The organism is Spirochaetota bacterium, from assembly GCA_017999915.1.
GTDB lineage: Bacteria > Spirochaetota > UBA4802 > UBA4802 > UBA5550 > RBG-16-49-21.
On sequence record JAGNKX010000023.1, the window covers coordinates 1 to 57,671 of the forward strand.

Sequence of the window (57,671 nt, forward strand, 5' to 3'; positions counted from 1 at the left end):
TATCATTCTAATTTTTTGATCCATAGGTTTCTCCATTCTCCAGGGCATGGTTTTCCTCCATGTCCCTAATATAATGTGTAACCTATGTGCCCGGTTTATTCTGTTACCTATCTGTCCGGTTTATACAGGTGAGATTATATACATAGTGTCATTGATGTTAGGGGATTAGCAAACGATCGAATCTCCGCGCCTCCGCGAGAGATGCTCCAAGCGAACGCCTATCCTATGACCGCGTCAATATTGACGTAATCCCTGACAAGCTGTTCAAGGAGTCTCAATTTCTCGGCGCTGTCCTGCGTGAGCAGAGCATCGAAATTGTCCATCTGCCGCGTCACGTCATAGGTGTCATAGGGAACCAGCAGCAGCGGCACCTTCTTTTCCGCTGCCTTGCTGATGATATTGGGAGGCGGCACGATATTGTTGGTCAGGATAACGCCCACAGTATCACTGTCAAGGGCCGCGATTATCATGTCGCACCGGTCGCCGCTGGTGATGAGGAGCTTCTGCTCCTTGTTGAAGAGGGGATTGCGGAGCGACTCGTCCGTCGACATGGCGCCGACGAAGATGTGCTTCACCACGTTGGCGAGCCCCTCTTCGCCGGCGATGACCCGCGCGATGAACCGGTCGGCGAGAAAGTTCATCGTAAAGCTGGTAAGCTGCTCCTTGAAAGGGACGATGCCGAGGACCGTGATCCCCATCTTGTCGATCGCGGGCAGGAAACTGCTCTTGAAATCATCCACATCCTGTATCTTGTTGACGATGACGCCGCCGAAATCGACCTTTGAGGTATCGATATATTCCTTTATAAAGCGCAGATCGTCCGAAACGCGGTCCCCGTCGCCGCTCGCGATCATAACGAGCCGCGCAGAAAGTGAGCGCGCCACCGAAAGGGAATCCAGGTTCACCGACGAGCCCCAGGCCAGGTCGCGGCCCCCTTCGATCAGAAGGGCGTCTCGGCCGGCTCCCGCCGATTCGGCCATGGCTGCCAGTGCTTTCCTTGTCCCCTGCTCGTCGTACTTGTACCTGAGCTTCGAATGGGCGAATCCCAGGGAAATGCTGTCCGGCTCGGCGTCTATGCCCAGGAGCTTCAGCACCACCATGGCGTCGTGGTCCACGTTCTTCTTCCGCTTGTACACCAGGCGGTCCCCCAGGGGCTTGATGTATCCGAGCTTTTTGCCGGAGGCGGCGGAGATCCCGGCCACCATGCTGGTCTTGCCCGCGCCCTCGCGCATCGAAGCGATAACTATCTTTTTCATCGTCATTCCTCCTCAGCCTGTAATCAGGATGCGGCTGTCAACCGCCTTGTGGCCCCGCGCCTGCTCGTAAACGACCACGGGATTTATCTCGATATCGGTCACCCTCGGGCATTTCCGGATGATGGTGCCGGCTTTTATCATGGCGTCGATGAGTCCCTCGATGTCCTTCCGCGCCTCTCCGCGCACGCCCAGGAGGAGCGGGAACGACCGCAGCTCCTTGAGCATCTTCATCGCCTCGGCGCGGTTGAAGGGATATCCCCTGAAGGCCACGTCCTTCATGACCTCAACATAGATGCCGCCGAAGCCGCACATGACGATGGGGCCGAAGGAGGCGTCCCGCCGAGCGCCCACAATGATCTCCGTTCCCTTGGAGACCATCTCGCACACCTCGATGCCGTCTATGACCGCGTTGGGGTCATAGGCGTGGCAGTTCTGGATGATCGCCTCATAGGCGTCCATGACCTCTTCCTTGTTGTCGATATCGAGGGCCACGCCCCCGGCGTCGCTCTTGTGCAGAATGTCCCGGGAAACCACCTTGAGCACCAGCGGGTAGCCGATCTCCTCGGCGAACCGCACCGCCTGCTCGATCGAATGGGCCACCTGCGTCCGGGGTATGCTCACGCCGGCGGCCCGCATGACCGCCGATCCCTCGCTGGCCAGGAGAAAATTGCGCTTCTCCGCCAGGGCCCCGTCGATGATCCGGTTGATGGCGTCGACGTCTATCGCGGCCTCCTCGATCGTCGCGGATTTCTCCGCCCGGGAGCGCTCGAACCGGTACATCATCCCCAGGCAGGAGACGGCCGTGTACACGTCGCCGTATACCGGCACGTTCTCGTTCCGCAGGCGTATGATGGCGTCGTTGACCGCCGTGCCGCCGACGATGGCGTAGCACACCGGCTTTTCCGCGTCGACATGTTTTTTGTACGTTTCCCGAATCATCGGCACCAGGTCCGCCGATTCGAAGGTGGCGGTCTCGCAGTAGAGGGCTATGGTCGCGTCCATGCCCGCCGTTTTCGTCGGCACGGTAAGGGCCAGGTCATAGTCCTTCGCGCCGGCGCCCCCGGTCAGGTCCACCGGGTTCTTGGTGGAGCCGAAGGACGGCACCACCTTCTCGAAGGATTTCGCGAGCTCGCCCTGGTCGTCGTAGAGGTCAATGCCGTAGCGCTCGCAGGCGTCCGTGGCCATGACGCCGACGCCGCCCCCGTTGGTGATGATGACGCTCCTGTTGCCTTTCGGCCTCGGCGTGAAGGCGAGGAACTTGCACCAGTCAAAGGCCTCGTCGATGCTGTCCGTGCGGATGACGCCGCACTGCTTCATGATTGCGTCGAAGATCTCGTCGGACCCGGCCAGGGAGCCGGTGTGGGAGGCCGCCGCCATGGCGCCCCGCTTCGACCGTCCCGATTTTATAACAACCACGGGCTTTCGGTCCGTGGTCCTCATCAGCGCGCCGATGAGCCGCTCGCCGTTCTTCACCCCTTCGATGTACATCAGGATGACCCCTGTCTCCTCGTGGCCGATGAGGTAGTCAACAAGATCCGCCTCGTCGATATCGCACTTGTTGCCGATCGACACGATGGTCGAAAGGCCGATATTTTCCACAGCGGTCTTGCCGATCAGCGCTATCCCCAGGGCGCCGCTCTGGGTGAGAATCGCCACGCGCCCCGGCTGCACGCCCGTCGCGGAAAAAGTCGAGTTCAAAGACGACGCGGACGAATAGAGGCCGAATATGTTGGGCCCGAGCACCCTCATGTCATGGTCCCGCGCAATGGCCACGATCTTCCGCTCCTCCTCGACATTGCCCGTCTCGGCGAAGCCCGACGTAATTATCTGCGCAATCCTGACGCCCTTCCTGGCGCAGGCCGCCACCGAGTCCACGACGAACTTCACCGGTATGACAATGGAGACCATGTCGACCTCGCCGGGGATATCCTCCACGCTTTTGAACACCGGGCGCCCCAGGATCTCGCCCCCCTGGGGATTGACGGGATAGACCGCGCCCCCGAATCCGCCCGACACGATATTATTCATGATCTTGTAGCCGATCTTGTCGGTATCGCGCGACGCGCCGATTACGGCGATGCTGCGCGGTTCAAACAGGTACCGGATGTTGCCGCTATTTGTTTTCATTTCCAGCCCCGAATGTTATGGTGTATTCATACACGCCGTCCTCTATCCTTTTTTCGACCTGGTAATGCATCTTGTCGAATAGATGGAGCATCGGCTTGTTTTCGCCGAGGACATCGGCCGTGAACCCCTGCAGGCCCTCGTTCTTCGCCAGCACGGTAATGTAATCAAGGAGCTCGGTCCCGATACCCTTTTTCTGATAATCGTCCCGGACGGCGAAGGCGACGTCCGCGTAGTTCTTGTCATGCCATTTCACGTACTGCCCTATGCCGACGATCACTTCCATGTCGTTCTTGGTGACGCAGGCCAGGATCACCATCTCCTTCGTGTAATCGATCACCACGAATTTCTGCCGCATCTTGTGGGGGATGTCCTTGTGCACCGTCATGAAGCGGCGCTGCAGGCTCTTGTCCGAGAGCGAATAGAAGAAATCCTTCACCAGGTCCTCGTCGCTGATCTTCACCGGCCTCATGAAGACCTTAACGCCCGACCTGGCGCGCCTCGTCGTCTCCAGGTGCTCCGGGTACTCGCCCTTCTCCCCGGGAATGAAGGCCTGGTCGCGGTAGATCAGGTTCAGGCGCTTCGCCTCCTCGATGAGCCAGGGCCTGAATCGGGGATGGGCGATGCCGATGAGGTCCATGGCCCGCTCCCGGATGTTTTTACCGTGGATGTAGCTCACGCCGTATTCCGTCACGATGTAATGGATGTCGCCGCGGTTCATGGTGACGCCGGCGCCGGTTTCAAGGAACGGCACGATGCGGGACACCTCGCCGTTCCGCGCCGTGGACTGCATCACCAGGATGCTCTTGCCTCCCTTCGAGAGAACCGCGCCCCTCATGAAATCGGCGCTCCCCCCGATCCCGCTGTAGAAGGTGCTCCCGATCGATTCCGCCGTGGCCTGCCCGGTCAGGTCGACCTGGAGAGCGCTGTTGATGGCAGTCATGTTGTCGATGGCGGCTATGACCGTGGGGTCATTGGTGTAATCGATGGAGCGGAAATCGATCAGCGGGTTGTCGTTAATGAACTCGTAGGTCGGGCGCGAGCCCATGCAGAACGCCGCGACGGTCTTGCCGCGGTTGACGACCTTCCGGGTATTGTCGATGATCCCGTCCCTGATGAACTCGACCATAGAGTCGGTGAGGAGCTCCGTGTGAACCCCCAGGTGCCGCTTGTCCTTAAGGTTGTACAGGATCGCGTTGGGGAGGCTTCCGTACCCGAGCTGTATCGTGTCCCCGTCGCTCACGATGCGGGACACGTACTTGCCGATCTCCTGGGCGGTGTTCCCCGGCACCTTGGGCGAATACTCGAGAAGTTCCTCGTCATGGTGAACGACGAAATCGATGTCCTTTATGTTAATAAACGAATCGCCGTGCACCCGCGGCATTTTCTCGTTTATCTGCGCGATGATGATCCCCGCCTTTTCGATGGCCGCCTTGGAAATGTCCACGCTGACGCCCAGGCTCACGAAGCCGTTCACGTCGGGCAGGGAGGTCTGGATAAGGGCCACGTCGATATGGATGCGGCCGCTCCTCATCAGGCCCGGCACATTGGAAAGAAAAATGGGCGTGTAGTCGGCCAGGCCGGTGTTCACGGAATTCCTGGTGTTATCGCCGATGAAAAAGGAGTTGTGCCTGAAATTATAGTCGAACTGCTGGTCTGCGTAGGGGGCGACGCCGAGGGTCCACACGTGCATCACCTGGGCTTCGGCAAAGGCCCTGGGGTTTGAGCCGACATAGCGGGTAAGGGCCTGAACCAGGTACTGCGGCTCGCCGCAGCCGGTGCTGATGAATATCCTTTCGCCCCTGTGGATATGGCTGAATATGTCCTCTTCTAATGCGAACTTCTTCGGATACTTCCTCTTCCAGTTTTCAACGGGATCCGCCATGGTGACGCCTCCCTTTTATAGTTTAAAGTATAGAAAATGTAATCCGTCGACCATCCCTTTTTTTATTAAATATGACTAACGATAACGGTCACAGGAGAAACCATATTCCGTCAGATTGCAATAACAATTTCATTTAATACAATAGTGATTATGTGATTATCCAGCATCCCGGCCGACCTGGAGATGTCTCGCCGCGATAAAGTGATTCGGATTAAAAAATATAAAAAAATGTTTCTCGCGGAGAAGGCCTCTCGCAGAATCGCTAAATCGCAGAGAAAGCTTTGATTATCATGCCGCAATCAAACCCTATCCCCTCTGCGTCCCTGCGCCTCTGCGAGAATCTTGTGCTTGTAATATTCCGTTAAGCCTATTCGCCGACGTTCTGCCGGACGATTCGCAGCACTTCATCCGGGTCAAAGGGCTTCTGCAGCGTCCCGCTTGCCCCGATCTCATGGATATCCAGGTTGGTGGCCGTGAGCCTGCCGATATCGCTCAGGAGATAGATGGGGACTTTCTTGTTTTTTTCCCGGATTTCGCGGACGAGGCGTATTCCGGCATCAATCTTTTCCATCATGATATCGGAAAAGATCAGATCAGGATTGTTTTCCGTAAAAAGCTTTACCCCCTCGGCGGCACTTCCCGCGGCAAGGACCCGGTAACCGGCTGACTCCAGGGTAATCTTCAGCGACGACAATAAATCAGGATCATCATCGATTATCAGGATACGCTTATCGTTCTGCATCAAAATCCTCCTTGAGATGCGCCCTTGGCGCCGCGTTTTTTTTGTCCAGGGTGAAGCAGAAGTCGGCATACTCGCCCGCCTTTGATTCGACCCATATCCGGCCGTGATGTTTTTCAACGATCTTCCTGCATATGTAAAGGCCGAGGCCCGAGCCCTTGACGCCCTCGGTTCCTTTTTGCTTGAGGCGGCCGAACTTCTCGAACAGGCGCTGATCCATATCCTCCCGGGATATCCCGACGCCCTCGTTCCGTATCGACACCCGTACGGCGTCCTTCTCCCCGGTGACGCTGACCCTCACCGGGGTCTTCTCGTTCCCGTACTTAATCGCGTTATTGACGAGATTGGTCACCACGATCTTCAAGAGATTCGGGTCGCCGTTCACCCGCGGCCTGACCGCGTACTCGGTGAGGATCGGCATTTTTTTCAGATTGTCCGCGTATTCCGGTATCTCGATGACCGGCTGGATGACGTCGGCGACCAGGTCGATGTTCTGCGAGAAGGATTCAAGTTTGTCTATATCCATTTTCGAAAGGTCGATGTAGCTTCGGATGATGTCCTCAAGGTACTGACAGTTGCGCAGGATCTTCTCAACGGTCTTCTGCTGTTCCGAATCGAGGTTCCCCAGGTATCCCCGGTATAAAGTCTCCGCGGTGGAGTGAACCGCCGATACGGGGCTCTTCATCTCGTGGGAAACGATGGCCATCAGGTCGAGCATGTCGGCGTCCGAGCTCTTCTCGCGGGACTTCACCGCGTTGTCAACCACGGACCTGAGTTCCTCGTTGGTGAAGGGCTTCGGAATGTAGTCAAAGGCGCCCATCTTGAGGGCCTCCCGGACGTTTTCCACGGTCGCGTAACCGGTAAAAATGATGACGGTCACCCCCGGTTTGTTCTTCCTCAGCGTGGCCAGCACATCCATGCCGGTCAGACCGGGCATTTTCAGGTCCGTAATGACGATATCATAGTCCTTTTCCTTAGTGAGACGGAGGCCCTCGTCCCCGGAACGGGCCGAGTCTATCTCGTAGGAGTCGTTTTTGAGGATCCTGAGGCAGCTTCTCACAACGATATCCTCGTCGTCGATGATGAGTATTTTAGTTGTGGGATCCATGCCTCTCCTCAAATGGTGATCACTCGTTGACTTTCGCCGCGGCGTCCCCCGCGTCGACGGGGAACTCGATGGTGAACACGGTGCCCTTCCCCTCCGCGCTCTCCACGCCGATAGTCCCGTTGTGACGCTGGATGATGCTGTAGGTGACCGACAGGCCCAGCCCGGTCCCTTTGCCGGTTTCCTTGGTCGTAAAAAAGGGATCGTAAATTTTCGAAAGATCTTCCTTTTTTATGCCCATGCCCGTATCGGAAACCGTGGCGATTATCTTATTGCCCGCCGGGTCAAACCTCGTCTTCACGGTCAGTTCGCCGCCGTCATACATCGCGTCGGCCGCGTTTACCGCCAGGTTGTTGAAAACGGATTTGATCTGATTGACATCTATATTAATCTCCGGGAGATTTTCTGCCAAATCTTTTTTAATCTTTATATGCTTAAAATTGCCGTGCTTTTCCAGTATCGCGAACGAGTCTATAATAACCCTGTTTATGCTTCCCGGTCTCTTATCGATCCTGGTCTCACGGGCGAAATCAAGAATTTCCCTGACGATATCACGGCACCGCATGGTCTCATCGATGATGACCTTGAGATCTTCCCTGTGCGCCGGATCCTTGATCTCTTCATAGAGGGATTGGCTGAAGGACAGCACACCCGTCAACGGGTTGTTGATTTCATGGGCAATCCCCGAAGCGAGTCGTCCCAGGGAGGCCAGTTTTTCCGATTGGGCCACCTGCATTTCGGTCCGTTCTTTCAGCTTCCGGTCCCGGTCCGCGATGGCATCGATCATCCTGTTGAATGTCGTGCAGAGGTACCCCATTTCATCGGTGGAGATGACCTCGATTTTCCTGGTATAATCGCCATCGGCCATCTGCTGTGAGGCTGACACCAGGTGGCGGATCGGCGTGATGATCCCCCGGACCAGGTAGATCGACAGGAGCGCGGCGACGCCCACGGACACCAGGATGACAACGAGAGAAAAGATGGTTGCGTTGCGGGAAATCCTGTTGTATTTCTCCTCGAGGATGCCCACATAGAGTATGCCGATGACTTTTCGGTCGATGTCATAGATCGGGCTGTAGCCGGAAATGTACCAGTTATTGACCACGAAGGCCTTGTCAAGCCACACATTGCCTTTTTCAAATACCTGCCGGTAGACCTCTTCCGACACCCGCGTCCCCACCGCCCTCCCGCCGTCGTCCATCTTTACATTGGTGGATATCCTTATATCGTCCATGAAAATGGTCAGGGTGCCGATATCGAAACCGCCTATACGCTCGTCCCTGAAGAGGAGCTTTTTGATCCCATCCACCAGCTCATAGTTCCTGTTCAGCAGCTTCGCGCCGTAGATCACGCCCACAAGCCGCCCTTCGCTCATCACCGGGGCTGCGGCTTTCAGGCACATGCCGTTGTACTCATAGGCCTTGTCGAGAGAACGCGCACGGGGCGTGGGATAAAGCCTTATGAACGCCCGGTCCGCGAGCATTTTGCTTTCACGGATGAGATATTCCCTTGCCATGATATCGGTGCCGGAGCACGGTTTTTTATTCTCGAGGACATACCGGACAAAGCGGTCCCCGCTCATATCATCGCCGTAGCCGTCGAAACTGTTGGCGCGCGCAATGACCCTGCCGGTCCCGTCGGTAATCGTCATGATATCTATGGCGAGCTCGTTTTTCACTTCCCTGAGCTTTTCTATCATCAGGGGACGGTTATTTTGGATGATGGCGCTTTGAAGATACCCCAGGGATGACAGGTGGTTGATGAAAAGGCTGATCAGCTGAATTCGTTCATTGTATATATGCCGGGCCGTGTTAAGGTGGCTCTGCATCTCTTCATAGGCCTGTCCAACCACGTTGTCGATGATGAGATAGCGGCTGAGCAAAATGGAGCTTATACCGCTGATGGCTACAACTGACATGAGGCTGATAACAAGCTTGGTGCTGATGTTCGCCTTGAAAGGCACTTTCATCAGTTGCAAACCTCAGTATGAGTGGATTGAATGCGCACGGACGTCTTAATCAGCAATAAATCAAAGCTTCACGGCCCTGTCAAGAAATCATTGATTCAGCGGGGAAAACTTACGTTACGACAAGGGAAAACAAGGGGCACATCGTCCGGCTCATGAGGATACCGTGCGGCTGGGAAAAAAATGTGTGAGCCTCCGGGACCCGCGTCCCCATAGGGAGACTACTTATTCTGCATGATCACCCACTGTATGGCGTATTTGGCAAGGTCGGAGGAATTCTTAAGCTTGAGCTTTTCTTTTATGTTTTTTTTATGGCTTTCAACCGTGTATATGCTAAGATTCAGCTTTTTCGCCATCTCCTTGGTGCTGAAGCCGTTCCCGATAAGCTGGAATATCTCGAATTCCCGGTTGCTCAGGTTCTCAACGGATATGCCGATGGTGTCGGCCGACCCCCGTACCAGCTTATCTATGATCTTCTTGGATATGTTTTCGCTTAAAAACAGCTCATCGTTGAGTATGGTGCGGATGGCGTTAATGATGTTCTTCGACGCCACCTCTTTCATGATATAGCCCCGGGCGCCGGCCCGTATGGCGCGCTCGGCATAGAGGGACTCGTCGTGCATGGTGAGGACCAGCGACTTGATCTCGGGAAAACGCTCGTTTATCGACTTTACCAGCTCGATGCCGCTCACGTTGCCGGCCAGGGTGATGTCCACGATGGCAATATCCGGTTTGTCGCGGTTGATCATATCGATGGCCTCGTTGGCGCTCGACGCCTCGCCGATGACCTTCAGGTCCTCTTCGATCTCGATGACCTGCTTGATGCCCTGGCGCAGCAGGGGATGGTCGTCTACGATCAGAATTTTCTTGTGTTCCAACGATTTCTCTGACATGTTCGGTTTTGCGTCATATTCTGGAATCAACTGCCCTTGCACGTTATGCACCGCCATTTCCGGGCGCCTGCCACGGGAGGGTCAAAGCCCATGAAAACGCCCGTTACCTATCTTCATGGTTATAATACTATCGGACAAGGTGCAAGTCAATACCAAGTTTTTGCTATTTTCACACCATGTATAATGTTAGTGGGATCATTTCATCTTAAACTCCCTGCCGATCTCCTCGTACAGGTCCAGTTTCTTTACCTTGCCTATGGGCGAAACCGGCAGGTTGTTGCGGAAGATTATGTCTTCGGGGATCTTGAACTTGGCCAGCTTGTCCGCGAGAAAGGCCTTGATCTCCTCCGGCGTGATGGCCGTGCCGGGCTTCGGGATGATATAGGCCCGCCCCACCTCGCCCATGACCGGGTCAGGCCGCCCCACCACTGCCGAGATCATGACGTTGGGGTGCTTCGCGATGGCCTCCTCCACCTCCGGCGGATACACGTTCTCGCCGCCGCGGATATACATCTCCTTTTTCCTGCCGCTCAGGACCAGGAATCCCTCCCCGTCGATCATGCCCATGTCGCCGGTGCGGAAGAATCCCTTCTCGTCAAAGGCCTTCCTGTTCTCGTCCGGCCTGTTCCAGTAGCCCTTCATCACCGTGGGGCCCGCCACGGCGATTTCGCCGATGCTGCCTGCCGGGAGCGGGTTGTTCTTATCGTCCATGACGGCGATTGTTATCCCTTCCATGGGACGGCCAACGCTGTTCCGTATCTTTTCCTCCCCGTGATCGGGCCGCGTGAAGGTGATGGCGCCGCTCACCTCGGTGAGGCCGTAGGCGTTGCGTGGCAGGACCCCCATCCTCTCCCTGATCCGGGAGATCAGGTCCGCCGGGCATGACTGCCCGGACACCAGGGCGATCTTGACGGAGCTGAAATCGCACTTCCCGACAATGGGGTTGATGAGCTCCAGGGCGTACTGGGCCGGCACCTGGCCGATAACGGCTATCTTTTCCCGTTCAATCGTTTTCAGCGTCTCCTCCGGCACGAAGGCGTCCATCAGCACGAGCTTGTTGCCCAGGTACAGGCAGCACATCATGGCCATGACCGCGCCCCCCACGTGGTTCATGGGCACGTTGAGGAGCACCGAATCGCCATTCTCCGCTCCGGACGAGGAGATCATCCCCTCGGAATAGGCGATTAGGTTGCCGTGGGTGAGCATGGCCGCCTTGGGCACCCCCGTGGTGCCGGACGTGTACAGGAGGAGGACCGTGTCATCCGGCGACACGGACGCCGACGCCTTGCGCAGGGAATGGTCCGGCTCCCGCAGCAGGTGCACGTAGGGGGTCATGGCGGCGCCGGGAGCGCCCCCGTCGAGGATCACGACATGCTTAAGGCACGGGGTCTCCGGCCGTATCTGTTCAAGGTTTTTCAGGAAGTCCATGCCGGAAAAGCCGGCCATGGTGAAAAGAAGCGATATACCCGCGTCGTTGATGACGAACTTGATCTCCGGCGGGGTGAAGCGCCAGCTCACGGGCACCGCGATGGCGCCGATCTTGGCCGCGGCAAGGTATATGAAGAGAAATTCGGGCCTGCTGGAGAGATATATCCCGATGCGGTCCCCCTTTGAGATTCCCATCTTCAGCAGTCCCGCGGCGATACGGTCCGATTCGCGGTTGAAGGTGCCGTAGTTCAGCCGCACCTCCTTGAACACGATGGCTTCCGCGGAGGGATTCTCCTTCGCATGTTTCAACAGCAGATCGCCCAGGACCATGGCCTTCCCCCTTGAACTCACGCCGCGTCCCCGGCCGGCGCGGGGTATCGGACAGACGCACCGGCCGCGGCGTCATGATCATGAGACGAATAATCCATCCGCGGCCCCTTATCAATCACTTTTTTATCGCAGCACGGGAAAGGAGCGGCCGTCACGGCTTCATCTGCACCCTGACCTCGAAACCGCCGTGCTCGCGGTTGCCGGCATGAAAATCGGCGCCGATGATACCGGCGCGGTAGCGCATGATGCGCAGGCCCAGGCCCGTGTTCTTCTTCTCATGGGCGCCCACGCCGTCGTCCTGTATCACGATCCTGAGCATCTGGCTGTTGGCGACAAGATGAATGTGAATGCTCCCGGCCTTTCCGTGCTTGATGGAATTGGTCACCGCCTCCCGGGCAATGTAAAAGAGGTGCGTGGCCGCCTGGTTGTCATTGACGAAAAAATTGCCGTCCTGGTATACCTTGCACGATACGTGGAAGATTTTTTCCGTCGAGGCCGCCATCTCGTCCAGGGCGGAGCGGAGGCCGTTCTTCTCCATCTCGACGGGGCTCAGCATCCGCGACAGGCTCCTCGTCTGCACGATGGCGTCACGGATCATGGTCTCGATGTTCTCGATATCCGGGATTCCCACCTTGAAGCGCTCCGCCGTCTTTTCCTTCAGCGCCTCGATGAGGAAGGTGACCGCCGTGAGGTTCTGCCCCAGGCCGTCATGGAGGTCCTGGCCGATGCGTTGGCGCTCGATCTCGGCGATGCGCATGATGCCGTTCTGGAGGTTCCGCATCTCGGTGATGTTGGTGAAGTTCTCGATCATGCCGATGACATTCCCTTCCTTGGAAAAGTAGGGCGACGCATGGACGATGAAGACGGCCTCTTCATCGTTCACGACCGTCCTGATCTCGTACTCCACGTAGCGTTTACCGGACAGGATCCGCTTCATCAGCACGCGGTCGGCCTTGAGGATCTCCCGGTCCCAGTCGGCCTGGCCGCTCCGGGCAAAGTGCCGCGCGTCAAGGTCGAACATGTCCATGAAGCGCCGGTTCAGGTGTAGGATGACGTGGTTCCGGTCGATGACGCGCATCCCCACCGGCGTGGAGTTGAATATCTGCTCAAGCTCGGTATAGGCCCTGATTTTTTCGTCCTCCGCCTTTTTGCGCTCGGTGACGTCCTGGATGGTCTCGATGGCGCCAGTGATGTTCCCCTCGGCCTCCCGAAGGACGGCCGCCGTCATCGAGAGCCACTTGCCGCGCTTCCCCAGGGACGGGAAAAACCGCTCCGCCACCCTGGCGTCTTCCAGGACATGGGATTCTTTGAATTCTCCGTCGAACTGCCCCGCCCCTTCCTGTCCCAGGCGGTCGGATATGATGATGTCGGCCAGGGTGGGGAACTTCTCGGGGTAGAAGGGCTCCCACTGGCGCCGCGTCCCGACCATTTCCTCCGACGAAAAGCCGGTGAGTATCTCGCAGGCCCTGTTCCAGTGGGTGACGCGGTGCTCCTCGTCGATTACGAAGGCGGGGATGGGGCTCCCCTCGATGATCTGGGAGAGCATGCGCCGGCTCCTCCGCAGCGCCAGCTCGGCGCTTTTCCGCTCGGTGATGTCATTGAGGAACCCCTCAGCGCCCACGATCCCGCCGTGGTGATAGAGGGGCTGGCTGTAATAGGTCTGGTAGATCATGGTGCCGTCCTTGCGGACCATGCCGAACTCGCCCCGGACTGTCTCCCCCCGGAGGACGCGTCCGGTCTCATTCTCCATCTGCCTCCTCCCCTCCCCGGGATGGACGACACCGAAATGCCTCCCGATGATATCGTCGCGCGAAATGCCGAGCATGCGCTCCCATTCCGGGTTGACGTATTCGAAGAAACCGCCCGTGTCGACGCGGTAATAGCCGAAGGGCGCGTTCTCGATGATGGAGCGGAACCGCTCTTCGCTTTCCTTGAACTCCTCCAGGGTGTTCTCGTGCTCGTCACGGAGCTCAATGCCGCCCAGGGCATACTCGATGTCGTCGGCGATTTCCTCGAACAGGACCTGCTCATCGTGGTCCCCGATCAGGTCTTCGGGGATGGAAACGGAGAGGATCCCCCTGATGCGCCCGCCGGGATTGATGCCGATGGTCATCTTTCCCTGTTCGGCGTAAAGCGACGAAAGGGGACACCCTGCGCAATCAACCGACGGGTCCCCGGTCTTTATAACGCCCGGCTCCCTATCGAAGCGGCGGGCGCACAGGGGCATCGTCCCTTTCTGGAGCATCTCTTCAACGGGGCGGAAGGATTCGCCGAGTCCGGCCTCGGCCGTCCACACCATGCGCGAGTTCTCATCGGTCAGGGCTATCCACGCGTAATTATAGCTGCGGTTCTTAATCAGTTTTTCGCATATCCCGCCGATTAGTTTTCGGAGGTCCTTCTCCTTTGTTATGAGGTGGTTGATGTCGCGGATCGACCGGACCACTAGGTTGAAGTGCCGCATGCGCTCCTGGGTCCGACTGATGCGCTCGCTCTGCAGGGCGACCACGACGGAGAGGACAATGAACATGAAGGCCCTTACATAATCGTCGACGGTCGGATAGTAGCGCGCCATGAGGAGGTGGGCGGCGACAAGGGACAGCGCCAGGAAAACCGCGACCGCAATCCCCCTCCTGCCCCACCAGAGGGAAGCCATAATGATGGGGATATAAAAAAAATGCGTAATAACGGTATTGACATGGAGAATGCCGTAAAAAACGGTGACGAGAGACAGGCAGAACACAACCAGGATAGAGATGATGATAAGCTTGTAACGGCCTTGTATCCTGTCCATCAGATGAATACCCCTGAACCGAGCAAATATTTCATTATCACAACTGTCGCCCCGGGAATCAATACGTCAAGATATATCTGTAAAATATGGCATCCCCCCTTATGGGGGCCCTGGATTATTAATAATTGACAGAGGGAAATGCCGTTTCAAAATGTCGTTTCAATAGATACCAGGCATATTTGTAAAAGCCAACCAGGGATCAGATCATGGAAGAAAAGCACGTCATCAATGAAACAACGGGCGGCATTCCCGCTGAAGAGGCAATCGGCGGTTACTCAAAAAAAGCGCTAGAATACATAACCGCTCCGAGAAATTACGGGACACTCGAAAAACCGGACGGTCACGCCAAAACGACGGACCACTGCGGGCATACGATCGAGTTTTTTCTCAAAATACGAAACAAAAGAATAGAAGGGATCACCTATGCCACGGACGGCTGCATGACATCGCACGCGGTCGGCTCGGCCGCCACGGTACTGGCCAGGGGAAAAACCGTGAAAGAGTGCGCCGCGATCAGCCATGAGGCCATCCTGGAACATTTAGGCGACATGCCTGAAGACGCCGGCCATTGCGCCCAGCAGGCGGTCAGAACCCTCAACAAGGCCCTGGTCGATTTCTTGAGGGGAAAGAAAAGATAAAAACGGCTTTCGCGGCCATGGACACCGGTCGTGTATCAACAAGTCGATGATTTATCCTTACCCCGCGGAGATCCACTGCCAGATCCTTCTTCCCCGCAGGATGTTCACACCGCCACAGGCCCCCGACATCCCAGCGAAAAAAAATGGTGGACAAACATTTTAAAATCCCTCATAGTATGACGCTCATTGTCAATCAACGCGTACGCGTATATTTTTAAGTACGCTATTGGCGGTATTTAATTTCAATAATCAATATCACCAAGGAGAGACCCATGGTAATACAGAACCTATTAACCAAAAAAGCAGCCGATATTTACACCATCAATGAGAAGAAGACACTGGTCGAATGCCTTGCCATTCTCAACGAGAAGCGCATAGGAATTCTTGTGGTACTGGACGATAGCGGCAAATTCACCGGCCTTGTGTCCGAAAGGGACGTGCTCAGGACCGTTGGGAACAAAGGCCAGGAGTACGCGAAGATACTGGCCAAAGATGTCATGACCCCGCTTAATAAAGTCTATTCTGTTCAGAAAGACGAGCATTTTGAAAAAGTAATGACCTACATGACCGAAAAGCGGGTGAGACATATACCCGTCATGGATGGCGAAAAGATCATAGGCATCGTTTCAATAGGCGACCTTCTCAAGAACCTTCTTGAGAGCGCCCAATTTGAAAATGAGCAACTGAAAAATTACATTTCCGGCGGTTATTAACCGCCGCGATACAAGAAAGATCCGAAGAATACCTTCCCCGCCCATGGCTGCGGAAACGCCGGCATTGCAGCCGCAGCGGCGAGCGGCGCGGTTTTTGAAAAAACGTCCTGTCCGGACGTTTTTTTGTGTTATGACCCTGCAACTGCTGTCAATCCTCGTGAGAAAGCCGCTGAACACGGCGTCCCTTTCCGGTTCTCTCCCATACGACCCTGGAGCGATTGCGCCGGGCGCACATAAAAAAACAGGGCCGGGAATTTTCCCTCGGCCCTGTCCTTTCCGCATGCAGTCAATACTGACTACTAGGCGGTCTTTTTCGTAGGCGGCTTGTACACGATGGCTATGAGGAGGCCGACCACCAGGAGACCGGCGGCTATAAAGAGGGCCTGATCCTTCAGGCTCGCGAATACAAGGGGTCCGACTATTCCCGCCACGCTCCACGCGGTTAGCATGAACCCGTATACCTTGCCGATGTAGCCGGGGCCGAATGCGTCCGCCGCAAAGGCCGGCATGGTGGCGAATCCGCCGCCGTAGCAGGCGAGGAGGTAACAGCCTACGACCATGAACAGGTAATAGTTGGGGATAAGGCCCATCCCCACCAGAATGTAGAGGATGGCCTGGGTCGCGAACATGATCATGAAGACCATTCTGCGCCCGATATTATCCGAAACCTTGGCCCAGAAGAGCCTGCCAAGGCCGTTGAATATCGCCGTAACGGCCACAACCATTCCGCCCGCTGCCGCCAGGACCTTCACGAGATCTTCGCCGGTGACCGACGGGTCAACCAGGGGCTTGTAAAGCTCCTGTGACAGGGGAGACAGCTGGGAAATAAGACCGAGACCTGCCGACACGTTGAGGCAAAGCATCGCCCAGAGCATCCACCACTGGGGCTTCTTGACCGCTTCGCCGAACTGGTATGAATCAGCCGCGGACACCGCGCTTTTGGCGGGGGTGAAGCCCTTGGGCAGCCATCCCTGCGGAGGGTTCTTGTAAAACTGCGCCGCGCCGGTCACGAGGATAAGAAAAATTATACCCCAGATATACCAGGTCATGGCCACGCCGGAGCTGACGGCCTTTTCCGCCCCTCCGACCGTCTCGACGACCTTGAAGCTCTTGATCATGGCGGGAGCGATCTGCCCCATGAAAAAGGCGCCGGCGCCGAAGCCCATGACGGCCAGTCCGGTTACCAGGCCCCGCTTGTCAGGGAACCAGCGAATGAGGGTGGCGATGGGGGTCACGTACCCGAAGCCGTTGCCCAGGGCGGCAATAACGCCAAAACCGAGATAGAGCAGATAAATATTGCCCATCTGGTCGCCCAGGCCGGCGATGAGAGTACCCACACCGAACAGAATGCCGCCTATCGTGGCCACAAAACGGGGGCCCTTTTTATCGACAAGGGTGCCGCCGAAGGCCGCCGAAAGGCCGATGATAAGCATAAGCATCATGAATGTGAGCTGGGTCGAGGTTTCCGACCAGCCATGCATTCCCATAAGCGGTTTTTTGAATACTGACCAAGCGTAGACCGTACCGAGGCAGAGCTGCATGACGATCGCCGCGATGGCTATGAGCCATCTTTTAGATTCCAGATTCTCGTTACTCATTTTTCCTCCAAATTTAATTTTATGTCGTTAAAACTATTAAGGTCAATGCCCGCGGACCTGCTGTAACCATGCAGGAGACCCACCCGTCCGCCGGCATCACAATCCCCTTTCCTACGCCATCGCCCGAACCTTGACCGCGCAGACCTTGAACTCCGGTATGTTGGCCACCGGATCTATCGCGTTGTTGGTGAGCCGGTTCACCGCCGCCTCCTGGTAATGGAACGGGATAAAAACAACTCCCTCGTCGCACCTGTCGGAAACCTCGGCCATGACTTCGATGGACCCCCTGCGGCTCGTCACCTGGACCCTGTCACCGTGACCGATACCCAGTTTGTCCGCATCGGCCGGATTGATCTCGATGAACGCCTCGGGCGTCCTCGACACGAGGCCCTTGGACCGCCGGCTCATGGTGGCCGTGTGGTACTGGTACAGGATCCTTCCGGTCGTCAGGATATAGGGATACTCCTTGTCCGTCTGTTCCGCGGGCGGAATGTGCTCGCAGACCGAGAAGAGCCCCTTGCCCCTGGTAAACGCGACAGCATGGAGGATCGGCGTGCCCGGATGCTCCTTGGTGGGGCAGGGCCACTGGATGCCGACATTCTCGATGCGCTCATAGGTGATGCCCGCATAGGATGGCGTGACCTTGTTGATTTCATCGAATACCGCCTGCGCATTGGCGTATTTCCAGGGGGCTCCCATTTTACCGGCCAGAGCCGAGATGATTTCCCAATCAGGCTTTGCCTCACCCGGCGCGTTAACCGCCTTCCGAATGAGCTGGACCCTTCGCTCGGTATTGGAATAGGTGCCCTCCTTCTCGCCCCAGGCCGCGCTCGGCAGCACCACGTGCGCGTATGCGCTGGACTCGTTAAGGAATATGTCCTGGACGATTAAGAGCTCCAGGTTCTTCAACGCGTGTTCGAGGTGAGACATATTGGGATCCGACATCATTGGATTTTCGCCCATGACATAGAGAGCCTTGATTGTCCCTTTTGCCGCTCCGTCGATGACTTTCGGTATGGTAAGGCCCGGGGTTGAAGGAAGCTTCACGCCCCATGCATCCTCGCAGATTTTGCGCTCCTCGTCCACGTTCACCTTCTTGTACGCCGGCGTGTTGCCGGGCAGGCACCCCATGTCGCAGGCGCCCTGGACGTTGTTCTGGCCCCGTAGGGGGTTCACGCCCGTGCCGGGACGGCCGATTTGGCCGGTGATCATGGCGAGGTTCGCCAGGGACTTCACGTTGTCCGTGCCGTTGATATGCTGGGTGATACCCATGGCATACACGATGGCCGAGGCCGGCGACGTGGCGTAGAGCCGGGCCGCCTCTTTCAGGTCCTCCGCCGGGATTCCCGTGATCCCTTCGACGTAATCAGGCGTGTACTTCTTCACCACTTCCTTGACCGCCTCGAAATTCTCTGTCCGCTCGGCGACGAATTTCTCGTTGAGCAGGCCCTCGCTTATAATGACGTTCATGAGGCCGTTGATCCAGGCGACATCAGTGCCGGGCTTCTGGCGTATCCATACCGTCGCGAATTTCGCCAGCTCTATTTCCCGGGGGTCGGCAAGTATGAGCTTCGCCCCGCGCTGTGTCACGGCGCGCTTGATAAAATTCGAGATAACAGGGTGGTTTTCCGTCGTGTTCGTCCCCGTTATCAGGAAACAGTTTGATTCCTCCATGTCGGCAATTGAGTTCGTCATTGCTCCGGAACCGAATGCGGTGGCCAGACCGGCCACAGTGGAGCTGTGTCAAAGCCGGGCGCAGTGATCGACGTTATTGGTCCCGATCACCGCGCGCATGAATTTCTGAAAGAGGTAATTCTCTTCATTGGTGCACCGCGCCGACGAGAAGCCGGCGATGGCGTCCGGGCCGTGCTTGGCCTTGATGGCTGAAAGCTTGTCCGCGACATATCCCATGGCCTCGTCCCAGGAGGCTTCCCTGAGCTCGCCGTTGTCCCTGATCATCGGCTTCTTCAGCCTGTCGGGATGGCCCACGAAATCGTATCCGAAACGGCCCTTGATGCAGAGGCTGCCGTTGTTGGGGGGCGGCGCCGTCTCCCGGGGCGTCGTGATCTTCACGATATTGTTGCCCTTGATATTGATGTCCATCTGGCACCCCACGCCGCAGTAACCGCAGGTGGTCCTGACCTTTTCCAGGTCTCTCTCCCTTCCCATGAAGCGCCCCTGCTTCTCGTAGATCGCCCCCACGGGGCAGACCCTCATGCATTCGCCGCAGAAGACGCAGGATGAGTTTTCATAGGCTTGGCCGAAGGCCGGGCCGACCATGGCGGTGGGGCCCCGGCCGGTGTAATCGAGGACCTGGTTGACCTGTATCTCGTTGCAGGCGCGGACGCAGAGGCCGCAGAGCACGCACTTGTTCATGTCCCGGACGATCATCTCGTTCGCCTGCTCGACCTCTCTCATCTCCTCGGGGCCCTCGAACCGCGGGGTCTCGATGCCCAGGGAATAGGCGAGGTCCTGGAGAACGCAGGCGCCGTTTCTCTCGCAGGTGATGCAGTTGTGGTGCCCCTGCTTCAGGAGAAGCTCCACCACTATCTTACGGGCGTCGAGGACGCGCTTCGTGGCGGTGTGCACGACCATGCCGTTGTCGGCGGGAGCGGCGCAGGAAGCGACCAGGGACCTGGCCTTCTCCACCTCCACGACGCAGACCCTGCAGGCGCCCACCGGCTTTATCTGATCATGGTGGCAGAGCACGGGGATATGGATCCCGTTTTCCTTCGCCACTTCATATATCGTCTGGCCTTGTCTGAACTCGCATTTTTTGCCATCAATGACCAGTTCCATAGTTTCCTCCATTAATTACTAGTATCATAAAAGACATCCCCGGTTTATCCGCACCAACTCTGTTCCGGGTCCTGCCTGTTTCCGCTCTTGAAACACGCCGGCGGGATGCTATTCCCCGCCGTCACAACGCATGCACCTGCATGCCTCCTTGCACGCTGCGTCCTTCGAATATCCCAGCTCCACCTCGACGAAGCTCGCGATCCTCTTCCCCGCTTCCAGCTCGGGCATGGCGGCCCTGGGGGTTACCACGGCCTCGTCCACCTCGAAGGGGATATCGATGACTTCCTCAGCGGGCGCCTTGTACGCCGGCTCGTTGTTCTTCTTCCTGATGTCGGCATCGATATCTTCGGCGACCCTGTGCCCCATGCCGATGGCCTCGACAACCGTAGCGGGTCCGGAGGCCGCGTCGCCGATGACGTAGACGCCGTCCGCCGTGGTCCTGTTCTTGGTCTTGGCGGCCAGCTGGATCGCGCCGTACTTGTTCTTCTTCACGTCCGAATCATCGGGAATGAACGACGCGTCGGTTGACTGCGAGATCGCCGGTATGATGGTATCGACGGCGAGGGTATACTCGCTGCCGGGTATGGCAACGGGCTTGCGCCTGCCTGACCGGTCGAATTCGCCGAGCTTCATCCTCTGGCACACGACTCCCTTGAGCTTGCCCTTTTCGCCGGTAAGCTTCACGGGCGCCACGAGGTATTCGATCTTCACGCCCTCGTGCTCCGCCGCCACGATCTCGTTTTCCCAGGCCGGCATGTCCTTCCGCTCCCTGCGGTAGAGGACGGTGACGTTCTTCGCGCCGAGCCTGACGGCGGTCCTGGCGGCGTCGATGGCGGAATTGCCGCCGCCGATGATGGCCACGTTGGAGCCGACCTTCACGTTCTTGCCCAGGTTGACTTCCCTGAGGAACTCGGTGGCTCCCCAGACGCCGTTGAGGTCTTCGCCCTCGATCTCGAGCTTCCAGCTCGTGTGGGCACCGCAGGCGATGAGAACGACGTCGTAGTCCTTCTTGATCTTGTCGTATTTAATATCCTTGCCGACCCTGGTCTTCGTTTTGATCTCGACGCCGAGGTCTTCGATATCCTTCACTTCTTCTTCAATGATGTTTCTCGGGAGCCGGTATTCGGGGATCGCGTAGCGCATCATGCCGCCTGCGTGGGGAAGCTCCTCGAACACGGTGACCTTGTAGCCACGGATGGCCAGATCCTTCGCCGCGGTGAGGCCCGCCGGGCCTGCGCCGATGACGGCGATCTTCTGCTTCCGGGTGACCGGCGACGGTGCCACCTTGGGCTTCGTGCCGTTGTCCGCGATGTAGCGCTTGAGCCACGCGATGGCCATCGGGTCATCGAGCTGGCCCCTGCGGCACTTGTTCGCGCAGAACTGCGGGCACACGCGGCCGCATATTCCGGGGAACGGGTTGGTCTTGAGCATGACCTTGTAGGCGTCATCCAGCCTGCCCGCCCGCAGAAGGGCAATGTACGCCGGAACATCCATCTCGATGGGGCACGCGTGCTGGCAGGGCGATTTGAACAGCCCGGAGCAGACGGCCGCGGCGCACTTCTTGTCGTATATGTGGGCTTCGTATTCGTGCCTGAAATAGCGAATGGTGGAGAGAACGGGATTCGGGGCGGTCTGGCCGAGTCCGCAGAGGGCCGAGTCCTTGATCATGGCGGCGAGCTCTTCCAGGAGCTCGATATCGCCATGCCTGCCCTCGCCGCGGCAGATCCTCTCGAGGATCTCCAGCATGCGCTTTGTTCCCTCGCGGCACGGCGTACACTTGCCGCACGATTCCTCCTGGCAGAACTCCATGAAGAATCGGGCCGTGTCGACCATACAGGTGTCCTCGTCCATGACGATGAGGCCGCCGGACCCCATGATCGCGCCGAGCTTGATGATCTCTTCATAATCGGTCGGGGTGTTGAGCGCTTCCGCCGGGATGCAGCCGCCGGAGGGGCCGCCGAGCTGGGCGGCCTTGTAGTTCTTGCCGTTCGGTATCCCGCCGCCGATATCGAAAATGATGTCTCCGATGGGGGTTCCCATGGGTACTTCCACCAGGCCGACGTTGCTGACCGCGCCGGTCAGCGCGAAGACTTTGGTTCCCTTGGAGCGCTCGGTGCCGATGGCCTCGTACCACGCGCCGCCGTTCATTATGATCTGAGGTATATTCGCGAAGGTCTCAACGTTGTTGAGAACCGACGGTTTCTTGAACAGGCCCTGGGTCGCCGGGAACGGGGGCCGAGGCCGCGGCATGCCGCGCTTTCCCTCGATGGATGACATGAGGGCGGTTTCCTCGCCGCACACAAAGGCGCCGGCGCCCTGGTACACCTCGATGTCGAGGCTGTAGTCGGTGCCGAGGATCTTGTCGCCGAGGAGGCCGTATTCCTTGGCCTGCCGGATGGCTATGTCGAGGCGCTTGATGGCCAGCGGATATTCGGCGCGGCAGTAGATATAGCCCTTGTTCGCGCCGATGGCGTAGCCGCCGATGATCATGCCCTCAAGGACGGCATGGGGGTCCGCCTCGAGAACGGAGCGATCCATGAATGCGCCGGGGTCGCCCTCGTCGGCGTTGCAGAGAATGTACTTGATATCGCCCGGCGACTTCCGGGCGAATCCCCATTTCATGCCGGTGGGAAAACCGCCGCCCCCTCTTCCCCGGAGGCCGGAGATCTTCACCTGCTCGATGACCTGGTCGGGGCTCATCTCGGTGAGCGCCTTGGCAGCGCCCTGGTATCCGTCGCGGGCAATGTACTCGTCGATCTTCTCCGCGTCGATGAGGCCCCTGTTCTTCAGGGCGATGAGCTTCTGCTTGCCGAAAAACGGGATCTCGAGCATGTGGGGTATGGCCTTCTCGGTCACGGGCTCCTTGTACATGAGCCTTACGACCGGCCTTCCCTTTATGATGTGCTCTTCTATTATTTCCTTGACGTCTTCAACTTTTACGTACTGGTAAAACGTTCCCTCCGGGTAGATCACCATGATGGGACCGGCCGCGCAGAAACCGTTGCAGCCCGTTTCCACCACCGCCACCTCCTCGGTGAGCTTTCTTGCCGTGATCTCCTGGACGACCGCCTGATGCACTGATTCGCTTGCGGATGCCCGGCAGCCGGTTCCGCCGCATACGAGTATATGAGCCCGAAAGATTTTCATTTACTTCCTCCCTTCCTGCTCCCTGCCCCTTGCAAGGACGAATTCTTCCTGTATCTCGCCTTTCAGGACATGGCGCCTGAATATCTGGCGAGCCTTGTTTTCCGTGAGATATTCATAAACAATCGGCTCCTTTCCCTGCACCTCCACGGTGGCAAGAGGCTCCCTGCTGCAGATCCCGATACAGCCCGATGTGGTAATAAGCACGTCGTTCGCGCTGGCTTCGCTGATTTCATTCATGAACGTGTCGAGGATGCCCTTGGCGCCGGAAGCGATGCCGCAGGTTCCCATGTGCACGGTCAGTTTCACGCGCTTATTGCCGGCGCGGAACTGATCTTCCTTCTCGACTTTTTCCTTTATCTTTTTTAGATCGCTTATGGTTATTTTTGGCATGTTGTCCTCCTATTTGTACTTGGACAGGACTTGTTCGAGCTTTGCCGTTTTCATCTGCCCGTGGGTATCGCTATCCACGACCACGGCCGGGGCGAGACCGCAGGCTCCCAGGCACCGCACCGTTTCCAGGGAGAAATTCCTGTCCTCGGTGCATTCTCCCGGTCCTATGCCGAGTTTCTCCGATATGGCCTCAAGCAGCTTCTGGCCGCCGCGGACGTAGCACGCCGTGCCGAGGCAGATCCTGACCACATGCTTGCCCCTTGGCACCATGGTGAAGAACGAGTAAAAGGTCACCACGCCGTACACGTTGGCCACGGGGAGATTCAAGCCCTTTGCCACCCTGGACTGCAGCGACATGGGCAGGTACCCGCACACATCCTGCACCTGCTCAAGAACCGGGATCAATGCGCCCGGTTTTGATTTATAGCTTTTAATGATTTCGTCGACTTTCGCGAGCTGTTCCGGTGAGAATTCTTCCAAACCTGAGTCTTTTTGATTAGTTGTTTTACCAGCCACGTCTACCTCCCGTAACTCTTTATGTATTTTCGAAGTTTATTGCGCGAGTCGTGGAAGCAACAATCAGGGGAATTGCCTCCTTTAACGGGAACGGTCACCATTAAGGTTACCCGATACTGGAAGTGCCGTACTTTTCAGAACGGCATTGCCGCCGCTCCCCGGGCATTCGACCCACCAGCCACTAATGATGCTTTCCGTATACGGACATGTATTATAGGCTCATGTCCAATTTAAGTCAACATTAAAAATAACGATGTAATTATCAATTAAAAAAACTGCTGACAAATAATTTATGCGGAAAACGTAAGGACTGCGGTCACACCGGGATCGATGCAGGCAAAAAAAAATATACGGGACAAGAAGAGATGGAAAGTAATAAATTTTGGGGATGGATTTTCACCATTTTTTGTTAGGATATCCGGGAATGCACCCCCTCTGTTATGTTGGCCCTTATCAATCCAATGACTTCCATGTTGTTCATGGGCACTCCATCGAGGCCTTCCCTGATTTCCCTGGTATCCAGGACATATTCGTACGATCCTTTTCTGTACGTGAAAAGGATGTCGATTTCAGGCTTTTCAAGTATCAGGGCGACCAGGGCCCCGGCGATATCGCCCAGGGGCTGCCGGTCGATATGATTGTACCTGAAGACAACGTCCAGCCGTGTTCCCTTTCCGGCCTCCGATTCGATGGAAAAGGACCCGTCGGTTTGAAGCGCGGCCTGCTTGAGCATGGGAAGCCCGAGGCCGATACGCCGGACCTTCTTTGTCGTATAAAACGGGTCAAGGGCCTTTTCGATCTCCGCGGGGGTCATCCCGCAGCCGTTGTCATATACCCCTATCGCCAGCCTGTCATTCTCCGGGTCTTCAACAACGACGATCTCGACAAGTCCCGCCCCGGCCCGGAGGGAATTCTGGGCGATATCAAGGATATGGAGAGCCAGCTCGATCATGTTTCCTCCAGGACCGTTCTGCCGCCGGTTTTTTTCAACGCCATCGCGATCTCGCCGAAGCTCGGGGCCTCAAGGAGCATTCGCGCGGGCGCCTTGCCGATGTCCTGGATGAAATGGGCGTCGGACGACGTTATGAACGTATAGGAATCCAGGTCGGGATACATTCTCCTGGCCTTCGCGACTCCCGTTCCGGCCGATATCTCCAGCGCGTCGAAGGCCGCGTCGGGAGGCAGGAAGCCCAGCTGGCCCAGCACCCCGAAGCTTTCGCGGTCTATGTGCGACGCTATCGCGACGCCCCCCAGCTCATGGACGCGCCCGACGATGTCCGCCAGGGGAATGTCGCTCGCCCCGATCAGCAGGTGGGGATTGAAGCCTTCGACCTCGCCGGCTTCGTTCACGATGGCCTGCACGCCGAAGACATCCTCGTCATTCTCGCCCCTCAGGTTGGCGTAGATCAGCTCCTGGAGAAGGCCGAGGACTTCGATGCTTTCGAAGAGCGCCACGACATGAACCTCCTCGCTGCTCGTCGCCTCCATCCCCGGCAGGACCAGAAGGGAGGTGCCGGCCGCCGCCTTTATCACATAACGGGCGTTTTCCGAAGCGCAGTGGTCGCATACGGCTATGATGTCAAGATTTTTTTCCAGCGCCGCCCGCACTATCGCCGAGGGATGCATGTCCAGCTCGGCGCAGGGGGAGAGGCATGTGTGGATATGAAGGTCGCAGGTGTAAATCCGCGCCATGGCCGTGCGGTCATGCTCCGCGCAACAGGCGGTATATTTCGCCGACGACCTCGAAGGCCGGCTGCGCGCTTACCAGCAGCACGACTCCCTCGGTCTCGGCCCGCTGGACCGTATCGGCGTCCGGCGAAGCGTTCTGGACAATGACGATCGCCGCAAGCTCCTTCAGGGCGGCGACGGCCACCGTGTTCTGGTGCACCTGCCTCGTGACCCAGATGTCCCCCTTTTTGCTGTTCCCCATTACGTCGCTCAAAAGGTCCCCGGCATACCCCCCGGTCACCGTTTCGCCGAGCCTGCTTTCTCCGCAGATAATCTTCAGCTTGAGTTTTTCCGCGATTGTCCCGATGTCCATCACAGCACTTCCGCTTATTCCTGGATTTTTATCATGCTCCTGATAATGGTTCCCTTCCCGATTTCCGATTCTATCTCAAAGGTATCGGAGAATTTTTTAATATTCGGCAGTCCCATTCCCGCGCCGAAACCCATTTCCCGCACCTTGTCATTGGCGGTTGTGAACCCTTCGAGAAGGGCGCTTTCGATATCGGGGATTCCCTCGCCCTGGTCACGCGCCTCAATGAAAATCGAGCCGTTTTCCACCTTCACCGAGATTATTCCCGTCACGGCGTAGGATACGATATTGACTTCAGCCTCAAAGGTGACAACCGCAGCCTTCCGCACGGCCTGTTCGGGAATGCCGCACTCTTTCAATAATTTCTTGATCCGGCTTGAAACAAGGCCCGCGTTGAAGTAATCCCCGCCCGTTACAGTGAAGCTTTCCCCGAAACCCTGTTTTTCCGCCATCATGATATCCCGATTACACTTCGCAGATGCAACCCCGCATCCCGGCATCGTAAAGGTGCCCGCATGACTCGAACATGATGTATTTTGTCCGTATTATAGGGATGTTGAGCTCCCGGGCGACTTCAATCGCCTGATCCTGGGGCGTTTTTCCGCGGCAAATGACGATCGCGGCGATATCAAGGGCGTATACGGTCCTGATCGATTGGGAGGTCGTCAGTCCGGTTATCAGCAGGCAGCCCGGACGGGCGAAAGCCAGCACGTCGCTCATCAAGTCCGCCGCGAAAGCGGTGGTCAGTTCCATGTTGAGCTTGTCATGGCCGACAAGGAACTCTCCGTTCAATACAATTCTAATTTCTTCAAGTGTCACGTTTTATTATTCCTCTCAGTCGAATGCCAGGGCATTCCAAACCGGCTCACGGGCCGTCGGCTGCTCTGCCTTCGGTTGATCTTGCCGGCATGGGCCCTTCTAGTGGACCGCCGCGATCAGTATGTCGCCCCGCCGTCATCGTAGATCTTGCGCAACAGTTTCTTGTCAACCGTGGAGCCATCGACGAAATGGTTCGGCTCCGCCCCGCAATAGGGGCAATTTGATTCGGGATCGGCAACCACTTCCCCGCAAATTCCGCAAACGATTTCCTTCATATCTGCATCTCCTCTCATCATAGAGAATTATTTGCGCTTTCTATAAATTCCGCTCAACGGAAGGATGCGGTGCATCCCGAAATCACGCCCTGCGCGGGCCGGGGAGGCTTCCTTCCACTGCGCCCGCCGCGATCAATCAGACCGGATCAATATCTTGATCCGCGTGTTTACATGAAATTTCGCCCCTTCAGGGAATGATCTGGTTTTTGTAGTCAGGGGCCGCATTACAGTGCACTGCAAAAAACAATTGGGCTCCGCCAAGCCCAATCAACCGCCGTCCGTCTGAGGAAAGGCCGTGTTGGAGTAAAGGTACTCGACCTTCTCCTTATGCTTCATTTCCTCGTTCGCCATTCTGTAAAGCATATCCTTCACATCGCCGGCCGGCTGGATGTCCGCAAGACCCTTGTAGAAATTATAGGAGTTCAATTCGCGGTGCGCCGCCACGAGATACACATCCTGACTGTGGATGTCCTTTTCTATATCCGGCTTATCCAGGTACTGGGCGATCTTGTAATCCACCACCTCGGTCATCCGCAGCGCGTTGGCCCCGACCTTGCCGGTCTTGTATGATACGAGGAATTCCTTGTGCTTTCGTTCTTCAGCAGCGAGGAACTTCAACGCGTCTTTGGCGACATCGTCCCGTACGGTCTTTTCCAGCCCCACGTAGAAATCGTATGCCTCTTCCTCCCTCGTGATGGCTTTATCGAGAACATTCTCCAGGCTGATATTCTGCATAGCGCTCCTCCATTTAAACGGTCGTGTCATGTAAAAAGGAATATGCTTACGCTCCGGCACCGGACCTTCCCGTTTGTCGGCCAGGCCGGCACTCTGAACAGTATAGCAGTAACCGCACCATCTGTATTTATTCAGATATAAAAATACAGTATAAAAGTCAACTTATTTTCACGAATTCAAACCGATGAAATGAGGCTGTCATAGCCATAAAAAAAGGTCCGCTTCCCGTCATTTCAAGAAATAGCCGGGGGCGGACCGATCACACATGCAGAACCTATTAAGGAAGGATGTCACTGTCGCAACTGATCTCTTTTTTCGTATCCCTCTGCTTTCAGAATATCTTCATTATCGATACGATATCATTTATGCTATATCATCTTACGCTTCAACGCGTAAGACCTTATCGGGCTGGGAGACTCCATTCACATAGGGGGGAAAGAGGCGTCCGTCATCTCCCAGCCCGGGTCTTTTCAATACCAATAATAAACTGATTTTTTTCGTTCCGGTCAATCACAAAGAGAGGCTAAAACTTGGTAGCAGAAATCAGGGGCGCCGGCATCACGGTTTCAATGAAGGCTGATAGCGGCTCGTGACATGAGATCATTTCATTCCGCACAGGGCCGCGGAAAGCAGACCGGAAAAAATTTATCGCCGATCAAGAAAAACAAACATGACGCCAATTATTTCTTGACACCATGGCACGCCATTTATAATCGGAACCATGAATACAATACTTGAAAAAGAATTCCTCACTCCCCATGTCTTCCGCATGAAAGTGGAAGCCCCGGAGATCGCGCGCAAGAGAAAGGCCGGGCAGTTCATCATCCTCCGCGTCAGCGAAGCCGGAGAGCGGATACCCCTGACGATTGCCGACGGGGACCCGAAAGCCGGCTGGATAGAACTCGTCGTGCAGGCCGTTGGCAAGACAACGCAGGAGCTGTCCAAGCTCGAGCCCGGCACCTCCCTCACGGACCTGGCAGGCCCGCTGGGAAGGCCGACGCACATCGAAAAACTCGGCACCGTTGTCATGGTCGGCGGCGGCATCGGCATCGCGCCGGCGCATCCGATCGCCCAGGCGATGAAGGCTGCCGGCAACCGGGTCATCTCGATCCTGGGCGGCCGCACGAAGGACCTTGTCATCATGGAGAACAAGATGCGGGCCGCGAGCGACGAGGTTATCATCACCACCGACGACGGCTCCTACGGCGCGAAGGGCCTTGTAACCGACGCCATCAAAAAGCTTGTCGCCGACGGCGTGAAGATCGACCTGGTCATCGCGATCGGCCCTCCCATCATGATGAAATTCGTAAGCCAGCTCACGAAGGAATACGGAATCCCCACACAGGTGAGCCTGAACACCATCATGGTGGACGGCACCGGCATGTGCGGCGGTTGCCGCGTCACCGTGGGCACGGAGTCCAAGTTCGTGTGCGTTGACGGTCCCGAGTTCGACGGGCATCTCGTTAATTTTGACGAGATGATACAGCGTCTCGGCATGTACCGGGAGCATGAAAAGGAATCGATCGACCACGGCTGTAAAATAGGGCTTGATAAATAATTTATTTATCTCGTTCCCATATCCAATCGAAGCCCCGCGGCTGAAATCCCCCCGGGGGAAATTCCGCCGCGGCAGCTTGAAGCGCCATTTAATTCAGTAACCCCCAGCCGGGGGACCGGGCGGGGCGGAGGAGCATTTAACCATATGGAAAAAAAAGAACTTACCAACAAAGAACGGCTCGCGCTGCCCCAGCAGAAGATGCCCGAACAGACCCCGGCGGAGCGGATCCGCAACGTCAACGAGGTGCCTCTCGGCTTCACCGAGGAAATGGCGATCGCCGAAGCGGAGCGCTGCCTCCAGTGCAAGAACGCTCCCTGCGTGAAAGGATGCCCGGTATCGGTTAACATCCCGACCTTCATCCAGCTCATCACCGAGAAGAAGTTCGGCGAAGCTGCGGCGGCCATCAAAGTAACCAACGTGCTTCCCGCCGTGTGCGGCAGGGTCTGCCCCCAGGAAGAGCAGTGCCAGAAGCCCTGCACCGTGGGCAAGAGCCTCAAGTCCGTGGATAAAGCGGTCCAGATCGGCAAGCTCGAGCGTTTCGTGGCCGACTGGGAGATGAGCCAGAAATCGATTGCTATCCCTGAAATAAAGAAGAGTACCGGCAAGAAAATCGCCGTAATAGGCTGCGGCCCCGCGGGCATTACCGTCGCTGCCGACTGCCGCCGCGAAGGCCATGACGTGACCATCTTCGAGGCCCTGCACAAGCCCGGCGGAGTATTGGCCTACGGAATCCCGGAATTCCGCCTTCCCAAGCGGATCGTGGGACGCGAGGTGGACAACCTCACCCGCATGGGCGTCAACGTGCGGATGAACATGGTCATCGGCAAGGTATATACCATCGACGAGCTCATGGCAGACGGATACGACGCCGTCTTCGTCGGCACCGGCGCCGGCCTCCCCATGTTCCTGAACATCCCGGGCGAGAACCTGAACGGCGTCTATTCAGCCAACGAATACCTCACCAGGGCCAACCTGATGCAGTCATATTCATTTCCGAACACGGATACCCCGATCCTGCGCGCGAAGAACGTCGCGGTCTTCGGCGGCGGCAACGTCGCCATGGACTCGGCGCGCACCGCCCTCCGGCTTGGCGCGGACAACGTATACCTCGTATACCGCCGCTCGAAGGAGGAGATGCCTGCCCGTAAAGAGGAAGTGCACCACGCCGAGGAAGAAGGCGTCAAGCTGAACCTGCTGCAGAACCCGGTCCGTTTCATCGGCAACGACAAGGGATGGGTCACCGGCGTCGAGTGCCTGCGCATGGAACTGGGAGAGCCTGACGACTCCGGCCGTCGGCGTCCCGTCGCGGTAAAGGGAAGCGAGTTCGTGATACCGGTCGAGGCCTGCATCGTGTCGATCGGGAACGCGTCGAACCCGCTCATACCCCACACGACGCCCGACATCAACGTCACCAAGTGGGGCAACATCATAGCCGACGAGGAGACCCTTAAGACCAGCAAGAAGGGGGTCTTCGCGGGAGGCGACATCGTCCTCGGCGCCGCCACGGTCATCCTCGCCATGGGACAGGGCCGCAAGGCCGCCCGGGCCATCAACGATTACCTGGCCACGGGAACGTGGTAAGTCGTCCCATCTCCTTTTTATTTTTATAGAAAAGGGCTTACCTTATTTTGGTAAGCCCTCACTGTTTACATGCATATCGGAAATGTTTTGTTCTTATTGATTACAGGTGAGCGTAGTTGTTTGTCCGGTAGTAACCGGTATGTTCGTGAACATCCAGCCCCCGGTATACCTTGTATCCATCACTCCTACATCATACGTGCCTGGAGCGACCCGGAATTTTTGTGACCCATATTGATAAATAATTCCCAAAAGCAAATCACTCCCCCAGGATGAGTTTGTTGATAGAGAAATTTTTACTAGGTCTATTTGATAACTTGAATTATTGTAGATACTAATCGTACTATTCATCGAGTCAGCAATTGACAACAGCAGCAATGTCTGGTCACTGTTGTCACTTTTTTTCTCAAAGCAAGCTAAGTTAAAAAGCGGCGACAGCACTGCCATGAGCAGAACAATAGAAAACTTTACGGTAATCCCCTTTATCATATTCACTTCCCCATTTTTTTAAAATTTTTTCTCTCTGACATTTTTTCATGCAAAAATTTTTTTTTGTCAAATAATAAAATGATAATTAAAAATAATACATGAAGGAAATAATCGCAAACCTGTTTTCCATGGTCTTTTTCATACTATCCCTATATTTCAATTCAAGGGCGAAGGTTTCACTTCCGAAACACTCCGCCATATCCTTGAGATATTATTGTTCTATCACCGCAAATATCTATTATAGCGCCATCATTATAAAGGTTATGATTTTACCATCGAACTGAAATCTGATGAGAGCTGGGATATTATAACTGATTATTAAACAGTTTATTTTTAGACAAAAAAAAGCCTGCTTCTTCAAGCAGGCTTTTTTCTATCTTTAATGGCCAAAAGTTTTCACCGCGACGCATAGAATTTCTTCACTTCCTCGTCTCTCAGAAGTATGACCAGGATCAACAAGGGATAGACAAGGCTTATGGTGACGGCAAATATCCATACCATGATACCGCCGATCCCGCCCGTTAGCACCATGTAAAGGGTCCTGACAACGGCAAGGCCGATCGATATGAAGGCATAATAGAGGTTCAGATGGAGGGCCACTGCCTTGTTCATCATGAGAAGGATCCCCGCCGCGAGGAGCAGGATGCCCAGGAGCGCTCCCGCAATCAGTATTATATTGTAAAAATCCCCCACGAACACATGCATAGAAGTCCAGAACCGCAGGCTGGACATGGCGAGCGCGCCAAAGACAATATCAAGTATTCCAAAAACAGTGGCCACCGTGGGCCTTGCGCCGGCGTTTGTCATTGATTCCTCCCAATGTCACTTCACGATTTTTTTAAGGTACGACCTGATCGAGGCCCTTTGCCCGGGATCGATCTTTTCAAAGGACTTTCCCTGCACGTCATGGATCTTCTGGCCTTCTTCGCTGATATTGACCGACATGAAGGATATCATCGCGAGCCTGTTCTCCACGCTCTTTTTCACGGTGTCCCTGTATTTCATTTCAAGGGCGAAGGCTTCCCTGTCGAAACACTCCGCCATGTCAGCGAGATATTTCATAGAGCGCGGATCCGTGCTCGTCAAATTGAGCGCCACGTCGATGCTGTACTCGCTCTCCCTGACCTCGGGCTTTATCCAGCCCGATACGGGCAGGCGCAGCTCGATGCTCTTCGCGTCTATGGCGCTTATATCCATGCTCGATGACGGGATCGAAAAGGATATGCTGATCTGTCCGTAATTGCTCCCTCCCTGCTTGTAGGTGCTGACGATCAGCACCAGGGTGCCGGACATGCCGATCAGCTTCTTTTCGCTTTCGAGGAGGGTATTGGCCTTTTTGAGCGCCGCAGCCGAATCCGCAAGGTCGCGGTCGGACACCTCTTTCATTTCCCTGTTCAGTATATTGATCGAAGTGCCGCCACCCAGGGACGCGGTCATGGTCAGCTTTTCCAGGGTGATGGACCGTGTATCATTTTTCCCGGTGCCGGGGTTCTTGAACCTGATATCGAGGTTCGCATTGCGGTGCTCCAGGAAGTATACCACGTCGTCGATGTACCGTGACGACGCCATGTTCTTCGGATCGATGGTCTCCGTCATCATGATCAGGTTGGCCAGTCCCGACTTGGTGATGCGCGGCTTTATCCATCCGCCCTTCGGGAGCCTGATCTGGATCGAGTCGATCTCAATGGTGGGATCGTTGATCATGACCATGATGGTCGTCGTGAGGTTGTAGAACCGGTTGCCGCTCGTCATGGCCGACGCTATGATCGTAAAGGTGCTGAAAAGGTTCTTCTCCACGAACCTGGAAAGGCGCTGGCTGAAGGCGTCATCGAGCTTTTCGCCAGCCACCTCGGCCTCGATCTCCACGGAATAGATGCCGTCTTCGGTCTTCTCGCCGAGCACCTTGTAGTTCTTCACATACCCTTCGGACTCGCTCAGGATCTTGCTGTAGGTCATCTCGAAGTTCTCGACCTTCGATTTGGCCTTTATGTACACGCCCACGGCCTTCTGCAGGGCGCTTTTAAAGGCCTCGGTGAGGGCGTCGCGCTTGGCCTTCGGCAGGTCGTTGTTCACGATAAGGGCTTCGCCCTTGCCCTTGTATTTCTTGGCGTCCTCGCCCATGGAAAGAGCGGGAAACAGAAGCGCCGCAACAAGAACAGCTGTCACGACAGACGCGATTCTTTTCATCTGTATCTCCTTTGACCAATCTCTCTGTTCGTATATCAAGACAAATAAATTTTAAGGCCCCTGTCCACTATTTTTCCTGTTGACAGGTTCCGGAATTGCTTCATATAAACGGAATTGTGTCAAAAAAATAAAGATGCATTCCCACATAGGGACTGCATCCATAAACAAGAAGGTTACCATGAACTACCACAACGCCGCATACCGCAACCTTGCGAAAAAATTCAGCCTCGAGGCGATGATCGGTCCTGATGAGAACGAATCCCTCCTGTCGGAGCTCCTCATCCACTGCTTCACCAAGGAGGAGGCGGAGCTGGCGGAGCACCTCCCCTTTTTCTACAAGACCCACTCCCTGGAGAAGGTGGCGCGCGCGGCCGGGAAAGATCCGGGAGATGTCAAGCCGCTCCTCGATTCGATGGTGGCCAAGGGACTCATCAGGGGCCGCGGCAACGGCTATGCCCTGCTGCCGATCCTGCCCGGCATGTTCGAGAATGTCCTGATGGACGGCCATGACACGCAGTGGCACCGCGAGTTCGCCCGCATTGCCAATAGATTGTACGAAACGGGGTACGTGAGGAAGTACCTGGAACACCCCACCCGGGTCGTGCGAAGCATCCCCCTGAACCTGGAACAAAACGCCGCCGGAACAGCCATAGACCCGGACCGGGTGGAGCAGATGATACGGTCCCACGACCTGATGGCGGTGCTCAACAACTGCCAGTGCCGCCATGCCCGGCACCTGGAAGGGACCGAGTGCCGGCGCGCAGGTCGCCTTGACGGGTGCCTTGCCTTCGGCGATATCGCCCGCATGTACATCGACCGGGGAGGCGCGCGCCAGGTCGACCGCGACTCCATGCGCTCCGTCGTGAAGGACCGCATAGCCATGAACCTGGTCTTCTTCGCCGGCAACGTCGCCGCCGGGAGCGCGAACCAGATCTGCACCTGCTGCGATTGCTGCTGCCACATGCTGGGGCAGATCATCGGCGTCGATCCGGGCCTCATCGTGAACACGCCGAAATACCGCGCCGTCGTGAACGAAGAGCGGTGCACAGACTGCGGAAAGTGCATAAAGCCGTGCAATCTCGGGGCCCACTCGATGGAAGGCAAGCGTCACAGCTACGACCCGGCCCGCTGCGTGGGCTGCGGACTATGCGTGAAGGCCTGTCCTTCAGCCGCCATCGACATGGTCGAAGCCGTCGGATACCGGGAGCCCGCGGCAAATTTCAAGCGCCTTGCCGTCAGGCTCGCCCCCGCGAAGATCCTGGCTCTGATAAAAGGAAAGATCGCGGGAAAATGAAAAGGACGCGGAGGATTCTCCCCGCGCCCCTTCATCGCCGGTATAACGCCGCTGCCGTAACCGCGGCGATCGGACTACCTTCTTCTCCTCCGGCGTCCCAGGGTGATGACGCCGAACAGGACAGCGCCCATGATCACCAGCTCCAGGCCCGATGACGGATAGGCCGCCTTTCCCATCGTCGAGGCGTTGGCTGCGCTGCCGCACCCGGCCCCGGAAGCTGCAAGGCCCGCCAATCCCAGGAGATTCCCGAGGCCGTCGTTCGAGGTCCCGCTTTCCGTGGAGGCAGTGCCATGAACAGTTTTCGCTGGAGCGCCTTCAATGCCATCCTCGGCGGCAGCCGCCGCGATTCCGTCAGATTCCTGGGCGCTCAGGGCAGCCAGCCATTTCCCCATGAGTGGATAGGCAACAGCGGAGGTCGCATAGCCGCAGACTACGTCAAGGTGGGCGGTATTCGGGAGCTGGTGCCATTCATCGAGACTGTGGGGCGTTTTTTTGCCGTATACGTCCCTGATGATCTCCTGGGCGTCCACCAGTGCCCCCCGGTCCGAGAAAAGAGAAAAGGCCGGCGAGGTGATCCGCGCCATGTTCGCGTCATCGTCGTAATAGTAATAGCCGTCATTGCCTCGGTCCGGCGTCGGGCCCTCGGCCAGGTCCTTGTTCTCCTCGCCGTTCCGCCAATCTTCCCGCATAACGTTGTGAAGCGAATTATCGCCGAACTCCGTGAGGGCCCGCAGGTAAGTGCTGGAGGCGCAATAGCGTCCGAAATAATCAGTCACATGTATATCGGTGTTCTCCGGTACCATTATATCCAGGAACCCGAAAAGATCCAGTTCCTTCATGTAGAGCCAGTCCGGATAAGAAGCATAAACCAGATGAAGGTAGTCGATCATACCGAAAATTGCCTCCATGGCCTCCCCGGCCAGCAGGGAGTTACCCAGAAGGGGATTGACAATGTTTGAAATGAGCCCGTCGAAATCGAGGTATACGGGGTATCCCGTGAGCTTCCAAATCGCGTAAAAATCTATCATCTTGGGCAGGGGGGGTATGCCACCCGGATCAAGGAGCAGAAGGCCCTTGACGTCGCGGTTCCGCTGTTTCGCAGTTTCAGGATCAGCTTTTACATGGGGGATATAATCGCCGCCTATCTCGCTTGCGTCAATGGTGATGCCCTGCATGAAATTATGGGAAACCCTGCCACCGGTGCTGTGCCCGCCGATGACCATGGCCTTGCCAGTTACAGACTTCACCAGCTTGACGCAGGCCGGGACATCCAGGGCGGCCCACACATCGAGGTTTGTGTACACGGAGCCTTTCTGGCTTTTGCAGTCGCCCCGGCCGACGCCCCGGTAATTGGCCAGCCAGGGATCATAGCCCTGGCTCCAGAGATAGTGGGCGATGCTGTAGTAAAGAAGGGGGTCTTCAGCTATATAAAGATCACCCTTGGCCCAGTCAGCCAGAGGTTCCGGCAGTTTCATGTCCTTGTAACTGGATTTACGTGCCTCCGGAGTTTGCATAAGAAACTGGTTCATATTGCAGACTATTCCTGGGAAGAGCAGGACCGGCATTCCCTTTTCATTGAATTGGGCATTTGTCGAAGGCCTGTATCGTCTCACTTTAAGGCTCATGCCATCGTCGGTAACAGCGGTATGGAGACCATCGGTTGTTGCTCCATGAAGCGGCACGACTACTGATATGGTCATGCATAGAGCTAAAAGAGATAACAGCAATTTACCCATACACATCCTCCTCTCCTTATCCTTTTATATTTAACAAATGGTATAATAAATCAGCACCTAATTAAGTCAAGAAAAAATCCGGCTGGACGGTCGTCAATAATTTGGACTAAAAACAACGCTTATTGATCACAAAGATAGGATTTTGAAGATAATCGACAGATAGTTATCGGTGATTCCAGGGGTTAGAGCCGTATGGATCCGATAGTTATCGGTATTCCGGGGGCGGGGCTGATAGTTATCCCCAACTTGTGCGGCCTGCTGCCGCAGTCGGGATAAAATCACTTGAGAAACCCCGCCATCCCGACGAAACATAACCCATACAGAAAAACAGATAACAATCACCTCAACGGAAGTACCTATGAAAGCAATCATCACCGTTGTCGGCAAGGATCGTGTCGGCATCATAGCTGCCGTGAGCGCCAAGCTGGCCCAGTGCGGCGTCAACATCCTCGACATCAGCCAGACCATCATGCAGGAGAACTTCACCATGATGATGTCAGTCGACCTGGCGGGAAGCGGCGTGTCCCTGAAGGAGCTCAAGGCCCAGCTCGCCGAAATCGGCTCGTCCATGGGCCTGGTTATCAACATCTACAACGAAGAGCTCTTCAATACAATGCACCGGGTGTGATCCATGAACCAGCACGAAGTCATCGAAACCCTGAAAATGATCCAGGAGGAGAAGCTCGATATCCGCACCATCACCATGGGAATATCCCTGGGGGATTGCGCCGATGGCAACGCGGAGAGATCGTGCGCGAAGATGCGTGAAAAGATCGGCCGCTTCGCCGGCAGGCTCGCAGCCGTGGGAGACGAGATCGAGGAGACCTACGGGGTCCCCATCATCAACAAGCGGATCGCTGTGACACCAATCGCCCTTGTCGCCGAGAGCTCCGGCGCCGCCGACTACCTCCCCTTCGCCCGGGCCCTTGACGAAGCCGCCCGCGACGCTGACGTGAATTTCATCGGCGGCTTTTCAGCCCTGGTCCACAAGGGGGCGACCCCCGGGGACCGGAAGCTCATGGAGTCCCTTCCGCGGGCCCTCTCCGAAACGGAGCGGGTGTGCGCGTCGGTCAACGTGGCCACGTCGCGCTCCGGGATCAACATGGATGGCATCAGGACCATGGGGAGGATCATCAAAGAGATTGCGGCCGCGACGAAAGAGAGCGGCAGCGTCGGGTGCGCCAAGCTCGTGGTCTTCGCCAACGCGCCGGAGGACAATCCCTTCATGGCCGGCGCCTTCCACGGCGTCGGCGAGGCGGAGGCGGTCATCAACGTGGGGATCAGCGGCCCCGGCGTGATCAAGAGCGCCCTCGAAAAGATAAAAGGGAGCGACCTGGAAACCGTGGCGGAAACCATCAAGCGGACCTCCTTCAAGATCACCCGCGTGGGCCAGCTGGTGGCCCGGGAAGCGGCCCGCCGCCTGGGCGTTCCCTTCGGCATCGTGGACGTGTCCCTGGCGCCGACGCCCTTCGTGGGAGACAGCGTGGCCTACATTCTGGAAGAGATGGGTCTGGAGCGCTGCGGCGCGCCCGGGTCCACGGCGGCCCTGATGCTCCTGAACGACGCGGTCAAGAAGGGCGGCCTCATGGCCTCCTCCTTCGTGGGGGGCCTCTCCGGCGCCTTCATCCCGGTGAGCGAGGACCTGGGCATGATCGAGGCCGCGGAACAGGGGGCCCTCACCATCGAGAAGCTCGAGGCCATGACCGCGGTCTGCTCCGTGGGCCTTGACATGATCGCGGTGCCGGGCGACACAGACGCGGACACCATCGCGGCCATAATCGCCGACGAGGCCGCCATCGGCGTGGCCAACAACAAGACCACGGCCGTGCGCATCATCCCCGTCTTCGGCAAGAAGGCCGGCGACTCAGTTGAATTCGGCGGGCTCCTCGGCAGGGCACCGGTCATGCCGGTGAGCCGCTGCAGCCCGTCGCTCTTCATCGCCCGCGGCGGCAGGATACCGGCGCCCCTGCAGAGCTACCGGAACTGAGATCGCGCCGGGAACGGGCTCCCACAATCAGAGCCGCCCGCTCACCTCGGCCCACACGTCCCTGATGTCCATAGGCTCAAACTTCTTTTTCGCGAACTCGCGCCTGCACAGCTCATAGATGGCCCTGTTATAGGGCGCATCGATTTTGTGTTTCTCCGCAAGGCCTACCATGTAGCCGTTGATCGTCTCCAGCTCCGAATCATGGCCGCCCCTCTGGATGATGTCCTGGGCCATGCTGCTCATGACCATCTTTTTCGCGTTCTTCCTGAACATGGGCCTGGTGATGAACTGCGGCATGGTGGCCCCGAGCTTCATGAGCAGCCAGGGGGGCATGCCGCCGATCTTGCATTCGTGGTAGCCGGCCGCCTTGGCGATCCGCGTGCCTTCGTAGAGCAGATTGGTGAGGAGCTTTTGAAATATACTCTCGTCCGAAACCGGCCTGAAGCCGTGGCCGATAAGGGTGGTGAGCGAATTGGTGAGATTGATGATCACCTTGGAATGGGCCGCGTCCTGGAGGTGGTCGACCACCACCGTTTCGACGCCCCTGTTGAAGACGCCGGCGATCTGCCGCATCTCTTCCATGAGCTCGTTATCCCTGGTGCCGAACACAAGGGGCCCTTTTTTCTGGTAGCCCACGACGCCGGGTTCGTCGAACCAGGCGTTGTACCCGATGACGCAGTAGATGACCTTCGAGAAATACTTCGGCAGTATCGTCTGGTTTTCGACGCCGTTCTGCATGGCGATGATGACCGGCCTGTCCCCGGCCTTGTCCCTGATCGCCCTCGCCACCGCATCAAGGCTGAAGTTCTTGACCCCGATGACTATCACGTCGGCGTCCGCCGCCTGGCCGATATCGTCGATGACCTTCACCCTGACACTGGTTTTCTGGTCTTTTTTATTCTGCTCAAAGAGGGTGATCCCCTTCTCCTTCATGATTTTTGCCACCTCGCCCCGGTCGAGGAAATAGACGTTCCCATGATGCGGCGCTATCCAGCCGCCGACGGACTGGCCGATGGCGCCGGCCCCGAAAAATACGATCTTCATGTCTTTGTTCATGACAGCCTCCCTATTTATTTAGTTCTTCGAACCATGCCTGGGTTTTTTCGTTATATAAATCAAAACAGCTGGACATGTGCTCCGCGTACCGCGTCTGGAAGGGATGCTCTTCAATTTCAAGGTCCCGCAGCATTTTCGCGGAGGCAGTGCCGCCAATCTCGATATACATTCTGTCCGGCTTCACGTCTTTTTTGAACAGCAGGTTCATGTGTTTGTTGACATTGAAAGATGCCTTGAAATTCGTTTCGCTTTGCAGCAGTCTTCCATTCAACCGTGAATACAAATTGGATGTTTCATTAAAACCTGTGGCTGTTCCGTTCACCGGTACCCGGATTGTTAAATACGGTTCCCCGCTTTTTTCATAGGCGGTAGTGACGCAGTCACTGCCTTCTTTTCTTATATCAATCTGCTGGGTGACCTTGGGCAATCCCCATATCTTATTTCCCCTCACCTGGTTTTCGTACGATGTCACCGGCATACCGGCGATATAATAACCGAAATGCCTGAACTTCATGATCATAGGCAGCAGCGGAGGACTTAACTTTGCGTTCACCATTACCGGAATGGCCATGGCGATTTCATTATAAGGGGGGACGCTCATCACATTTTTATATTCATAGCATGAAAATGCTATCAGTGACCGGCCCCTGGTGATCCTGACCGGTTTTATTTTTGGATGCAGCTCTTTCGCGACCAGGGTTTCGGCTTTTTCATAGGAACAGAGAAAAATCCCTATGGCGCAGGTAACATCGCCATAGAATGTAGGGAACAGGTAATCCTTTGATATCTTTTCAGTTAACTGTAACGGCCTGGCCGCTTTTCGCAGGGTAAATTGTTCAAAAAATTCATTTTTAAAAACATGGCTATGCCCATTATCGAGCAAAGATGCTGGTATATCAAATGTCGGCTTCATGCGGTTCCTCCCGATTATTATTTATTCATTAGTTTAACATTGTTCATATAATGACCACTGGTCATCTATAGTTAAAAAAATTTTGAAGCTGGAACCAATAATGACCACCGGTCATTATCTATCAAGTAAAAATTGGTTCACAATTAAAAAATCTTTTCATGAAATCTTCGAGCATAAGTTTAGCCTCGGATTTGCTATCAATACTCTCCTCGATGATAAGGCGGTAGCAGATATCAAATATCGTGCTCATCAGCACCTCTGAATAGGCATCAAGCTGGGTTATGGGATATCGTTCATCGAGGTTAAGGAAATTCAAAATAACCTTGGAAAAGGCGGAGATCGTTTTTTTGAAATAGGGATATTCCCGGTGGGCATTCATGTTCTTCCTGAGCTCAATCAGGAACATCCTGTTATTATTGAAGTACGCTAATACCGATTCCGCAATATCGGTAATCCTGGGAAGGTCTTTATTCTTAACGATAATCTCTTCAAAAAACTCTTCGCCGAATTTTTCAAAAACAGCATTTATTAAATCATCTTTATTCTGAAAATATAAATAGAAGGTCCCCTTGGCAATACCGGCCCTTTTGACAATATCATTAACGGACGTATCGGTTACGCCCCTTTGATTAAAGAGATCAACAGCGCATTTTTTTATCATTTCACGGCTGATGTACTTCTCGTTCTTATCCTCGATATGTTTTGTGCTATTCCGCATTATATGACAATTACCGCAGGCCGAAGACATTCCGTCAAATATATTTATTGAATTGCAAGCCTCACGCCCCCGAGGTGCGTCAAGACCCATGCCCTATCGAAATGGGATGGCAAGCCGGAAGAAACTCATTAATAAAAAACCCTCTCCATTTAATGGAGAGGGTTCGTAAAACGCGGGTAAGGATGTATCGAGTGTAAAGGAAAGCCTATTCCCGGTACAGCGCCATGATCCGGTCCTTGTACTTTTCCGTGACGATACGGCGCTTTACTTTCATGGTCTGGGTCAGCATCCCGTTTTCAAGGGTAAAGGGCTCTGCCACAAGGAGGAATTTTTTCGGGATCTCGTAACCGCCATATTTCTTTTTCAGGTTTTCCAGCACTTCTCCGGTGATCATGGCCTTAACGGATTCATTCTCCACCAGGAACGCCGGGTCCTTTGCAAGATTGTTCTTCTCCGCGAAGCCCTCGAGGGCCGCGAAATCAGGCACGATGAGGCAGACATTGTATTCGCAGCCGGCGCCGTGGACCATGGCGTTCTGCACGTAATGGTTCAGGCAGATATCCTCCTCCATTGCCGCGGGGAAGACGTACTTCCCGTTGATGAGCTTGAACTGGTCTTTTATCCGGCCTGTTATCCAGAGGAAGCCGTCCTCGTCCAGGCGCCCCCGGTCGCCGGTGCGGATGCCGCCGTCCGGCGTCATGATCTCGGCGGTCGCCCCCGGCTTGTTGTGGTATCCCTTCATGACGTTGGGCCCGTATACCACGATCTCGCCGTCCGTCGCGCCGGGCTCCACCACGGACCGGTCGATGACCACCCTGATCTTATCCAGGGGCCTGCCGACGCTTCCGATCCTGTAGCGGGTCGGCGTATTGCCGGTGATGCCCGGGGTCGTTTCCGAAAGGCCGTACACATCATAGAGGGGAATGCCGATGTCGAAAAAGAACTTCGAGATATCCGGATTCATGGCGGCGCTGCCGGTGACCGATCCCTCCAGGCGGCCGCCGAAGAGGTCCCGTATCTTCTGGAACACGATCTTATTGATAAGGTTGAACTGGAAATTCGCGATGGCGCTCGATTTCCCCTCCTCGGCCAGGGCGCGTCTCTTCTTTGCCGCCCTGACGCCCATGTCGAAGAGAACCTTTTTCGCGCCGCCGGCGTCATTGACCCTGGTGACGATGGTGTCATAGACCTTGTTGAAGATCTTCGGCACCGATATGAGGAAGGTCGGCCTGATCTTGGCCATGTCCTCGACGATGGTCGCCGGGCTCTCCAGAAAGCCGAGGGATCCGCCGACCGCCGTGAAGGTGTGCAGCTCGCCGAGGCCGTAGCAATGCGCCCAGGGAAGATGGGACACGGTGCGGTCATCCGGGTTGAAGTTGGGATAGGCCACCACCCGCGCGTGATGGTTGCTGGTCCAGTTCCCGTGCATCAGGAGTACGCCCTTCGGATCTCCCGTCGTCCCCGAGGTGTACACGAGGACGGCAACGTCCTCCGGGGCGGGACGGACCGCCGCCACCGGGTTCTTCTCGCCGATCCGCTCGAGGGCGGCCATGGTGTTTTCACCGTCGCCCCTCAGGAGATAAATCTTCTCAAGGGTGTTGATCTTCGAGGGGAAGTCCTTCACCTTTTCGTATATCTCCGGTTTCGAGACGAAGAGTATCTTCACCGCGCTGTCCCTGATTATGTATTCCCACACGTGGACGAGCTCCGCCTCGTACATCGGCACGTACATCGCGTTGATGCCGGCGACTGCGAAATGCCCCACCGCCCAGTCGACGCAGTTATTCGCGATGATCCCCACGGCATCGCCTTTTTTCAGGCCGATGGCCGCCAGGCCGCCCCTGAGGTTGTCGATGCGACGTCCCATCTCGCGGTAGGTGACCCATTCATAGTCGCCGTCCCTGTTCTTGGTCCCCAGGCAGGGCCTGTCGGGATACTTTTTCACGCTCTGCTCAAAGAGATCGACCAGGTTATCCGGTTTGGTTAAGTTGAACTTTTCAAACATGTTCTATTTCCTCATTCCATGGTTTAATGTATAAAAACGCCTGCTTTAAAATCCCCTATGCAATGCCAGTGATGAACAACAAGAAGATCAATGTCCCTCAATAATTATGAATTTAGTTCATAACACCGAACATCGATCAATACATTGACCAAAATTCATCCATGGTGGTTAATTGTCAAGAACGATGATTGATTTATTATTGAATTATTAAAAAATTGAGGATTAACTGACGTCCAATAATTCAAATGTACACTTTTTACTTAGCGATTGATAAAACGATTCACCAGGTCCAGGTGATTCCGGTTCAGACAGGGGAGACCATTTTATGGAAGCCAAAGAGGTTGTGTTTACGGTAGCGGCTTGGGAGCTCAAGGGTATCCGCCACCCGGAAGCCTTTGCTCCGATATATGGCTATGGCGCTTTCGTTGTTGATCTCGGCATATAGGGACACCAGCGGCAGCCCCAGGCGCGCGCTTTCCTCGAAGGCGTACTTCAGCATGGCCGATGATAGACCGCGGCCGCGGTATTCCGGGTAAACAGCCAGGGCCTCGATGTACAGCTCGTCCTCGCAGAGGGCGGGCATTCGTCGGCCCAACCGGCCCCGCAGGATCATTTTAGGAAGCGCGCCGTACCCCGTGATGGCGATGATATCACGGATATGGCGTCCCACATTCCTGTTCATGGACTCATGATCCTTTCCCGGAAACATGCCGATGGCGCCCTGAACGCCCCCGAGGGACTCGCACACATGATAGTATTGCATCGACGAGAAGGTCTCCGGCGCGTCAAACAGCAAGCTGTTTATGGCGAAGGCTCCCTCATCATCGCAGGCGAAAAAATATTTATACACGTTGGGGCCCGCCATCACGTGAAGCCTGCTCACATCGTCCCGGTCGCGCGATTCCGCCCTGCGTATATTCATATGGTCACCGCCAGTCAGGAATTTCAGCCATCATCGACACAACAGTTAAATACAGGGGAGAGCCGCAATAGAAATGGCAAGAATAATTTTCCCCGACCTAAACCCGGCCGGGCAATGGCAAAAAACCTGCAATGCCCGCATATAATGTAATTGACGCCGGATCTATCAATTTACTTACATTATGGATACATCCTTATTAAGGACATTTCAAGGGATCATCCCCGTTTGTTTTTTTTTGGGGCTCCCTTAACATTTTGCGAAATACTTTTTCTTATTACGGTAGCGCCGTCGAGGGAATAATGTCCATATCGATGACGGATTTCACCCCGCGACCGCGCCCGAAATTATACGGGATTTCATCATGCACGGATATGTAACGAGAACAAACATCGCCGCCATTCTTACCGCGGCAATCATCGCGGCGGCAGGCTGCGTCGAGCCGCAGCAGATGCCCGCCAATGAGATCAAGGTCGTCATCTTGGGCAACACCAGCCCCGCCTCCCCCTTTACCGGGTACGCGGAAAAACTGGAGTACGTATACCAGGCCATCAACCAGGAAAACCCGATGATGGTCATCCACACCGGCAACATCATCCACGGCGGCGTCGAATCGATGGGCATCACCAGGAAGGATATCAACCGTCAATACGAGATCTTCCAGCAGCAGAAGAAAGTGCTGCGCCCCATCATCTATATCCTCGCGGGCGAGAAGGACCTGTACAACAAATCCCTTGACCTGTTCAGGCAGTACACCGGGGAAAAGCTCTACTATTCCTTTAACTACGGCAACATCCATTTCATCATCCTTCATGTTCTTTCGAAGGACCACCGCGTCGAAGGGGAGCAGATGAAATGGCTCCTTCGCGACCTGGAGGTCAACCGGTACGCCGCCGCCATATTCGTGTTCACGCACTACCCGGTGCTGTCGTCGCCGCAGAGCGGCATACGGTACCAGGGCGGCGACGAGATCCACAAGCTCTTTGTCCAGTACCCGGTCAAGGCGGTCATATCGGGGAGCGTGAAAAACAGCTACGACTTCGAGAAGGACGGCATACGCTACGCCGCGGCGGGATGCTACGGCTTCAATTACGAGGACTGGCACTGGAGCTACAGCCAGTATTATGTCGCCGCCTATGACGGCGCCAGGTTCACCCTTAAGGGGGTCCGCGTCAATTTCCCCGGCAACGCCTACCGGCCCAAGATCATGAAGGACGATCCTGAGAAAAAAAATTGACACCCCGGGAAATCTGATTAACCATGGGGCCCGGGGGCGTCCGACGCGCCGCGCCGCCCAGACACCAAATCATCAGGGAGAACGACATGGCCTCCAAAATGAGCCTCACGGACATTCATGACACCATCAGGGAACTTACGCTGATCGAATCCGAGCTTGAGCGCAACATCAACACCACCATGTGGATCAGCGACACCCACGGCGCCGGGGAGCGCTTCACCACGATCCTGAAGGGACGCTTCGGCCTCATATGGAGAACGGCCCAGGAGGCCCTATCGAAGAATTTCTCCAATGAAAAGCTCGATTATCTCGACAAGGTCATCCAGAGCGAGCGGTACCTTCCCGTAAGCGACGGGTTCTCCATGGAGCGGCAGGACGTCATCTCCGCCCTGGTGAAAATAATCCGCTACAAGGTCGAGGACATCACCGATTTCGACCTGATCAGGTCGGACATCAACATGGACCTGAAGGTCGTAATCGAAAACCTCATCCTCGGCTTCCATGTCCCCAACCTCGTGTATGAAAACGAGTTCATCGCGGACAAGGTGATCACGGCCGTGGCGAAGATCGTGAAGCAGGTCATCCTGGGCCAACTGGTGGTCCTGGGCGACGTCTTCGACCGGGGGGACGAGCCGGACAAAATTCTCCGCATACTCATGAGCCCGTCGATCCGGCCCTACGTGAAGTTCGTCTGGGGCAACCATGACATTCTCTGGATGGGCGCCGCCGCGGGCAACAAGTCCCTCATCGCCGAAGCTCTTCGCATCAGCGTGCGCTATGACAACCTGGCCTTTCTGGAGCGCCTCGGCATCAACCTGGACAAGCTCAAGGCCTTCGCCGAAAAGCTCTATCCCGGCCAGATCACCGGCCTCTTCAAGGCGAAGATGGAAATATCCAAAAAAATGGAAAAGACCCTGGCCATGATCCAGTTCAAGCTCGAGGAGAAGACCATCAAGCAGTTCCCGGAGCTGCAGATGGAATCGCGCCTGAACCTGGAAAAATTCGTTGAGATGCTGAAGAAGAACGAGACCGAGGGGCTCACCGACACCCACTTCCCGACCCTTGACCTCGACAGGCCCCTGGAGCTCACGCCGGAAGAGGATGACGTGATCAACGACCTGGTGCGCCAGTTCACCTCGAGCCCCAAGATCAAGGACCTGATGAAATACCTTTTCGAGGACGGCAAGCTCTCCCACATCAACAACTACATCCTGAACATTCACGCCCTCATCCCCAGCACCGAGGAAGGGAAGTTCGACAAGCTCTTCGGCAAGAAGGGCCGCGAGCTCCTGAATTACATCGAGACCATGGTGAAGAACGTGGGGCGGCGTTATCTCGAGGGAGCGGAGCAGGACCCCTTCGAGCTCGCGGTGATGTTCTACCTCTGGTGCGGGCCGAAATCGCCCTTCTTTGGAAAGCACGCCATGAAGACCTTCGAGCGCTACTTCTTCAAGGACAAGGCCACCCACAAGGAAAAGACCCTGCACTGGGGCGAAAACCTCAAGAAGAAGGAGTTCATGGACCTCATCATGGAGGAGTTCGGCGCGGAGCGGATCGTGTACGGCCACACGCCGGTGGACATCCTGAAGGGTGAAAAGATCTCGTCCCCGGACGGGCGGTCCATCAACATCGACGGCGGCTTTTCCGAGGCGTACCTGGGCCGGGGCCATTCCCTGATCCACACGCCCTACTCGCTCTATGCCATCATCCTGCCGTCCCTGGACGAGATACGGGAGGCAAAGTACGCGAGCCTCAAGTTCGAGGAGATTGCCAAGTTCGAAAAACCGGTAAAAATCAAGGACGTATTCAAGGGAACCGAGCTTCAAAAAAGGCGGGATGAGCTTCAGAAAAAACTCCGGGATTATATGAAAAAAACACGGTAACTCCCCCATTTTCCAAAAGTGCGGTTGCTCTGACCCCAGGATTGAATACTGGATACTCGATTGAGTCAGGGTGGATGAATTAATTCCTTAAATTTCTCTTTTTTTATCATTTTTTAATAATCGCTAAAATATTTTATTGTTGAAATTTATTAGACAGCGTTCAAATTAGACAGTGCGGGGTGAGACTTAATGGCTACGACCATCACTGTCCGGATCAAATTCTTCTCCGGTATCGACAAAGATCTTAAATTCGAAAATTACAATCCAGCCGAAGGAATGTCCCTGAGCATTCCCTCGGGAAAACGGCTCAAATTTGCCCTGAAGACCGCGGGCCTGACCCATTTTTCCAGTTACGCCTATTTCAGAAGCGGTGAACGAATCAGCACATGGACCAAGCTGAAAGACGGGGATGAAGTATCATGCCTCAGGCCGGCGGGGGGAGGCTGATTTTTCCCCGGTTCCGCTATTGCCGCTCCTTTTAATTGATCGTCGCTCCTTGAGTGGATATATATGTACTGCACGTATCTGATTACTATCATACCAGGAGAAGAACCATGCAAGAAGTTGTCGGCACCAATAACAGAATGCTGGAAATCGATCTCACCGCGAAAAAATTCCAGATATCGGAAGTAAACAATAAGGACCTTGACCTCTATCTTGGCGGCAAGGGCCTGGGGCTCAAGCTCCTCTATGACCGGATGGAACCGGGCGTGGACCCGCTGGGACCGGACAACATGATGGTCCTCAGCATGGGTGTCCTCATGGGAACCGGCGCGCCCTGCTCCGGACGCTTCGAAGCTGTCACCAAGTCTCCCCTCACGGGCATCATGAGCTCCGCGTCGTGCGGCGGTCCCTTCGGCATGGCGGTCAAGACTTCGGGCTGGGACGTTATAATCATAAAAGGCAAATGCAGCGAACCGACCTACCTGTATGTCGATTCCAAGGGCGCGCAGTTCAGGCCGGCCAGGGGGATATGGGGCAAGGACACCCAGCAGTCGCAGGCCGTGCTCCTCAAAGAGGGGGCCGGCGCCCTGGTCATCGGCCCTGCCGGGGAGAACCTGGTGCACTTCGCCAACATATGCTCCGGCCACCGCTTTGTCGGCCGGGGGGGCATGGGCGCCGTCCTGGGATCAAAGAACCTCAAGGGGATCGTGGCCAAGGGGGGCGAGGTGAAGATCGTCCCCGCGAACAAGAAGAGATTCCAGAAAGCCAACAAGAAGTTTTTCAAATACATCAACCAGAACGCCATCACCGCCGGCTCATACCGGAACTTCGGCACCAACGCCAACGTTAACCTGTCCAATGCGGCGGGCATCCTGCCGGTGCGCAACTTCACCGGGGGCTCCCACGGCGAGGCGCACAAGATATCCGGCGAGACCATGGCGGAATCCTTCAACACCAAGTATGACACCTGCAAGCCCTGCGCCATCATGTGCGGGCACCGCGGGACGATTCACGGCAAGGACCGCCATATCCCCGAATACGAGACCATCGGCCTCCTGGGATCGAACCTGGACATTTTCGACCCTGCGGCGATATCCGATTTCAACGAGATCTGCACCGAAACGGGGATGGACACCATCTCGGCCGGCGGCACCATAGCGTGGGCCGCCGAAGCGACCGAAAAGGGCCTTATCAAGACCGACCTTAAATTCGGCGACGCAAAGAGCGTGCTCCAGATGCTCAAGGACATGGCATACCGGAAGGGGATCGGCAACGACCTGGCCGACGGGTCGAGGGCCGCGTCGAAGAAATACGGCGGCGAGGATTTCGCCATCCACGTCAAGGGTATGGAAATGGCCGCCTACGACCCGCGGGGATGCATCGGCCACGGCCTCAGCTACGCCGTGGCCAACCGCGGCGCCTGTCACCTCTCCACCAGCCTGATGGTCCTCGAGGCCTACCTGGGCATGGCGAGTCCCAACGCCAGGCGCGGCAAGCACACCATGGTCAAGTTCATGGAAAACGCCTACGCGGCCATGAACTCGCTCCACATCTGCCATTTCACCGCCTTCGCGGTCTTCCTGGAGCCGCCGCTCATCAAGCTCTCGCCCACTCCGCTCCTCTGGGCCCTCACGCAGAACCTGACGACCCTGGCCCTGAACCTGATGGACGTGAGCCTCTGGCCGGAGCTCTGGCACGCGGTGACGGGGAAGCCCTATATCCCCTACCTGAGCATGCTCAGGTTCCTGAAAGCGGGGGAGCGGATTCACGTGCTCGAACGGCTCATGAACACCCGCGAGGGCATAACCGGGAAAGACGACACCCTGCCCCGCCGCTTTCTCACGGAGGGAAGGAAGTGCGACCAGAAGGAGCAGGTGGTTCCCCTTGAAGGCATGGTTAAAAAATACTACCGTGCCCGGGGATACGATTCCAGCGGCATACCCAAGCTGCGGACCCTGAAGCGTCTCAGCATAGCTTTTCAATAACAACCGTCACATCGGCCTGCCGGCGCCCATTGAGCCGGCAGGCCAACAGAATAAACACAAGCGAGGACCGATTATGCAGATACCGGAACACTATGAATTTTTCAACCAGGCCAAAATAATTTCCGGGGCCAAGGCGCTGGAGAATATCCCGTCTGAATTCGAGAGCCTTAACGCCGGCAAGCCCCTCGTCGTCACCGGAAAAAAAATCGACCGGAGCGCCATCAAGAAATTCGTCAAGGCGTTTTATGATTCGAAGATGACCCTGGGCGGCATCTATGACGAGGTCCGCGATTACGCCGGCATCACCCTGGCGCGGGACGCCGCGCACCTCGCGAAGGAGCGGGGATGCGACTGCATCATCGCCCTGGGCAACGGCCCCATCGTCGACGTCGCCAAGGCGGCCAACATCCTCCTCTCCAACAAATCCGAAAACCTGTTCCAGTACATCGACGGGAACACCGTCATCAGCCGGCCCCTCAAGCCGATGATCTACGTTCCCGTGGGCAGCCCCTCCGGCATGGAGCCGACGAACACGGTCACCGTCGACCACCGGAGGCTGGAGTCCGATTTCCTCTATCCGGACATCATCATCATCGATCCCCGCATGGCCCGGGGCCGCTGCCGGCAATGCGCGGCCCGGTCGGCCGTTGTCGCCCTCGCCCAGGGAGTGGTGGGCACCGTCTACCAGAGCAACAATCCCATGATTGACGCCTACGTGTATGCCTCCCTTCAATTCATCGCGGATAACATGGCGACGGCCATCAAGAAGCCCTCGCATAAAAACGCGGCCATGGCCATGATAAACGCGTCGGTCTTCGCCGCCATCGCCTACTCGAACACCGTTCCGGGCGTGGTCCAGCTCCTGGCCGACGAGATGTCTAAATCAACGGACATCGAGGAGGGCGCCTTCATACGCATCCTCCTTCCCCATGCCCTTGCCTACCTGATGCACAAGAAATTCGAGGTACCGGACAGGCTCTACCTTGCCCTCGCGGGAGAAGACGCCTACTCCGCCGCGCCGGCGAAGGAGCGGTCGGTCAGGGGAGTCAACATGGTCCTGCAGCTCCTGGCCCTGACGGGGGACATCCTGCCCGCTTCCCTGAAGGCCCTGAAGATTCCCCGGCACAAGCTGCCGGAATACGCCGGGATCGCCTCGGAAAAAAGCGGCAAGCGCTTCACCAAGGCGGACTGCATGGCCATATTGAACAACGCGTGGGAATAAGGCCCATCCGACAAACACAGAAAGGAGAGACCAATGAACATAAACAAGTATCCTGAAATAAAGCCGGGCACGAAGAACCTGAAAAAGCTGTATGTTGCGATCATGCTGTGGATCGTCGGGAAGGCCATCGAGGCCGGATATAAAGTGGACAAGGTGATCAGGAAGGAGTTCGACGCCCTTCCGGAGAATTTCTGCTTCACCCTGCGCCTCCTGCCGGAGCGCCAGCACCCCGCGTCGATCCTGGCGAAGATCGTTCCCGATTTCATCCAGGACCGGGGATGGCTCCCCATCGGGACGCAGATGATAGTGGGAAAGGACAAAAAGGGAAAGGTCCGCTACATGGGGTCCAATCCCCGGGGGAAGAAGATCACCCTGCACATGAACCTGCGCAATATCGAGGGCGCCATCAAGGTCTTCACGTTCCAGGAATCGACGGCGGTCGCCTTCGCCCACGAGCGCTTCGTGGTCGAGGGAGACCTGCCCCAGGCACTCACCGTGGTGCGGGTCCTCGACATCATCGAGGTCTACCTCCTCCCCAAGATAATCGCGAAACTGGCGGTGAAGAGATATCCGAAGTGGTCGGAGATGTCTCCGCTGAGGAAATACGTCAACCGCGTGCTGGTCTACATCAGGGCTTTCACGTTCTAGCAATGAGCCGGTGCGCAACACAAACACAGAGCAAAGGGGAAATGCCATGATACTTCCGAAATATTCAGAGTTTTGCAGCCGCGTTAAAACGATATCCGGGGAAAAGGTGCTCGAAAAGATCCCCGCCATGCTGGCGGGTATGAACGCGGGCAAGCCGATGATCATGACCGATAAAGGCGTGGTCGCGGCCGGCCTCATCGACATCGTGAAAAAAGCCATGGGCTCCAGGATGAAGATCGGCGCCATTTACGACGGGGTGCCGGTCGATTCCGATTACAAGGTCGTCAACGACGCCGCGGCCGTGTACCGCAAGAAGGGATGCGATTCCCTCATTACCGTAGGCGGCGGATCGGCGATCGATACCGCCAAGGGGGTCAACATCCTGGTGTCCCTAGGCGGGGACAACCTTCTCCATTACGAGGGCGCGGGCTCGGTCAGGAAAAAGCTTAATCCCCATATCGTGATCCCCACCACCTCGGGCACCGGTTCGGAGACGACCCTGGTGGCGGTGGTGGCCATCCCGGAGCGGAAGGTGAAGATGCCCTTCACGTCCTACTTCCTTCTTCCTGATATCGCCGTCCTGGATCCCCGCATGACCAAAACGCTTCCTCCCTTCCTGACGGCACTGACCGGCATGGACGCCATGGCCCACGCGTGCGAAGCGTACTACGGCCTGGAAAAGAACCCGATCAGCGACGCCTTCTCCCTTTCGGCCATACGGAACATCAGCCAGAACCTCGTCCACGTGGTCAAGAACCCGGGAGACATGGCGGGCCGCCTCGCCCTTGCCAACGCGGCAACCATGGGCGGTTCGTCCTTTTCCAACTCAATGGTGAGCATGGTCCACTCCCTGGGACATTCGATCGGCGGCATATGCCATGTTCCCCACGGCACCTGCATGAGCATCCTCCTTCCCTACGGGATGGAGTACAACCTGCACAAGTGCGGCGACGTCATCGGCGAAATGCTTTTCCCCCTGGCCGGCCCGGAAGTATTCGCGGCCACGCCGAAAAAACAGCGCGCCGAAAAGGTCATCGAGCTGATCCGCAAGATGAACCAGGACCTCTATGACGCCACCGGCGGCAGGCACGCCCGCTTTTTGAAGGAAGTCGTGGACAGGAACGGCGCCCAGCTGGTGCCCCAATCGGCCCTGCCCGCCGTTGCCGCGACCACCATGGGAGACGGTTCAAAGGTCTATAATCCCGAGGAGCTGTCCTACGAGGACGCCATCATGGTGCTGGAGCACGCCTATGAGGGCACGCCCCTTGACCGGAAAAAGATCAAGAAGGGCGGCAAGAAGATTAAGTATTGATATATAAAAACGAAGGCGCGGTCTCGAAACCGCGCCTTCGTTTTTTAGGAGATATTCCCTCCCCCTTGATGGGGGAGGTCGGGTGGGGGTGATCAAATACATAAAAAAAATCACCCTCCCCTAACCCCTCCCATCAAGGGAGGGGGAAATGCGATTGTATCAATTTCAATTTATATTTCATTCCTTCTGCAGCGGCTTCAGGTAACGCTCGATCCTTTCTTTTAATTCAACCGCTTTCGCCTCGTTCTTGAGAAGCATGTCGACCTGCTTCTTGCCGCCCGGAAATTTATCGAACACCTCTTCGCGGTCCAGGCGCGCGATGGCGTTTTCGTAATTGGGCATCGACAGCGACTCGGTGAGCTTCACGTCGCCCAGGTGGAACATCTTGATGCCGTTTTTCCTTATTTCGTGAATGAGCTCCTTGCGGCTTATTCTCTTCCGCGTCTGGAGGACGCAGTCGCACACGATCAGGTACGATTCCAGGAAATCCTGCACGGCCTTGGCGAAGAGCACCAGCTCGTCGCGCCGTTCCGGCTGTAACCTGACCCTCCCGTTTGAGCGGGAAAGGGTCCCGCGCTTCTCGAGATACTCGAGGGCCTTCGCGATCGTGGCGGCCGTGTCGAGGTAGCCCTCGGAATAGATGAATTCCAGGGAGAGGAGGTCCGTGAGGTCGTTAAAGGCATCGGCCAGGGCTCCCTCGTCCATTTCGTCGTTTTCGGCGCGGCAGAGCAGGGCCAGGGAGATGAAGATGAGGGGAAGGAAATAATGTATCGTGTTGTTCTTGTAAAAATTGATCCTGGACCGCTCGTTTTGGTTGAGGGTGTAGAGCCCTTCCAGAACCTCGCGGGATCCCTTGTCCACGCCGGCCATAGGCTCCGACACGATGTTGTCCTGCAGGTAGGATTCCAGCACGTAATTGATGATCTCGTCGTAGTTGGCCGCGGCCGCCAGGTGGTCGCTCATCCTGACGCCGGCGTAGGCGCAGTAATCGAGGAGGACGGTGATGCGCTTTTTCAGCATCTCCCTGGTGAAGCCGTGGGCCGATGACTGCAGCATCGCGGCGGAGGTGATGGAAAAGGGCGTGGCCATCACGATCTCGTTGATCCGCCGCGTGATGTGGTGTCCCAGGGAATCGGCCAGGTCCTCGCCTTCCTTCAGGCTGTCGCGGTATTCCCTGTAGCTGAAGGGCTGATTGAAGGAAAGGTACACCTTGCCGTACTTCCGCCGCAGGAGCTTCCGGCTCTTCACGAAGGCGGAGGTCGACTCGGTCTCCTTCTCCTTTCCCTTGAGCTCCATGTGGTACGACGCTTCCTCCAGGATGCGGTCATAGGTGATGGTGATGGGCACGAAGATCATGTCCTTGTTGTATCCCTCATCGACCGCGTCGATGAGGTAGCTCAGGATGCCCATCTTGGGCAGCGAAAGCTTCCCCGTCCTGGACCTGGTCCCCTCGATGAAAAATTCGATAGGGTATCCCTCGCCGATGAGGGTCTTGATGTACTGCTTGAACACCGTGGGATAGAGCTTCAGGCCGCGGAAGGAGCGGCGCATGAAGAAGGCGCCGGACCGCCTGAAGATGGGACCCATGGGAAAGAACGCGAGGTTCTGCCCCGCCACGATATGGGGCGGTATGATCTTGTTTTCGTAGAAGATGCTGGAGATGAGCAGGTAATCGATGTGGCTCTTGTGGCTCGGCACCAGGATCAGGGGCGCCTTCTGGGAGGCCTCGCGCACGAGCTTCAGGTCATCGATGTTGAAATAGATGCCGTCGAATATCTTGGTGAACATGTACTGGACGGACTTGTTGAACCACTTGATGTTGATGATCGAGAAATCGGCGGCGATCTCGCGGAAGTACTTGTACGCCTTTTTCCGCAGCTTGCCCTCCGACTGGTGGTCCGTCTCCTTCAGGGTCCTGATCTCGTCGAGGACGTTCTTGTGGTACAGGACCTTCTCCATCATTTCCTGCTGCGACTTGATGGTGGGTCCCAGGACGGTCCGCTTCTCGTTGTTGTAGGTCTCCAGGAGCCTGTTGCGCAGCTTCCGCGCGATCTGCCGCGGGTCGTCCGCCGGCGACTGGGCGATCTCCTCCTTCAGGTTGATCGGCTGCGGTATGCGCATGAATGCGGGGGTGCCGCTCTTGAACACCGTGAACACGCCGGACAGGAAGCCGCGGTCGCCGGTCGCCCGCGAGGTGATGAGCGCCCTGGTCCGCTCCGGGTTCTGGTTCCAGAACATGATCTGGGGGAACACGTAAATCGGCTCGTCGATGAGCTTCTGCGCCTCCACGAGATACTGGAGCGTGTCGGATTTTATCTCGATGTAGCGCCTGATGAAGAGCTTCCGCGACAGCACAGAAAGGGTGACGGCGCGGTCATCACGGAGCTGTTGGAGAATATAATCGAAATCGTCCACCTTCTCGATTTTCTTCCTGCCGGTGATCTTGTTGAAGAAAGCGGAGGTGGTGTTATACAGGTTTACGACCATCTGGAAGAACGAAGGGGTAAAATCCAGGGCCAGGACGGGAGAGCGGAGCCCGTGCTTCTTCAGCAGGTTCACAAGGATCATCAGGGGGGTGTTGGTACTCTGGAACGACGCGTACACGACCCGTCCCCTGCCATGGTATTCCTGCAGCGTCTTCAGGCTTTCACTGTCGAATTCTATGTTCCGAAAGAACAGGCCATGGATCCTCTCGATGAAGCCGTTGACAGTGGTTTCGACCAGGGAATTCTTTATATACAGCGATCGTACAATTTGAGTCTTATCCATGTTTTACCTCTGCAAAAGTTCATCTTCACTGTTGACTATCTTTACGAACCGGTCAACGCCGGCCATATCGAGCAGTGAAGCCACCCGGGGGGAACAATTAATAAGGGCCAGCTCAATATTACTGTCGATGAGGCTGTCTTTCAGCCTGACCAGCTCCCCCAGACCGGTACTGTTCATGAAATCATGCCTGGACATGTCCAGGGCGACCGTTGTGATCGACGGCGTGATTATCCCGCGAATATCGTCAATGAACACGTTCAAATCCGATTCCGCCAACCGTCCCGCTTTTTCCGGCATGACCAGAACAAGCGCCGCGCCGGTACAGTGATGTGTGAAATCCATTATTAACCTCTTAGTAGTATAAAAAGAATCGGTTGTTACGGATACGATCAGCCGGGTAATACATACAACAATATACTATAAAGAAGCGTGCGACGAACTGTATAAAAGCGCATGTCACCCTGCAAGTATTTTTTTCAATTCTGGATATATATCCAAAATAACATATTTCGTCATAATATCAACATTTAATGATTTATGTATTCCATAAACGGCACCGGGCTGCGGCATCGTTGAATATTTTTTAAAAAAATTTTATTGCAAATATAAATATGCTGTACATTAAATGGATAACAGTCATTTTTGACTGACGGGATGTAGCGCAGCCCGGTTAGCGCGCTTCGTTCGGGACGAAGAAGTCGGGAGTTCAAATCTCCCCATCCCGAAATAAAATCATTCATATTTTTTCAAGGTGTGGTTTATTAATCCTTCTGTTCTTTTGGCAAAGCCGAACATATCAATAATCAAAGCACGGCTCATAACCATGTGAACAATAATGTATGGCGCAACAGGAAAAAACATATATACTCAACGAATCGTTTCCCTCCGATCAAAACAAAAGAAAGGAAATAATCGATTCCCTGTGCCATAAAATAGTCAAGAGCCCTGTCCGCATGGCCATCACCCCGGAAGAATTGTACCTTTCCCTTGACGAAGCCATAACCAACGCCATGGAGCACGGCAATAAATGGGACGTCCATAAAACCATAAACGTCACCGCCTATGCCGACAAAAAGGAAATCCATATCCTCATCACGGACCAGGGCAAGGGTTTCGATACCCGTGAGATCGAGAGCCAGCTTGACAAAAGGGACATTCTGAGCAGCAGGGGCCGGGGCATATTCATCATAAACCAATTCTGCCAGATCACCTGGAACAAAAAAGGGAACCAGGTCGACCTCCATATCAAACGCAGGACCTGATACATCCTTATGACACGAACCTGCTGTGCGGAAATAGCATTGATAGTACAGGCCGTGCAGGCATTACCGGACAGCTATAAAGCTCCCGCGGCCGGGAAGATGTGTCTCGCCGGCATCGCCGATATCTCCGATACCCTGCGGGAGCTGACCGATGTCATGCAGGGGATACACAACGTAATTTCCGGCTTTACCTTCATATCCGATACGATCGGATTCGGCACCATTCTCCTCTTCATCGCGGTCATTGTCCTGTCAGCGGGATATTCCGCCCTGGGGATGCCCCG

Annotated in this window: 48 protein-coding genes and 1 tRNA gene (1 of these 49 running past the window's edge); 17 read left to right on the plus strand and 32 right to left on the minus strand. The window is 56.0% G+C overall.

From position 1 onward, the window contains the following. Positions 1-218 precede the first annotated feature (218 nt). From KA369_22830 to KA369_22870, 9 genes are all read right to left on the minus strand, one after another. Entirely contained in the window at positions 219-1,256 is a 1,038-nt protein-coding gene (locus KA369_22830; GenBank protein MBP7738824.1) for a phosphotransacetylase family protein, read from the minus strand. Between the two features lie 12 nt (positions 1,257-1,268). After that, on the minus strand, positions 1,269-3,383 hold the full coding sequence (locus tag KA369_22835) for an acetate--CoA ligase family protein (GenBank protein ID MBP7738825.1): 2,115 nt from the start codon (positions 3,381-3,383) through the stop codon (positions 1,269-1,271). Continuing rightward, positions 3,370-5,265: a GNAT family N-acetyltransferase gene (locus KA369_22840; protein ID MBP7738826.1), complete on the minus strand. Its 1,896-nt coding sequence runs from the start codon at positions 5,263-5,265 to the stop codon at positions 3,370-3,372. Before KA369_22840 ends, KA369_22835 begins: the two co-directional genes overlap by 14 nt. Positions 5,266-5,632: 367 nt before the next feature. Beyond that, the gene (locus tag KA369_22845; protein MBP7738827.1) at positions 5,633-6,007 is read right to left on the minus strand and encodes a response regulator; all 375 of its coding nucleotides are present in this window, start codon (positions 6,005-6,007) and stop codon (positions 5,633-5,635) included. Beyond that, entirely contained in the window at positions 5,994-7,112 is a 1,119-nt protein-coding gene (locus KA369_22850) for a response regulator (protein MBP7738828.1), read from the minus strand. The genes KA369_22845 and KA369_22850 overlap by 14 nt, the downstream gene beginning before the upstream one ends. A gap of 19 nt (positions 7,113-7,131) precedes the next feature. Next, a complete protein-coding gene (locus tag KA369_22855; GenBank protein ID MBP7738829.1) occupies positions 7,132-9,078 on the minus strand; it encodes a cache domain-containing protein in 1,947 nt (648 codons plus the stop codon). Between the two features lie 218 nt (positions 9,079-9,296). Continuing rightward, positions 9,297-9,953, minus strand: coding sequence for a response regulator transcription factor (locus tag KA369_22860; GenBank protein ID MBP7738830.1), 657 nt, complete (start codon positions 9,951-9,953; stop codon positions 9,297-9,299). A 210-nt stretch (positions 9,954-10,163) separates the two neighbouring features. Beyond that, on the minus strand, positions 10,164-11,747 hold the full coding sequence (locus KA369_22865; GenBank protein ID MBP7738831.1) for an acyl--CoA ligase: 1,584 nt from the start codon (positions 11,745-11,747) through the stop codon (positions 10,164-10,166). Positions 11,748-11,877: 130 nt separating this feature from the next. After that, positions 11,878-14,517 (minus strand): PAS domain S-box protein, encoded by a 2,640-nt coding sequence (locus tag KA369_22870; GenBank protein ID MBP7738832.1) that lies wholly within the window; start codon positions 14,515-14,517, stop codon positions 11,878-11,880. A gap of 206 nt (positions 14,518-14,723) precedes the next feature. On the opposite strand from KA369_22870, the gene KA369_22875 reads away from it, so the two are divergent. Both KA369_22875 and KA369_22880 read left to right on the plus strand, forming a co-directional pair. After that, positions 14,724-15,155, plus strand: a complete 432-nt coding sequence (locus tag KA369_22875) for an iron-sulfur cluster assembly scaffold protein (protein MBP7738833.1) — start codon at positions 14,724-14,726, stop codon at positions 15,153-15,155. A gap of 272 nt (positions 15,156-15,427) precedes the next feature. Continuing rightward, positions 15,428-15,868, plus strand: coding sequence for a CBS domain-containing protein (locus tag KA369_22880; GenBank protein ID MBP7738834.1), 441 nt, complete (start codon positions 15,428-15,430; stop codon positions 15,866-15,868). Between the two features lie 299 nt (positions 15,869-16,167). On the opposite strand, the gene KA369_22885 is transcribed toward KA369_22880, so the two are convergent. The 12 genes from KA369_22885 to KA369_22940 form a co-directional block, all read right to left on the minus strand. Further along, complete coding sequence (locus KA369_22885; GenBank protein MBP7738835.1) at positions 16,168-17,466, minus strand: OFA family MFS transporter; 1,299 nt, start codon at positions 17,464-17,466, stop codon at positions 16,168-16,170. Positions 17,467-17,577: 111 nt separating this feature from the next. Then, positions 17,578-20,265, minus strand: a complete 2,688-nt coding sequence (fdhF, locus tag KA369_22890; protein ID MBP7738836.1) for a formate dehydrogenase subunit alpha — start codon at positions 20,263-20,265, stop codon at positions 17,578-17,580. 108 nt (positions 20,266-20,373) lie between these two features. Continuing rightward, positions 20,374-23,412, minus strand: a complete 3,039-nt coding sequence (gene nuoF, locus KA369_22895; GenBank protein ID MBP7738837.1) for an NADH-quinone oxidoreductase subunit NuoF — start codon at positions 23,410-23,412, stop codon at positions 20,374-20,376. Beyond that, the gene (locus tag KA369_22900; GenBank protein MBP7738838.1) at positions 23,413-23,802 is read right to left on the minus strand and encodes a (2Fe-2S) ferredoxin domain-containing protein; all 390 of its coding nucleotides are present in this window, start codon (positions 23,800-23,802) and stop codon (positions 23,413-23,415) included. 9 nt (positions 23,803-23,811) lie between these two features. Beyond that, positions 23,812-24,282 (minus strand): NADH-quinone oxidoreductase subunit NuoE, encoded by a 471-nt coding sequence (gene nuoE, locus KA369_22905; protein ID MBP7738839.1) that lies wholly within the window; start codon positions 24,280-24,282, stop codon positions 23,812-23,814. Positions 24,283-24,727: 445 nt separating this feature from the next. Then, positions 24,728-25,270 carry an ATP-binding protein gene (locus KA369_22910; protein MBP7738840.1) on the minus strand — a complete coding sequence of 181 codons (543 nt, stop codon included), beginning with the start codon at positions 25,268-25,270 and terminating at the stop codon, positions 24,728-24,730. After that, complete coding sequence (locus tag KA369_22915) at positions 25,267-26,010, minus strand: PHP domain-containing protein (GenBank protein ID MBP7738841.1); 744 nt, start codon at positions 26,008-26,010, stop codon at positions 25,267-25,269. The genes KA369_22910 and KA369_22915 overlap by 4 nt, the downstream gene beginning before the upstream one ends. A 10-nt stretch (positions 26,011-26,020) precedes the next feature. Next, positions 26,021-26,359, minus strand: a complete 339-nt coding sequence (locus KA369_22920; GenBank protein MBP7738842.1) for a serine kinase — start codon at positions 26,357-26,359, stop codon at positions 26,021-26,023. Positions 26,360-26,373: 14 nt separating this feature from the next. Further along, the gene (locus KA369_22925) at positions 26,374-26,808 is read right to left on the minus strand and encodes an ATP-binding protein (protein MBP7738843.1); all 435 of its coding nucleotides are present in this window, start codon (positions 26,806-26,808) and stop codon (positions 26,374-26,376) included. A gap of 13 nt (positions 26,809-26,821) precedes the next feature. After that, a complete protein-coding gene (locus tag KA369_22930) occupies positions 26,822-27,175 on the minus strand; it encodes a hypothetical protein (GenBank protein ID MBP7738844.1) in 354 nt (117 codons plus the stop codon). A 116-nt stretch (positions 27,176-27,291) separates the two neighbouring features. After that, complete coding sequence (locus KA369_22935) at positions 27,292-27,450, minus strand: hypothetical protein (protein MBP7738845.1); 159 nt, start codon at positions 27,448-27,450, stop codon at positions 27,292-27,294. 267 nt (positions 27,451-27,717) lie between these two features. Then, a complete protein-coding gene (locus KA369_22940) occupies positions 27,718-28,215 on the minus strand; it encodes a ferritin family protein (protein ID MBP7738846.1) in 498 nt (165 codons plus the stop codon). A gap of 691 nt (positions 28,216-28,906) precedes the next feature. Here KA369_22940 and KA369_22945 point away from each other — a divergent pair. Both KA369_22945 and gltA read left to right on the plus strand, forming a co-directional pair. Further along, positions 28,907-29,743 carry a sulfide/dihydroorotate dehydrogenase-like FAD/NAD-binding protein gene (locus KA369_22945; GenBank protein ID MBP7738847.1) on the plus strand — a complete coding sequence of 279 codons (837 nt, stop codon included), beginning with the start codon at positions 28,907-28,909 and terminating at the stop codon, positions 29,741-29,743. Positions 29,744-29,887: 144 nt separating this feature from the next. After that, positions 29,888-31,324 (plus strand): NADPH-dependent glutamate synthase, encoded by a 1,437-nt coding sequence (gene gltA / locus KA369_22950; protein MBP7738848.1) that lies wholly within the window; start codon positions 29,888-29,890, stop codon positions 31,322-31,324. Between the two features lie 93 nt (positions 31,325-31,417). Here gltA and KA369_22955 read toward each other — a convergent pair whose 3' ends face one another. The 3 genes from KA369_22955 to KA369_22965 form a co-directional block, all read right to left on the minus strand. Continuing rightward, positions 31,418-31,810 carry a hypothetical protein gene (locus KA369_22955; GenBank protein ID MBP7738849.1) on the minus strand — a complete coding sequence of 131 codons (393 nt, stop codon included), beginning with the start codon at positions 31,808-31,810 and terminating at the stop codon, positions 31,418-31,420. A gap of 396 nt (positions 31,811-32,206) precedes the next feature. Beyond that, positions 32,207-32,617 (minus strand): hypothetical protein, encoded by a 411-nt coding sequence (locus KA369_22960; GenBank protein MBP7738850.1) that lies wholly within the window; start codon positions 32,615-32,617, stop codon positions 32,207-32,209. A 15-nt stretch (positions 32,618-32,632) separates the two neighbouring features. Then, positions 32,633-33,997, minus strand: coding sequence for a flagellar assembly protein T N-terminal domain-containing protein (locus KA369_22965; GenBank protein ID MBP7738851.1), 1,365 nt, complete (start codon positions 33,995-33,997; stop codon positions 32,633-32,635). 178 nt (positions 33,998-34,175) lie between these two features. Between KA369_22965 and KA369_22970 the strand changes: the two genes are divergently transcribed. Continuing rightward, the gene (locus tag KA369_22970) at positions 34,176-35,291 is read left to right on the plus strand and encodes a 4Fe-4S binding protein (GenBank protein ID MBP7738852.1); all 1,116 of its coding nucleotides are present in this window, start codon (positions 34,176-34,178) and stop codon (positions 35,289-35,291) included. Between the two features lie 74 nt (positions 35,292-35,365). Here the strand turns inward: KA369_22970 and KA369_22975 are convergent, their stop codons facing one another. Beyond that, the gene (locus KA369_22975) at positions 35,366-37,027 is read right to left on the minus strand and encodes a hypothetical protein (protein ID MBP7738853.1); all 1,662 of its coding nucleotides are present in this window, start codon (positions 37,025-37,027) and stop codon (positions 35,366-35,368) included. Positions 37,028-37,385: 358 nt separating this feature from the next. Between KA369_22975 and KA369_22980 the strand changes: the two genes are divergently transcribed. Both KA369_22980 and KA369_22985 read left to right on the plus strand, forming a co-directional pair. Further along, positions 37,386-37,655: an ACT domain-containing protein gene (locus tag KA369_22980; GenBank protein MBP7738854.1), complete on the plus strand. Its 270-nt coding sequence runs from the start codon at positions 37,386-37,388 to the stop codon at positions 37,653-37,655. Between the two features lie 3 nt (positions 37,656-37,658). Further along, complete coding sequence (locus KA369_22985; protein MBP7738855.1) at positions 37,659-39,014, plus strand: PFL family protein; 1,356 nt, start codon at positions 37,659-37,661, stop codon at positions 39,012-39,014. Between the two features lie 27 nt (positions 39,015-39,041). On the opposite strand, the gene KA369_22990 is transcribed toward KA369_22985, so the two are convergent. The 5 genes from KA369_22990 to KA369_23010 form a co-directional block, all read right to left on the minus strand. Further along, positions 39,042-40,070, minus strand: a complete 1,029-nt coding sequence (locus tag KA369_22990; protein ID MBP7738856.1) for a ketopantoate reductase family protein — start codon at positions 40,068-40,070, stop codon at positions 39,042-39,044. 10 nt (positions 40,071-40,080) lie between these two features. Then, complete coding sequence (locus KA369_22995; GenBank protein MBP7738857.1) at positions 40,081-40,983, minus strand: acetoacetate decarboxylase family protein; 903 nt, start codon at positions 40,981-40,983, stop codon at positions 40,081-40,083. A gap of 121 nt (positions 40,984-41,104) precedes the next feature. Continuing rightward, the gene (locus KA369_23000; GenBank protein MBP7738858.1) at positions 41,105-41,791 is read right to left on the minus strand and encodes a TetR/AcrR family transcriptional regulator; all 687 of its coding nucleotides are present in this window, start codon (positions 41,789-41,791) and stop codon (positions 41,105-41,107) included. Between the two features lie 115 nt (positions 41,792-41,906). After that, entirely contained in the window at positions 41,907-43,706 is a 1,800-nt protein-coding gene (locus KA369_23005; GenBank protein ID MBP7738859.1) for a long-chain fatty acid--CoA ligase, read from the minus strand. A gap of 304 nt (positions 43,707-44,010) precedes the next feature. Beyond that, entirely contained in the window at positions 44,011-44,628 is a 618-nt protein-coding gene (locus KA369_23010) for a GNAT family N-acetyltransferase (GenBank protein ID MBP7738860.1), read from the minus strand. Positions 44,629-44,989: 361 nt separating this feature from the next. On the opposite strand from KA369_23010, the gene KA369_23015 reads away from it, so the two are divergent. From KA369_23015 to KA369_23045, 7 genes are all read left to right on the plus strand, one after another. Further along, the gene (locus tag KA369_23015; protein ID MBP7738861.1) at positions 44,990-45,862 is read left to right on the plus strand and encodes a metallophosphoesterase; all 873 of its coding nucleotides are present in this window, start codon (positions 44,990-44,992) and stop codon (positions 45,860-45,862) included. A gap of 86 nt (positions 45,863-45,948) precedes the next feature. Continuing rightward, on the plus strand, positions 45,949-47,745 hold the full coding sequence (locus KA369_23020) for a fructose-bisphosphatase class III (GenBank protein MBP7738862.1): 1,797 nt from the start codon (positions 45,949-45,951) through the stop codon (positions 47,743-47,745). A gap of 189 nt (positions 47,746-47,934) precedes the next feature. After that, positions 47,935-48,192, plus strand: a complete 258-nt coding sequence (locus tag KA369_23025) for a hypothetical protein (protein ID MBP7738863.1) — start codon at positions 47,935-47,937, stop codon at positions 48,190-48,192. 107 nt (positions 48,193-48,299) lie between these two features. Next, positions 48,300-50,174: an aldehyde ferredoxin oxidoreductase family protein gene (locus KA369_23030; protein MBP7738864.1), complete on the plus strand. Its 1,875-nt coding sequence runs from the start codon at positions 48,300-48,302 to the stop codon at positions 50,172-50,174. A gap of 73 nt (positions 50,175-50,247) precedes the next feature. After that, on the plus strand, positions 50,248-51,396 hold the full coding sequence (locus KA369_23035) for an iron-containing alcohol dehydrogenase (protein ID MBP7738865.1): 1,149 nt from the start codon (positions 50,248-50,250) through the stop codon (positions 51,394-51,396). A gap of 33 nt (positions 51,397-51,429) precedes the next feature. After that, positions 51,430-52,044, plus strand: coding sequence for a hypothetical protein (locus KA369_23040; GenBank protein ID MBP7738866.1), 615 nt, complete (start codon positions 51,430-51,432; stop codon positions 52,042-52,044). 46 nt (positions 52,045-52,090) lie between these two features. After that, the gene (locus KA369_23045; protein ID MBP7738867.1) at positions 52,091-53,356 is read left to right on the plus strand and encodes an iron-containing alcohol dehydrogenase; all 1,266 of its coding nucleotides are present in this window, start codon (positions 52,091-52,093) and stop codon (positions 53,354-53,356) included. Positions 53,357-53,533: 177 nt separating this feature from the next. On the opposite strand, the gene KA369_23050 is transcribed toward KA369_23045, so the two are convergent. Together KA369_23050 and KA369_23055 are read right to left on the minus strand one after the other, a co-directional pair. Then, positions 53,534-56,125 (minus strand): 1-acyl-sn-glycerol-3-phosphate acyltransferase, encoded by a 2,592-nt coding sequence (locus tag KA369_23050; protein MBP7738868.1) that lies wholly within the window; start codon positions 56,123-56,125, stop codon positions 53,534-53,536. Between the two features lie 3 nt (positions 56,126-56,128). Then, positions 56,129-56,467 carry an STAS domain-containing protein gene (locus KA369_23055; GenBank protein ID MBP7738869.1) on the minus strand — a complete coding sequence of 113 codons (339 nt, stop codon included), beginning with the start codon at positions 56,465-56,467 and terminating at the stop codon, positions 56,129-56,131. 308 nt (positions 56,468-56,775) lie between these two features. Here KA369_23055 and KA369_23060 point away from each other — a divergent pair. The 3 genes from KA369_23060 to KA369_23070 all read left to right on the plus strand — a co-directional run. Further along, positions 56,776-56,850: transfer RNA gene (locus KA369_23060), tRNA-Pro, on the plus strand. 114 nt (positions 56,851-56,964) lie between these two features. Further along, the gene (locus tag KA369_23065; GenBank protein ID MBP7738870.1) at positions 56,965-57,387 is read left to right on the plus strand and encodes an ATP-binding protein; all 423 of its coding nucleotides are present in this window, start codon (positions 56,965-56,967) and stop codon (positions 57,385-57,387) included. Positions 57,388-57,396: 9 nt separating this feature from the next. After that, positions 57,397-57,671, plus strand: the beginning of a protein-coding gene (locus KA369_23070; GenBank protein MBP7738871.1) for a hypothetical protein. The gene runs 418 nt beyond the window's last position; only the first 275 of its 693 coding nucleotides appear in the window; its start codon is at positions 57,397-57,399; the stop codon falls past the right edge of the window.

What these genes read in the sequence shown, in the direction of transcription:
- KA369_22835 (MBP7738825.1), bottom strand. Translation starts at nt 3,383, where the DNA reads ATGAAAACAAATAGCGGCAACATCCGGTACCTGTTTGAACCGCGCAGC.
- KA369_23065 (MBP7738870.1), top strand. Translation starts at nt 56,965, where the DNA reads ATGGCGCAACAGGAAAAAACATATATACTCAACGAATCGTTTCCCTCC.
- KA369_22960 (MBP7738850.1), bottom strand. Translation starts at nt 32,617, where the DNA reads ATGACAAACGCCGGCGCAAGGCCCACGGTGGCCACTGTTTTTGGAATA.
- KA369_22970 (MBP7738852.1), top strand. Translation starts at nt 34,176, where the DNA reads ATGAACTACCACAACGCCGCATACCGCAACCTTGCGAAAAAATTCAGC.
- KA369_23050 (MBP7738868.1), bottom strand. Translation starts at nt 56,125, where the DNA reads ATGGATAAGACTCAAATTGTACGATCGCTGTATATAAAGAATTCCCTG.
- KA369_22945 (MBP7738847.1), top strand. Translation starts at nt 28,907, where the DNA reads ATGAATACAATACTTGAAAAAGAATTCCTCACTCCCCATGTCTTCCGC.
- KA369_22955 (MBP7738849.1), bottom strand. Translation starts at nt 31,810, where the DNA reads ATGATAAAGGGGATTACCGTAAAGTTTTCTATTGTTCTGCTCATGGCA.
- KA369_22880 (MBP7738834.1), top strand. Translation starts at nt 15,428, where the DNA reads ATGGTAATACAGAACCTATTAACCAAAAAAGCAGCCGATATTTACACC.
- KA369_22840 (MBP7738826.1), bottom strand. Translation starts at nt 5,265, where the DNA reads ATGGCGGATCCCGTTGAAAACTGGAAGAGGAAGTATCCGAAGAAGTTC.
- KA369_23010 (MBP7738860.1), bottom strand. Translation starts at nt 44,628, where the DNA reads ATGAATATACGCAGGGCGGAATCGCGCGACCGGGACGATGTGAGCAGG.
- KA369_22885 (MBP7738835.1), bottom strand. Translation starts at nt 17,466, where the DNA reads ATGAGTAACGAGAATCTGGAATCTAAAAGATGGCTCATAGCCATCGCG.
- KA369_23035 (MBP7738865.1), top strand. Translation starts at nt 50,248, where the DNA reads ATGCAGATACCGGAACACTATGAATTTTTCAACCAGGCCAAAATAATT.
- KA369_22915 (MBP7738841.1), bottom strand. Translation starts at nt 26,010, where the DNA reads ATGGCGCGGATTTACACCTGCGACCTTCATATCCACACATGCCTCTCC.
- KA369_22830 (MBP7738824.1), bottom strand. Translation starts at nt 1,256, where the DNA reads ATGAAAAAGATAGTTATCGCTTCGATGCGCGAGGGCGCGGGCAAGACC.
- KA369_23040 (MBP7738866.1), top strand. Translation starts at nt 51,430, where the DNA reads ATGAACATAAACAAGTATCCTGAAATAAAGCCGGGCACGAAGAACCTG.
- KA369_22995 (MBP7738857.1), bottom strand. Translation starts at nt 40,983, where the DNA reads ATGAAGCCGACATTTGATATACCAGCATCTTTGCTCGATAATGGGCAT.
- KA369_22980 (MBP7738854.1), top strand. Translation starts at nt 37,386, where the DNA reads ATGAAAGCAATCATCACCGTTGTCGGCAAGGATCGTGTCGGCATCATA.
- KA369_22925 (MBP7738843.1), bottom strand. Translation starts at nt 26,808, where the DNA reads ATGGCGGAAAAACAGGGTTTCGGGGAAAGCTTCACTGTAACGGGCGGG.
- KA369_22850 (MBP7738828.1), bottom strand. Translation starts at nt 7,112, where the DNA reads ATGGATCCCACAACTAAAATACTCATCATCGACGACGAGGATATCGTT.
- KA369_22990 (MBP7738856.1), bottom strand. Translation starts at nt 40,070, where the DNA reads ATGAACAAAGACATGAAGATCGTATTTTTCGGGGCCGGCGCCATCGGC.
- KA369_22910 (MBP7738840.1), bottom strand. Translation starts at nt 25,270, where the DNA reads ATGATCGAGCTGGCTCTCCATATCCTTGATATCGCCCAGAATTCCCTC.
- KA369_23045 (MBP7738867.1), top strand. Translation starts at nt 52,091, where the DNA reads ATGATACTTCCGAAATATTCAGAGTTTTGCAGCCGCGTTAAAACGATA.
- KA369_22870 (MBP7738832.1), bottom strand. Translation starts at nt 14,517, where the DNA reads ATGGACAGGATACAAGGCCGTTACAAGCTTATCATCATCTCTATCCTG.
- KA369_22845 (MBP7738827.1), bottom strand. Translation starts at nt 6,007, where the DNA reads ATGCAGAACGATAAGCGTATCCTGATAATCGATGATGATCCTGATTTA.
- KA369_22985 (MBP7738855.1), top strand. Translation starts at nt 37,659, where the DNA reads ATGAACCAGCACGAAGTCATCGAAACCCTGAAAATGATCCAGGAGGAG.
- KA369_22965 (MBP7738851.1), bottom strand. Translation starts at nt 33,997, where the DNA reads ATGAAAAGAATCGCGTCTGTCGTGACAGCTGTTCTTGTTGCGGCGCTT.
- KA369_22975 (MBP7738853.1), bottom strand. Translation starts at nt 37,027, where the DNA reads ATGGGTAAATTGCTGTTATCTCTTTTAGCTCTATGCATGACCATATCA.
- KA369_23000 (MBP7738858.1), bottom strand. Translation starts at nt 41,791, where the DNA reads ATGGGTCTTGACGCACCTCGGGGGCGTGAGGCTTGCAATTCAATAAAT.
- nuoF (MBP7738837.1), bottom strand. Translation starts at nt 23,412, where the DNA reads ATGAAAATCTTTCGGGCTCATATACTCGTATGCGGCGGAACCGGCTGC.
- KA369_23030 (MBP7738864.1), top strand. Translation starts at nt 48,300, where the DNA reads ATGCAAGAAGTTGTCGGCACCAATAACAGAATGCTGGAAATCGATCTC.
- KA369_23025 (MBP7738863.1), top strand. Translation starts at nt 47,935, where the DNA reads ATGGCTACGACCATCACTGTCCGGATCAAATTCTTCTCCGGTATCGAC.
- KA369_22900 (MBP7738838.1), bottom strand. Translation starts at nt 23,802, where the DNA reads ATGCCAAAAATAACCATAAGCGATCTAAAAAAGATAAAGGAAAAAGTC.
- gltA (MBP7738848.1), top strand. Translation starts at nt 29,888, where the DNA reads ATGGAAAAAAAAGAACTTACCAACAAAGAACGGCTCGCGCTGCCCCAG.
- KA369_22940 (MBP7738846.1), bottom strand. Translation starts at nt 28,215, where the DNA reads ATGACACGACCGTTTAAATGGAGGAGCGCTATGCAGAATATCAGCCTG.
- KA369_23055 (MBP7738869.1), bottom strand. Translation starts at nt 56,467, where the DNA reads ATGGATTTCACACATCACTGTACCGGCGCGGCGCTTGTTCTGGTCATG.
- KA369_23005 (MBP7738859.1), bottom strand. Translation starts at nt 43,706, where the DNA reads ATGTTTGAAAAGTTCAACTTAACCAAACCGGATAACCTGGTCGATCTC.
- KA369_22935 (MBP7738845.1), bottom strand. Translation starts at nt 27,450, where the DNA reads ATGAAGGAAATCGTTTGCGGAATTTGCGGGGAAGTGGTTGCCGATCCC.
- KA369_23015 (MBP7738861.1), top strand. Translation starts at nt 44,990, where the DNA reads ATGCACGGATATGTAACGAGAACAAACATCGCCGCCATTCTTACCGCG.
- KA369_23020 (MBP7738862.1), top strand. Translation starts at nt 45,949, where the DNA reads ATGGCCTCCAAAATGAGCCTCACGGACATTCATGACACCATCAGGGAA.
- KA369_22875 (MBP7738833.1), top strand. Translation starts at nt 14,724, where the DNA reads ATGGAAGAAAAGCACGTCATCAATGAAACAACGGGCGGCATTCCCGCT.
- KA369_22855 (MBP7738829.1), bottom strand. Translation starts at nt 9,078, where the DNA reads ATGAAAGTGCCTTTCAAGGCGAACATCAGCACCAAGCTTGTTATCAGC.
- KA369_22920 (MBP7738842.1), bottom strand. Translation starts at nt 26,359, where the DNA reads ATGGACATCGGGACAATCGCGGAAAAACTCAAGCTGAAGATTATCTGC.